Raw genomic sequence first — 57,138 nt, 5'->3', positions numbered from 1 at the left:
CGAGATGATCCTGCTCGTCTCCGAAGTGAACGACTATAAGGCGAACCCGGACAAACGGGCGCGCGGCACGGTCATCGAAGCCGAGCTGGACAAAGGCAAAGGACCGATCGCCCGCATCCTCGTGCAGAACGGTACGCTTAAAGTCGGCGACGCGTTCGTAGCGGGCGACTGCTTCGGCCGGATCCGCGCCATGACGAACGACCGCGGACGCCGTGTCAAGGAAGTCGGACCGTCCACGCCGGTCGAGATCACGGGCCTGACGGAAGTGCCGCAAGCCGGCGATCCGTTCATGGTGTTCGAAGACGAGCGCAAAGCGCGCGAGATCGCCGACAAGCGCTCCATCAAGACGCGTCAGGACACGATGAAGTCGAACCAGAAGGTGACGCTCGACGATCTGTTCAACAAGATCAAAGAGGGCGAGATCAAGGATCTCAACGTCATTCTCAAGGCCGACGTGCAAGGTTCGCTCGAAGCGCTCAAAGGCTCCTTGGAGAAGATCGACATCGAAGGCGTTCGCGTTAAGACGATTCACAGCGGCGTAGGCGCGATCACCGAGTCGGACATCTCGCTCGCCCTCGCTTCGGCGGCGATCGTCATCGGCTTCAACGTTCGTCCGGAACCGCGCGCAGCGGCGACGGCCGAGCAAGAGAAGGTCGACGTTCGCCTGCATCGCATCATCTACAAGGTCATCGAAGAGATCGAGCAAGCGATGAAGGGCATGCTGGATCCGGTCTTCAAAGAGAAGATCATCGGTCACGCGGAAGTGCGCGAGACGTTCAAGGTCAGCAAGGTCGGCACGATCGCGGGTTGCATGATCACGGACGGCAAGGTCGCGCGCAATGCCGAAGTGCGTCTCGTACGCGGCGGCGTCGTCGTCTTCGAAGGCAAGATCGATTCGCTCAAACGTTTTAAGGATGACGCGAAGGAAGTTTCGGAAGGCTACGAATGCGGCATCACGCTGGAGAAGTTCAACGATCTTCAGCAAGGCGACGTGCTCGAAGCGTTCATCATGGAGTCGGTGGAACGCTAATCCTTGCGTGACGTGTCAGCATAAACGAGGTGAACGGCAATGGCTAAATTCCGCGTCGGCCGGGTCGGCGAACAGATCAAGAAGGAGATCAGCTCTCTCATTCAGACGGAGTTGAAGGATCCCCGCATCGGATTCATCACGGTCACGGGCGTAGACGTGACGAACGATCTGTCGCTGGCTCGGGTATATCTGAGCATCCTCGGCAGCGAAGAACAGAAGGAAGCCACCTTGCACGCGCTCGGGAGAGCGAAGGGCTTCCTCCGCTCGGAGCTGGGCCGCCGGATGCGTCTGCGGCATACGCCGGAGATCGAATTCCGCTTTGACAGCTCGATTGAGTACGGCAGCCATATCGAAGCGCTGCTGCAAGAGATTAACCGGGGAGCTCCCAACGCATGAGCGCCTCGAACGGGAACGTCCCCGTAACGACGGCAGCGGGCGGCGGCGACGCCGCCCTCTCCTCGTGGGAGGAGCAGTTGGACAAAGCGGTCGCGTTCATTCGCGAACGCGACGATTTTCTGGTCGTCTCGCACGTCCAGCCGGACGGCGACGCGATCAGCTCGACCGTCGCGATCGGCTGGCTGCTCGAGAAGCTAGGCAAGACCTATGCTTTATACAATGATGGGCCGGCGCCTTCCCGCCTGCGATACCTGTGGGGGAGCGATCGCCTCCTCACGCTCGCGGCGGGCAAGCCCGACCGTACTTATCGATCGATCATCGCCGTAGACTGCGCGGACTTCGCCCGCGTCGGCGCCGCCAAGGAGCTGTTCGCGCCGGAAGCGGAGCTGCTCAACATCGACCATCATCCGACGAACGACGCCTTCGGCGCCGCGAATCTTCTCCGGTTCGACGCCGCCGCAACGGCCGAGATTCTATTCGAATTGCTCGAAGCGGCCCGGGTGCCGCTGGACGTCGACGTCGCGACCGCCATCTACACCGGCATGCTCACGGATACCGGCGGCTTCCGTTATGCGAATACGAGCCCCAAGGTGCTTGCCATCGCCTCCAAGCTCGTCGAGCTGGGCGTGGACGGCCCCGGACTCGCGGAGCAGCTGCTGGAGCGCATGACGATGGAGCAAATGTCGATGATCCAGCGGGCGCTCGCCCGGCTGACGTTCAGCGAAGACCAGCGGGTCGGCTGGCTCTGGGTCACGCCGGAGGACATGAGCGAGACCGGCGCCAAGAGCGAGGATCTTGAAGGACTCGTCAATTATCCGCGCAACATCGAGGGCGTAGAGGTAGGCATCCTGTTCAAGCAGCACGGCGACGATGCGGTCAAAGTCAGCATGCGCTCCGCCGGCCGCGTGAACGTGGCCGCCGTGGCGCAGCAATTCCAGGGCGGCGGGCACGTCCGGGCGGCGGGCTGCCGCGTAGCGGCGCCGCTCCCGGATGCGATCGCCCAAGTGGTCGAAGCGATCAGGAAGGCGTTGGATGCCGAATGAACAAGACGTTAACGGGCCCGACGCCCGAAGGCGTGCTGGCGGTCTGGAAGCCTGCGGGCTGGACCTCTCACGACGTCGTCGCCAAGGCGAGGCGCATCATCGGCGTGAAGCGGATCGGTCATACCGGAACGCTGGATCCGGCCGTCACCGGCGTTCTGCCGATCTGCGTCGGCCGGGCTACGCGGATGGTCGAGTACCTCCAAGAAATGCCCAAGACGTATGAAGCGACGCTCCGGTTCGGCATCGCCACCGATACGGAGGATCTGACCGGCCGGACGATCGAGGAGCGGGATGCCAGCCATCTCGACGAGTCGGCCATCCGGGCGGCGGTGCTTTCCTTCGTCGGCGATATCGAGCAGGTGCCGCCGATGGTGTCCTCCGTCAAGGTGGACGGCAAGCGATTGTACGAGCTCGCGCGCGAAGGCGTGACGATCGAGCGGAAGGCCCGGCCGGTGACGATACACGACATCCGGATCGCGCATATCGACGTCCAGAGCCCGCAGCCCGAAGTCCGCTTCGCCGTGCGCTGCTCCAAAGGCACCTACATCCGCACGCTCTGCGTCGATATCGGGCGCAAGCTGGGCGTGCCGGCGGCAATGGCGGAGCTTCGGCGAATCGAGAGTGCGGGTCTTGGACCCGACGACAGCTTGACTTTGGAGGCGCTGGCGGAGCTTGCGCAGCAGGGCGCGCTGGCGGACAAGTTCTTGCCGGCGGATACGCTGCTCGGCTTCATGCCGCGCACGGTCGGATCCGGCGACGCGCCGCTTCACGCCCTGCAAGGCAAGCCTATCCGATTCGCCGATCTGCAGCCGCGCCCGGATCGCGTCGGGCTGTGGCGGCTTTATCGGGAGGACGGCGCTTTCCTCGGGCTGTTCGACGCTGAATTGGAACGGGGCGTCCTACGCGCCGTCAAAGTATTCCATCCGGAAAACGGTCACGAGCAGGAAGACCGGTAGTCCGAAGAGTGCAGGGGGATACAGCAGGTGGAACGTTACGAATTATCGCATGCAATCGTATCGGGGCAGTCGGCGCTTGCGCCAGGCGCGATCAAGCCCGAAGGGCTGTCGCTCGCGATCGGCTTTTTTGACGGCGTACATCTCGGCCATGCCGAAGTTGTCAAGCGCGCCGTCTCGCTCGCGAAGCGCCAGGGATTGAAGCCGGCCGTGCTGACGTTCGACCCGCATCCGCGGACGATTCTCGGCCACGACGGCTATCATACCGTCCTGACGCCGCTCGACGACAAGCTCTCGCTGCTGGCGGAGCTCGGCATGGAGGTCGCCTACGTCGTCTCGTTCGATATGGGCTTCGCCGAAGTATCCGCGGAGCGGTTCGTGACCGAACTGCTCTTGCCGCTCGGCGTCAAGACGGCGGTCGTCGGCTTCGACTTCAAGTTCGGCCACCGCGGCCGCGGCAATGCCGAGCTGCTGCGGACGGCCGGCGGCGGGACGATCGACGTGCAAGTCGTCGAACCGGTATTCCAAGGCGGCGCCAAGGTGAGCAGCACGCGCATCCGCGAGATGCTCTCCGCCGGCCGCTGCGACGAAGCGGAGAAGCTGCTCGGCCGTCCTTACGCCATCACGGGCGTCGTCGTCCATGGCGACGCGCGCGGACGGCTGCTCGGATTCCCGACCGCCAACATGAAGCCGGATGTCCCTTACGTGCTGCCGCTGCACGGCGTCTATGCCGTGACGATCGACGGCGTCGACGGGGCTGCGGACACCCGTAAGGGCGTCATCAACGTCGGTCTTCGTCCGACCTTCGACGCGCCCGGCGGCGTACCGAAGCTGGAGACGCATCTGTTCGACTTCGACGGCGACCTGTACGGGCAGAATCTTACGGTCCGGTTCCGCAGCTTCCTGCGCCCGGAGACGAAGTTCGCTTCGTTCGACGAGCTGAAGGCGCAGATCGGCCGCGACGCCGAATCGGCGCGGGCGGCGCTCGCATCGGCGTCGCTCTAGAAGAACCGCGGGGATTGTGTACGCTAGCCTATCTATGCTATACTAGAACACGTTGCGAAGACGGCACGCGCCGATTCGCGGCGACATGAACCTTGGCTTGGCTCCGCGCACTCACCGGCGCCGGCTCGGCCAACGGCGATTCGTCAGATCACGATCATTGGAGGTGAATAGGATGGCATTGACACAAGAACGCAAACAAGAGTTGATCGAGCTGCACAAGACCCACGCAGCGGACACCGGATCCCCGGAAGTCCAAATCGCTATCCTCACGGAGAACATCAACAACTTGACGCAGCACTTCCGGGAGCACAAGAAAGACCACCACTCCCGCCGCGGTCTGCTCAAGATGGTCGGCCAACGCCGCAAGATGTTGGCGTACCTGAAGAATAAAGACGTAAAACGGTACAGCGCCTTGATCGAGAAGCTCGGCCTTCGCCGTTAATTCCGCACCACCGGAAAGCAACCTGGCCTTGCCGCACGGGAATGATCCCGACGGCACCGGGTTGCTTTTTTCCGTACTATCGCGAGACCCTGAATTTACCAATCGCCGCCGGATCGCTGCCTAAGCAAGCCGCAGGCAGGAAATAATGGGAATAGCGTCGAAAGTACATAAGTCCGAATAGAGGAGGGATTTCCAATGGAACATCGCGTTGAAATGCAATTGGGCGGCCGGCCGTTCGCGCTCGAGACCGGCAAGCTGGCGAAGCAAGCCAGCGGAGCCGTCGTCGTCCGCTACGGCGACACCGTCGTGCTGTCCACGGTTACCGCATCGCCGGGACCGAAAGATCTCGATTTTTTCCCGTTGACGGTCAACTATGAAGAGAAGCTGTATGCCGTCGGCAAGATCCCGGGCGGATTCATCAAGCGGGAAGGACGTCCGAGCGAGAAGGCCATCCTTGCCAGCCGTTTGACGGACCGCCCGATTCGCCCGCTGTTCCCGGAAGGGTTCCGCAACGACGTGCAGATCGTCAACCTGGTCATGAGCGTGGATCAAGACTGCTCTCCCGAGATCGCGGCCATGATCGGCACGTCGGCGGCGCTGTCCATCTCGAACGTACCGTTCAATGGACCGATCGGCGGCGTCATCGTAGGCCGAATCGACGGTCAATTCATCGTCAATCCGACGGTCGAGCAAGAAGAGAAGAGCGACATGTACGTCGTCGTCGCCGGTACGCGCGACGCGATCATGATGGTCGAGGCCGAAGCGGACGAAGTGCCGGAAGCCGACGTGCTGGAAGCGATCATGTTCGGTCATGACGAGATCAAGAAGATCGTCGACACGATTGACAAGCTCGTCGCGTCCGCCGGGCAGCCGAAGATGGAAGTGAAGCTGCACGCCGTTGACGAAGCCGTCGAGAGCGACGTCGTCGCCTTCGCGCAAGCGCGGCTGGTCGAAGCCGTCCGTATCGAAGAGAAGCATGCGCGCCAAGACGCGATCGACGCGATCAACGCGGAGACGGTCGAGCACTTCGCCTCCGCGTACGCGGACGCCCCGGAGAAGCTGGGCGACGTCAAGGAAGTGCTGTACGACATCGTGAAGAACGAAGTGCGCCGCTTGATCACGCACGACAAGATCCGTCCCGACGGACGGAAGCCCGAAGAGATCCGTCCGATCTCCGGCGACGTCTCGCTGCTGCCGCGCACGCACGGCTCCGGCCTCTTTACCCGCGGCCAGACCCAGGCGCTGAGCATCTGTACGCTCGGACCGCTGGGCGACGTTCAGATCCTCGACGGCATCGGCTTGGAGGAATCGAAGCGGTTCATGCACCACTACAACTTCCCGCCGTTCTCCGTCGGCGAAGCGCGTCCGCTTCGCGCGCCGGGACGCCGCGAGATCGGACACGGCGCGCTCGGCGAACGCGCGCTGCTGAAGGTCATTCCGCCCGAATCCGAGTTCCCGTACACGATTCGCCTCGTCTCCGAAGTGCTCGAGTCGAACGGTTCGACGTCCCAGGCGAGCATCTGCGCCAGCACGCTGGCCATGATGGACGCAGGGGTGCCGATCAAGGCGCCGGTCGCGGGCGTTGCGATGGGGCTCATCAAGGACGGCGATCAATTCACGATCCTGACCGACATCCAAGGCATGGAAGACCATCTCGGCGATATGGACTTCAAGGTGGCGGGAACCGCCAAAGGCGTCACGGCGATCCAGATGGACATCAAGATCGACGGCATCGACCGTTCGATTCTGACGCAGTCGCTCGACCAAGCCCGCGAAGGCCGCATGTTCATCCTCGGCAAGATGCTCGAAGTGATGGCCGAGCCGCGCAAGGAACTGAGCAAGTACGCGCCGAAAATCATCACGATGCACATCAACCCGGACAAGATCCGCGACGTCATCGGTTCCGGCGGCAAGATCATCAACAAGATCATCGAGGATACCGGCGTCAAGATCGACATCGAGCAGGACGGCACGGTCTATATCGCTTCCGCCGACGCGGTTGCGAACGAGAAAGCCCGCTCGATCATCGAAGGCATCGTACGCGAAGTCGTCGTAGGCGAGATCTACCTGGGCACCGTCAAGCGGATCGAGAAATTCGGCGCGTTCGTCGAGATTCTGCCGGGCAAGGACGGCTTGGTGCACATCTCCCAGCTCTCGAACGAGCGGGTCGCCAAAGTCGAGGACGTCGTCAAGATCGGCGATCAAATGCAAGTCAAGGTCACCGAGATCGACGCGATGGGCCGCGTCAACCTGTCCCGCAAGGTGCTGCTGAATCCGGAGCAGGTATCCACACAGTAAGCCGCTACACCCTTCATATCTTGATTTCTCAAAAGAGACCGATTTCGTCAGTCTCTTTTTTGTTTTGCCAAGCGAAACTTATACATTCTGATCCGTCGAAAACGCCATCCGCAACGACTTCTCCGAGAATGCCGGGGACTTGTACATAATCGGAGCGGTTTTGGCATAGGATGGAGGCGAGGCATCGATCGGACAAGGGAAGGCGAGGCTCGCTTGCGCGTTCCTGCCGGACCGCGGGCAAGATCGGAAATGAAGGGGTGGATCGGAGCGATGAACAAGGCGTCTCCCGCTCGGCTCGGGATTATGTTGGCCTTGCTCGCGGCCGTGCTGGCGGCAGGGCGATACGGTCCGCTGCACGACTATGTGCAAGCGGTCAAGAACGAAGGCTCGGCGGCCATTGCATTCGGGGAGACCGGCACGGCGGAGGCAACCGATCCGCTGCTCGCCTGGATCGCGGGCGCCGCCGACAAGCGGCGGATCGCCCCTGCGGATGCGGTCGTCGATCGCGTATGGAAAGCGATTCCGGGCTATAACGGCCGAGAAGCGGACATTCAGGCGACTTATGCGCGGGCGAAGGCGATGGGAATTCGCGTTGGCGGCGCCGAGGACGGCATCCCTTGGGTATACCGCGAATTGCCCCCCGAGGTCGGCCTCTCGGATCTGCCGCCTTCGCCCGTCTATCGCGGCAATCCGAACAAGCCGATGGTCGGGCTGATGATCAACGTGGCATGGGGAGACGAGTATCTCCGGGCGATGCTGGATACGCTCGACGAGGAGCGGACGAAGGCGACCTTTTTCCTCGACGGCAGTTGGCTGTCGAAGAACGCGGAGACGGCCAAGGAGATTCTCCGGCGCGGCCATGAGGTGTCCAATCATGCTTACACGCACAAAAATATGAGCACGCTGAGCGACGCGCGGCAACGGGAAGAGATCGTGCGCACGGAGACGCTGCTGAAGGACAAGCTGGGCGTCAGCAACAAGCTGTTCGCGCCGCCTTCCGGCGACTTCGACACGAGGACGGTCCGCATCGCCGCCGGTCTCGGACTGACGACGGTGCTGTGGACGCTGGACACGATCGATTGGAAGCTCCCGCCCGCGGACGGCGTCGTCGCCAAGGTGGCCGCGAACGCGAAGTCGGGCACCTTGATCCTGATGCATCCGACGCCGACCTCCAAAGCGGCGCTCAAAGGCATGATCCGGGCGATCCGGGCGAAGGGGCTGACGCCGGGCACGGTATCCGACACGCTCTCTCCGCGGCGGTTGGATGCCGCGCCGGCTCAGCCGGCCAAGCGAGGCTGAGCTTGGCGAGACTTGTCGTTCGGTTGAGTCGGGTGTCGATTTTTGGTATAGTGATATCATTCATCGCTAGGGGGAAATCGGTTGAATAAGTATACGCTGAAGAACGGATTGCGCGTGATGATCGAATCGATTCCGACATGCCGTTCGGTCTCGTTCGGCATCTGGGTAAAGACCGGTTCCCGCTACGAGTCGCCGGAAGACAACGGGATCTCTCACTTTATCGAGCATATGCTGTTCAAAGGAACGAAGCGCCACTCCGCGAAGGAGATCGCCGACCGCTTCGACGGCATCGGCGGGAACGTCAACGCGTTCACCTCCAAGGAATATACGTGCTATTACGCCAAGGTGCTGGATCAGCATCTGCCGATCGCGGTCGATATCCTCTCGGATATGTTCTTCGAATCGCAGTTGGCGGACGAAGAGCTGGCCAAGGAGAAGAACGTCATCCTTGAGGAAATCTCGATGTACGAGGATACGCCGGACGATACGGTGCACGATCTGGCCTCGAAGGCGGCTTACGGCGATCATCCGCTCGCCTATTCCATTCTCGGAACGGCGGAACGTCTCAACGCGATGGGGCCTCAGGACCTGCGCCGCTACATGTCCCGGCAGTACACGGTCGGCAACGTCGTCGTGAGCTTGGCGGGCAACGTGGGCGAAGAAGCGCTTGAACTGCTGGAGCGCCACTTCGGACGCTTCGACGTTCGCGCCGAAGCGTCGACGCTGGCGCGCCCGGTCTTCCGCTCGGACGCGCTCTTTCATCAGAAGAAGACCGAGCAGAACCATCTCTGCCTGACGTTCCCGGGCTGCTCGATCGGGGACCCGAAGATGTACGCGATGACGCTGCTGAACAACGCGATCGGAGGCGGCATGAGCTCCCGGCTGTTCCAGGAGATCCGCGAGAAGCGGGGACTCGCCTATTCCGTCTATTCGTACCACACGTCCTACGCAGACAGCGGCCTGTTCACGGTTTACGCCGGAACGGCGCCCAAGCAGACGCAGGACGTATACGACTTGACGATGGAGCTGCTCGGCGAGATCTCGGCCAAGGGATTGAGCGAAGCCGAGGTCAACCGCGGCAAGGAACAGCTGAAGGGGAACCTGATCCTCAGCCTCGAGAGCACGAGCAGCCGGATGAACCGGCTGGGCAAGAACGAGCTCATGCTCGGACGCCATCTCACGCTCGATCAGATGATCGAACGCATCGATGCGGTGACGATGGACGACGTGAACGAGATGATGGGACGCATCATGGGAGAAGCAAGCGCCGTCGCGTTGGTCGGCGGCAACGAGAAAGTGTTGTCCGGACTAGGGAGGGAATTCGTTGTATCCAGTTCAATTGAAGCGGCTGCCGGGGAATGAAGACGTAGCCCTTCCGAAGCAAATGTCCGAATGGGCGGCGGGGTTCGACCTGCATGCCGCCGTTTCGGAACCCGTGACGCTGGCGCCCGGCGCGCGGGCCTTGATCCCGACGGGATTCGCGATGGCGATGCCGCGGGAGCTCGAAGCGCAAGTTCGGCCGCGGAGCGGCCTGGCCTTCAAGCACGGCGTCACGTGCCTCAACACGCCGGGCACGATCGATGCGGATTACCGCGGCGAGGTGAAGGTGCTGCTCATCAATCTGGGGCAGGAGCCGTTCACGATCGAGCGCGGCGAGCGCATCGCGCAGATGGTCTTCCAGCGGGTCCCGCAGATCGCGCTCGAAGAGACGGACGAATTGCCGGACACGGTTCGCGGAGCGGGCGGGTTCGGACATACGGGCAAGTGAAGATACGCCTCTTGCGGCCTCGTGCCGGGGAGGCGTTTTTTTGATGAATGATGACCGTTAGGATTCAAACGAAGAGGAGAGAACCGCGGCCGGAGGAAGAAGCATTTGCGCAACGCCTCGCCTTCGTTTTCTAGGGTCATACAAGCGCTATATATAATAGAAGATTCGCGTCGGCCGACAACTTGCCGGGCGCCCCGCACCCGCCGATAGGCGATTGCATACGATAGGATATGCAAGGAGTAAGCTTTGCGGATCTTGTCGTGAGCGTCATCGTCCGACCGACCTTCGGAGGCGCGGTTCGGCGGTCATGCCCGCATACAAGTCGAAAGGAGGGAAGGCGTTTATGCTCACGGGTGTGCAGATCGTGCTTGCGGGCGGCGACGCGCGGCAGTTGGAGATCATCCGTCGGTTGACCGAGCTCGACGCGGCCGTTACGCTGATGGGGTTCGACCGGCTCGATACGCCGTATTCTGGCGTGGTGAAGGGCGAATGGACTCCCGAAGCGCTAAGTTCCGCGCACGCGCTTCTGTTGCCGGCGGTCGGGACGGAGGATGACGGGACGATCGCGGCGATCTTTACCGATCAAGAGTTGAAGTTCACCGAGGCTCATGCGGCCGCAATGCCCAAGACCTGCAAGATCTACACGGGGATGGCCAAACCTTACTTGCGGCGGCTGTGCGAAAAGTATCACCTCGGTTTGGTCGAACTGTTCGAGCGGGACGACGTGGCGATCTACAATTCGATCCCGACGGCCGAAGGCGCGCTTATGATGGCGATCCAGAACACGGACATTACCATTCACGGTTCGGTCTGCATGGTGCTCGGCTTGGGCCGTACCGGGCTGACGATGGCGAGGACCCTCCAAGGTCTAGGCGCCAAAGTGCTCGCCGGCGTCCGCCGGGAAGAGTCGTTCGCACGGTCTTACGAAATGGGTTTCGAGCCGTTTTATATAGCGGATATAGCGCGTCAGGCCGGGAATATCGACTTGATTTTTAATACAATTCCGAATATGATAGTCACAGCACAAGTGATCGCCCAACTCCCGCTGCGCGCGGTAATTATCGACCTGGCCTCGAAGCCGGGCGGCACGGACTTCCGCTTCGCCGAGAAGCGCGGCATCAAGGCGCTGCTCGCGCCCGGATTGCCCGGAATCGTCGCCCCCAAGACGGCAGGTCGAATCATCGCGAATAGTCTATCCCAGATGATTCTGGAAGACCACAAACGGGGGAATACGCCATGAATTGGCAGGGAATCACGGTCGGCTACGCGCTATCCGGCTCGCATTGTACGCTGCCGGAAGTCATGCCGCAGATCAAGCGCTTCGTCGAAGCCGGCGCGAATGTCGTCCCGGTCGCCAGTCAGTCGATCATGACGACGGATACCCGTTTCGGGGCGTCCGCGCACTGGCAATCCCAGTTGCGGGAGCTGACGGGCAACGAGATCATCAGCACGATCGTCGATGCGGAGCCGCTGGGCCCGTCGAAGAAGTTCGACGTGATGATCATCGCGCCCTGCACGGGCAACACGACCAGCAAGCTGGCGAACGCGATGACCGACGGACCGGTGCTGATGGCCGCCAAGGCGCAGATGCGCAACGGGCGTCCGCTCGTTCTCGCGATCTCGACGAACGACGGTCTCGGCCTGAACGCGGCCAACATCGCCAAGCTGCTCGTCGCGAAGAACATCTACTTCGTGCCGTTCGGCCAGGACAATCCGCAGGGCAAGCCGAATTCGCTGGTCGCGCGCATGGATTTGGCCCTGGAAGCTTGCGAGGCTGCGCTGCAGGGCGCTCAACTGCAACCGATGCTCATTGAGCGTTTCCAATACGCTTGAGATATTTTTGCCGCTATGAGGGGAGAAACCAACATGTCGACTCAACCGTTGTTTAACGTCGCCGTTGTGGGAGCAACAGGCGCCGTTGGGGAACAGATTCTAAAACAACTCGCAGAACGAAACTTCCCGATCGCGAAGTTGAAGCTTCTGTCCTCGGCGCGTTCCGCAGGGACGAAGATTGCGTTCAGAGGCGAGTCCTATACCGTAGAAGAAGCGAAGCCGGAGAGCTTCGAAGGCGTCCAGATCGCGCTGTTCAGCGCCGGCGGCGACGTCAGCAAAGCCTTGATCCCGCATGCGGTACGGCACGGCGCCGTCTGCATCGACAATACGAACGCCTACCGGATGGACCCGGAGACCCCGCTCGTCGTCCCGGAAGTGAACATCGACATGGTGAGCGAGCACAAGGGCATCATCGCGAACCCGAACTGCTCGACCATCCAGATGGTCGCGGCGCTGAAGCCGCTGTACGACCGCTACGGCATCTCCCGCATCATCGTCTCGACCTACCAGGCCGTATCCGGCGCGGGGGCGCGCGCGATCGACGAGATGCTGCGCCAATCCGGCGAAGTGCTCGCGGGCAACGATCCGAAGCCGGACATTCTGCCGGTCGGCTCGCTGCCGGTGAAGCACCAGATCGCGTTCAACGCGATCCCGCAGATCGACAAGTTCCAGGACAACGGCTTCACGCTCGAAGAGATGAAGATGATCCGCGAGACGAAGAAAATCATGAACGACGAGTCGCTCGAAGTGACGGCGACTTGCGTGCGGATTCCCGTCGTATACGGCCATTCGGAGTCGGTATACGTCGAATTGAAGCAGGACTTCGACGTCGCGGAGATCAAGTCGCTGCTGAGCGATTCGCCGGGCCTCGTCCTGGTGGACGATCCGGAGAACCAGCGCTATCCGCTGGCGACCGAAGCGGCCGGCAAGAACGAAGTGTTCGTCGGACGCGTGAGACGGGACCTCTCGAACCCGCGCGCTTTGAACCTGTGGATCGTATCGGATAACCTGCTGAAGGGCGCCGCCTGGAATGCCGTTCAGATCGCTGAGCACATTGCCCAGCGCCAACCCTAACATCCAACGTTATTCGCACCTGCGGACGCACTCCTTTCGTTCCTAACGGACAACAGTGCCAATCACTAGCGACGGGGGAAGGAACAAGCGATGATCACGGTGCAAAAATTCGGAGGGACGTCGTTGTCGGACGCGAGCGGTCGGCACCACGTCCTCCGTCATATTCGGCGGGAGCGCGATGCCGGCCGGTAGCTTGTCGTCGTCGTCTCCGCCATGGGCAGACGCGGCGAAGCGTACGCGACCGATACGCTGCTCGAATGGATCGTAGGCAACGGCAACGCGCTGCCGCCCAGAGAGAAGGATCTGCTGCTCAGCTGCGGGGAGTTAATCTCCGCGGCCACTTTGTGCAGTTTGTTGAATGAATCCGGCATGCCGAGCGTCGCTTTGACCGGCGGGCAAGCCGGGATCCTGACGGACGGCAAGTACGGCGCAGCCCGGATCGTCCGCGTCGACCCCGAGCGCGTCTCCGGCCATCTGCAGGAAGGCCGCATCGTCGTGGTCGCGGGCTTTCAAGGCATCACGGAGACGGGGGAGATCACGACGCTCGGCCGAGGCGGCAGCGACACCTCCGCCACGGCGCTGGGCGCCGCGCTGAACGCCTCCGTGGTGGATATTTATACCGACGTGGACGGCATCCTCACCGCCGACCCCCGGCTGGTCCGCGAAGCGCGCCAGCTCGCGGTCGTGAGCTACGAGGAGATCTGCAATATGGCGCACAACGGCGCCAAGGTTATCCATCCCCGTGCGGTCGAAGTCGCGATGAAGGCCGGCGTCCCAGTACGGGTGCGCTCGACGTTCTCCGACGGCGAAGGCACCCTCGTGACGCATGCCAACATCGCGCGCGGAGAGATCGGCTGGACCGACCGGACCGTGACCGGCCTGGCGCACGTCCGCGGCGTGACGCAGATCTCGGTCCAGACGCAGGACGGCCCGTCCGATCTGCAGCTTCGCGTCTTCCGGGCGATGGCGTCGAACGGGATCAGCGTCGACTTCATCAACGTGATGCCCGCCGGCGTACTGTACACGGTGACGGACGCCGACGCGCCGCTCGCGATTCATTTGCTCCGCGAGATGGGCTTCGCCCCGCGCGTGAACGGCGGCTGCGCGAAGGTATCGGTCATCGGCGGCGGCATGAACGGCGAACCCGGCGTCATGGCCCGCATCGTCGAGGCGCTCACGGGCTGCAACATCCCGATTCTGCAATCCGCGGATTCGAACACCACCATCTGGGTGCTGGTCTCCGAGCAAGATATGGCGCCGGCTTTGACGGCGCTGCACGCGGCCTTCGGGCTGCATCTCATCCCCTGACCGGCACGGACCGGCAGGGCACCCCGCAGAGCGAATCGCGTTCGACTTGCCATTCGCATTCGCATATTAGAGGAGGAAGGACTATGAGCTTCGGACGGTTGATTACGGCCATGGTAACCCCGTTCAACGAGGAACTGCAGATTGACTGGGACGTGACGGGACGACTCATCGACAGATTGATTGAGGAGCAGAAATCGGACAGCTTGGTGATCTGCGGTACGACGGGCGAATCGCCGACGCTGTCCGAATCGGAGAAGGAAGCGCTCTTCCGCTTCGCCGTCGAACGGGCCTCCGGACGGTGCAAGATCATCGCGGGCACGGGCAGCAACGACACGAACCATTCGATTCACTTGACCGCGATCGCGGAGCGGGCCGGCGTCGATGCCGTGCTGCTCGTCGCGCCGTACTACAACAAGCCGAACCAAGAGGGTCTGTACCGCCACTTCAAAGCGATCGCCGAATCGACGTCGCTGCCGGTCATGCTGTACAACGTCCCGGGTCGGACAGGCGTTAGCCTGTCGGTAGAGACGACCTTGCGCCTGGCGCAGCTGCCGAACGTCTTCGCGACGAAGGAATGCGCCTCCGTGGAGCAGATGACCGAGCTCGTCGGCAGCGCGCCGGAAGGCTTCCTGGTCTACAGCGGCGAGGACGGCGTGACGCTGCCCGCCTTGGCGGTCGGCGGTTACGGCATCGTCAGCGTGGCGAGCCACGTCGTCGGCGCGGAGATGAAGGCGATGATCGAAGCGTATCTGGACGGCCGGGTGGCCGAAGCCGCCCGCTTGAACGCCAAGCTGTATCCCGTGTTCAAAGGGCTGTTCCATTGTCCGCATCCGGTGCCGAATCCGGTCGCCGTGAAGGTCGCGCTCGCCCATCGGGATTTCCCCGTCGGCGGCGTGCGGCTGCCTTTGGTCGAAGCGACCGAGGCGGAATCCGCTTTCGTCCGGCAACTGCTCGGCTGATCCTTTTTTGGCGAACCGGGCGCCTCAAGCGCCTTCCAACCGATGCCCGCGGGCATCGGTTTTGTCGTTTCTGGAGAGAATATACGTAACAGAATGTCGCAATCCGACCGACTTGTATGGATGGATTGGCATCATGTATAATGAGGAAGAGTGATTGGGTGCGGCCAAAATTTGCAACTTGACAATTCCATATGGTAAGGGATCGTCGAACCATTGTAGGAGGTACTAGACTTGTCTAAGAAGAACAACCAAGACAAATTACTCATTTATGCGCTGGGTGGCGTCGGAGAGATCGGCAAAAATATGTACGTCATCCAATACGGGAACGACATCGTCGTCGTGGACGCCGGTCTGAAGTTCCCGGAAGAAGAAATGCTCGGCATCGACGTGGTCATCCCGGACGTCACGTATTTGACGGAGAATCGTGAAAAAGTCCGCGGCATTCTCGTGACGCACGGTCACGAAGACCACATCGGCGGCTTGCCGTACGTGCTGAAGCAGCTGAACGTCCCGATCTACGGAACGAAGCTGACGCTCGGCCTGATCGAGAACAAGCTCAAGGAAGCGGGATTGCTCGGCGATACGAAACGTATTCTGATCAACGCGGATTCGGAAGTTCAGATGGGCGCGATCAAAGCAAGCTTCTTCCGCACGAACCACAGCATTCCCGATTCGGTCGGGGTTTGCCTGGAGACGCCGGAAGGCGTAGTCGTCCATACGGGCGACTTCAAGTTCGATCATACCCCTGTGAACGACCAATACGCGGACCTGCAGCGGATGGCCGAGATCGGCAGCCGCGGCGTGCTGGCTCTGCTGTCGGATAGCACGAATGCGGAACGCCCGGGCTTCACGCCGTCGGAGAGCAATATCGGCCGCGAGTTCGAGGAGATCTTCCGCCGCGCGAAGCAGCGCGTCGTCGTGGCGACGTTCGCTTCGAACGTGCACCGGATTCAACAGGTGATCAACGCGGCCGTCGAGACGCGCCGCAAGATGACGGTCATCGGCCGGAGCATGGTGAACATCGTCACCATCGCGTCCGAGCTCGGTTACTTGAACATTCCGGAAGGCATGCTCATCGAACCGGAGGAAGTGAACAAGCTGCCGGCGGATCGCGTCGTCATCCTGTCCACGGGCAGCCAAGGCGAGCCGATGTCGGCGTTGACCCGCATGGCGCGTTCTACGCACCGCAAAGTCGATATCCTGCCGGGCGATACGGTCGTCATCTCCGCGACGCCGATTCCGGGCAACGAGAAGTATGTCGGCCGTACGGTTGACGAATTGATGCGCCTCGGCGCGCACGTCATCTACGGTCCGGGCTCCGTCTCCGGCGTTCACGTCTCCGGCCACGGCAGCCAGGAAGAGCTGAAGCTCATGCTGAACCTGATCCGCCCGCAGTACTTCATCCCGATTCACGGCGAATATCGGATGCTGCGTCACCACGCGCTGCTCGCCGAGTCGGTCGGGATCGACAAGGAGAACATTTTCCTCTGCGACATTGGCGATGTCGTGGAATTCCAGAACGGCACGGCGCGCAAGTCCGGCAAGATTCCGTCCGGCAACGTGCTGATCGACGGACTGGGGGTCGGCGACGTCGGCAACATCGTGCTTCGCGACCGCAAGCTCCTATCCCAAGACGGCATCCTGGTCGTCGTCGTCACGCTGTCGAAGCAGGACGGGACGATTCTGTCCGGACCGGACATCATCTCCCGCGGCTTCGTCTACGTTCGCGAATCGGAGGGGCTGCTCGAAGAAGCGAACCGGATCGTAACCGGCACGCTGCAGAAGCTCATGAACGAGAACGTGAACGAGTGGGCTTCGCTGAAGACGAACGTGAAGGACGCGCTCGGCCGTTTCCTGTACGAACAAACGAGAAGAAGACCGATGATCCTGCCGATCATCATGGAAGTATAACGGCACTGCCGGCAATATCCCACACCACACACTCAATCGAAGACCGCCCGCCTCGCCCCCAGCGAGGTCAGGGCGGTCTTCGGCATGCAGGCGAAAGGCAGGACGAAGGTTGGCGACCTGTGGCCGAACCGCATATTTGCCGGGAGGGGGCCCATACTATGTCAAGCGATCGACGATCGAAGCGGAGGAGGAACCCCCATGAACGACAAGGACTATCCCGCCACGGCGGAGCAGCCGGCCCCGTCCGAGGAGGCGCGCAAGCAGTCTCCAGCCGAGAATCTGGTACAGCTCGGGCAGATCACCATTCCCCCGGCCGAATCGAATATTTTCTGCATGACCATCATCGGCCAAGTCGAAGGCCACATTATGCTGCCCCCTCAGAACAAGACCACGAAGTACGAGCACGTTATTCCGCAGCTCGTCGCAGCGGAGCAGAATCCGAAGATCGAAGGTCTCCTCATCGTCTTGAACACGGTCGGAGGCGATGTCGAGGCGGGTCTCGCGATCGCGGAGATGATCTCCTCGCTGTCCAAGCCGAAGGTGACGGTCGTGCTCGGCGGCGGCCATTCGATCGGCGTGCCGATCGCCGTATCGGCCGACTATACGTTTATCGCGGAGACCGCGACGATGACGATCCACCCGATCCGGATGAACGGGCTCGTGATCGGCGTGCCGCAGACGTTCGAATATTTGGAGAAAATGCAGGAACGCGTCGTCCGCTTCGTCACCCGGCACTCGAAGGTCCAGGATCAGACGTTCAAAGATCTCATGTTCAAGACCGGCGAGCTGACGCGGGATATCGGCACGACCGTCATCGGTCAGGACGCCGTGCGCTATGGGTTGATCGACGCGATCGGCGGCATCGGCGAAGCGCTGCGCGAGTTGAATCGCCGCATCTCGGAGCGCAAGGTTGCGAACGCCGGGGAAGGAGCGGCGGTACAATGACCCTCTATACGACGATGCCATTGGAGATTGTGATGGAAGGCTGGAGCGAGGATCCGCCGCCGATGCTGGAGCTGACCTTCGGCGAGACGCGTCTCTTGCTGGCGCCGGTCGCGCCGGGGGTGGGACGCATCGTCCGGCTCGTCGCCGCGCCGCTGGATCACTATCTGCGCCCGGAATACGCGCCAGGGCAATTGATCTGCTTCGGCGACGGCGGCAGCGTTCGACAGATGTCGTTCGATACGCAGCCGGGGATCGGCATCTCGGACTGGTAATGCCTACGCGGCGCTCATGTAAACCCGGGACAACTATGGTATAATGTTGATCCGGGAGGTGGCAAAATTGGCCAAACGCAAGCGCCGCAAGGCCTCGCTTGGAGCAAGCCTCAAATACGAAATCTACGGCATCCTGCTTATCACCCTCTCCGTCATCGCGATGTATGGAGAAGCTGCGGGCGGCCGTTCGCTCTCTAAACTGTTCGGATATACGCTCGGCAAGTTTTATTTCCTGCTGCCGATCGCCGGCATCTGGCTCGGCCTTCACGTCATGATCCGGCGCGCTTGGCCGCGCGGGTGGACGAGCCGCCGGAGCGGCTTCGTGCTGATCTGCTGCGGGATGACCTTGCTCAGCGCGATGACCTTCATCGACGCGAGACTCGACCCGGTGGGGGCGCTCGGCCCTTCGGAGATTTTCCGCCAGACGACCCACCAGTTGTACGAGCAGCTATGGCAGGGACCGATCGAGCCGGACGTCCGCGTCTGGGAGAAGGATATCGGAGGCGGGCTGCTGGGCGCGCTGCAGTATTCGGTCTTCTTCTGGCTGTTCGGCTACTACGGCGCGAAGTTCGTGCTGCTGATCGAATTCGTCATCGCCCTGATGCTCGTCACGAACCGCTCTTACGTGGATATGCTGCGCAGCGTGCGGACGTTCGTCCGACGCGTCGCGCCGCTCATCTTCAACCGCCTCTCGAACGGCCGCAAGCTCGTTGCCGCGAAGGCGGTACCCGTGCGCGGAGCGAAGAAGGCCGTGCCCGTCGCGGCGATGGCGGCGATCCCGGACGACGACCCGCAGGACGAACGTCCCGCGCAGGCCGAGTCGCGGCGCAAGCCGTACTTCTTCCAACTGTTCCACGGCAAGCCGGAAGGGCAGCAGCCGTACCCCGAGCAGGAGGAAGAGGACGAGCCGATACTCTATTCGTCCGGCGGTCCGGCCGTCCATATCGGAACCCGGAACGGGAAGCCGGCCTCGCGGACGGAGAAGGCCGCCGCCGCGTCGATCGCCAAAGCGGCCGAGGAGGAGCCGGCGCTCGTCGGGTTTACGCCTCCCGAGCCGGAGGACGATGGCCCGCGCTTCCACGACTTCGAGGCGTCCGTGTCCTCGTTCGCCGCGGAGACGCCGTGGGAGCCGGACGACGCATCCGACGCGGAAGCGAAAGATCGCATGCATCCTACGCTCGCATCCTTCGCCATGCCGGACGACGATCAGCTCGTTCAGCAGAAGCTGTTCGCCGAGGAAGGCGAAGCTGACGGGTCCGAGGCCGCCGCGCCCGAGGCATCGGCTGCAGGATCGGGAGCGGCGCCATCCGCGCCGCACGTCGTACATAAGCCGCGGCGCGTCTACAAGATGCCGTCGCTCAATCTGCTCGGCAAGCCGCAGGGCGCGGGCAAAGGCGGTTCCGGCGCGGACGGACGCGAGGTCGCCCGCAAGCTGGAGGCGACCCTCGAGAGCTTCGGCGTCCGGGCGAAGGTGCTGGACGTCGCGCGGGGACCGGCGGTTACGCGTTACGAGCTGCAGCCGGACGTCGGCGTGAAGGTGAGCCGCATCGTCAGCCTGACCGACGACATCGCGCTTGCGCTGGCGGCGAAGGACATTCGGATGGAGGCCCCGATCCCGGGCAAGTCCGCGATCGGCATCGAAGTGCCGAACGCGGAGGTCAGCGTCGTCACGCTGCGCGAGGTGCTGGAGACGACGACGTTCCAGGAGGCGCCGAGCAAGCTGACGATCGCGTTCGGGCGGGATATTTCCGGCCAGCCGATCGTCGGCAACCTGGCGCGGATGCCGCATATGCTCGTCGCAGGCGCGACGGGGTCGGGCAAGTCGGTCTGCATCAACGGCATCATCACGAGCCTGCTCTACAAGGCGAAGCCGGATGAAGTCAAGTTCCTCATGATCGACCCGAAGATGGTCGAGCTGAACGTGTACAACGGCATTCCGCATCTGCTGGCGCCGGTCGTCACCGATCCGCGGCGCGCCTCGCTCGCGCTGAAGAAGATCGTCGTGGAGATGGAGAAGCGCTATGAGAAATTCTCCAAGTCCGGCACGCGCAACATCGAAGGCTACAATACGCTCATGCTGAGCGGGGACAACCCGGACGGCGTGCTGCCCTACATCGTGGTCATCGTCGACGAGCTCGCCGACCTCATGATGGTCGCGGCCGGCGACGTCGAGGATGCGATCTGCCGCCTCGCCCAGATGGCGCGGGCGGCGGGCATCCACTTGATCATCGCGACGCAGCGTCCGTCCGTCGACGTCATCACCGGCGTCATCAAGGCGAACATTCCGAGCCGAATCGCCTTCGGCGTGTCGTCGCAGGTCGACTCCCGCACCATTCTCGACATGGTCGGCGCGGAGAAGCTGCTAGGCCGCGGGGATATGCTGTTCCTCCCGATGGGCGCTTCCAAGCCGATCCGCGTGCAGGGCGCGTTCCTGTCGGACAATGAGGTCGAAGCCGTCGTCGCCTATGCCAGCGGGCAAGGCGACGCCGAGTACAATGAGGATCTCGTGCCCGAAGTGGAGGAGTCCGACGGAGAAGGCGCAGAGGAACTGCTCGACGAGTTGTTCGATCAAGCCGTCGGCATCGTGCTCGAGGCCAAGCAGGCGTCCGTGTCGCTCCTGCAGCGGCGGATGCGCATCGGCTATACGCGCGCGGCCCGGCTGATCGATTCGATGGAAGCCCGGAGCATCGTCGGACCGTACGAAGGCAGCAAGCCGCGCGAGGTGCTGGTCACGCTGGAGCAATACCAACAGCGCTCCTCCTGATCGACGCCGAGGGGGAGCAGATGAACCGAAGCGCTTGAACCGAACCGCTTGAACCGCCGTTACCGGCGGTTTTTTCTTTGTCATCCAGCAGGGATGCGCTTTGCGCTCAGCCGTTACTGCATCGCCTCCGATCCTCGCGCGACGCCCTCTTTCCAATGAAGTCGAAGCCGTTACGGCTTGTTTGTCCGCCTGAATCGATAGCCGCGACCGGAGGCGGCTCGGCCCGCCGCATGCGACGTTCGAGCCTCCTTTCCGGGGCGCGCCGTCTTTCCTCTTCTCATAATGAATAGCAGAGCTGGGCCTTTCTCATACTAATCATCGAGCAAAGACCACCTGCAACGCAAAATTACGGGAAAGGCGTGAGACGTTCATGAGCTATCGTTTGGTCATCCTTACGGTCTGTCTCGTGTTCGGCCTGTTCGGGCTGTATACGTTGGAGAAATCGAAAGACAGTCAGGAGACGTTCAGCTCCGCTACGATTAAAACCGGCGCGTCCGGCAAAGACGTATACGAGCTTCAAGGACGGTTGAAGGCGCTGGGCTACTACGGCGACAAGGTGGACGGACATTTCGGAGCGACGACGCTGAATTCGGTCAAGTGGTTCCAATGGAAGTTCGGCATGAAGGCGGACGGCGTCGTGGGCGCCAAGACGAAGCTGAAGCTGTGGCAGGCGACCAAGGACTGGAAGCCGACCGCGGCCGATCTCGGCAAGGAAGAGAGCGCCGCCGCGCCCAAAGAGACGGCGGTCTCGAACGGCAACAATCTGCCGGCCTCGAACAACATGGGCATCTCGGAGAAGGACCTGAAGCTGATGGCGAACGCGGTCTACGGCGAATCGCGCGGCGAGCCGTACGAAGGGCAAGTCGCGGTGGCGGCGGTCATCCTGAACCGCGTGAAGTCGTCCGAGTTCCCGAATACCGTATCGGGCGTCATCTTCCAGCCGGGCGCGTTCACGGCCGTCGCGGACGGTCAGATCTACCTGACGCCGAACGAGAAGGCGGCCAAGGCGGTCAAGGACGCGATCAGCGGATGGGATCCTTCGGACGGGTGCTTGTACTATTTCAACCCGGAGACGGCGACGTCCAAATGGATCTGGTCGCGCCCCCAATACAAGACGATCGGCAAGCATATCTTCTGCCGGTAAGCCGACGATCGGCAGGCCTATCTACTGCCGGCAGGCCGATCGGACGCGCAGGGCCCAAATCGGCTTTTCCAAGATTTGCTTCGGATCGGGCCATCGGTTAGAATGGGGCTGAATCCAGTATGTGACGGAAGGGGATTGACGCCTTGCAACCCGAAGTATTTCAGCGCGGCGCGATCGGCCGATTGCGCATTCACGTATTGCCGACCCAACGCTTCAAGACTTTTTCGCTGTCGCTGTTTGCCGGAGTCCCCTTGGACGAATCGCGGGTAACGCAGGTTGCGCTTACCCCTTTTGTGCTGCGGAGAGGCACCCAGCGTTATCCGGAGACGATCGCGTTCCGCGAGCGCCTCGACGATCTCTACGGCGCCGGCTTCGGCTTCGATCTGTACAAAAGGGGCGACTATCAGGTCGTTCAATTCCGCTTGGACATCATCAACGACCGCTTCGTCTCCAGCGATCAGTCGCTGCTGAAGGAAGCGATCGGTTACCTGGGCGAAGCGCTCAGCGCGCCGGCGCTGGAGGACGGACACTTCCGCTCCAAGTACGTCGAAGCGGAGAAGACGACGATCGCCAAACGCATCGAATCGATCATCAACGATAAGATCCGCTACGCCGCCGAACGCTGCGTGGCGGAGATGTGCAAAGACGAACCCTACCGGCTGCTCGCGCTCGGGCGCAAGGAGGAACTCCCCGGCTTAAGCGCGCAGGCGCTGTACGACGGCTACCGCGAATGGCTCGACCGGGCGTCGCTCGATCTGTACGTGTCGGGCGATACCTCGCTCGAGGAGGTGCGGCAGTGGGCGGCCGAAGCGTTCAAGCTGTCGGACGGCTCGCCGCAAGGCTACGCGCGGGCGGAGCTGCGGCAGGCGCGCCGGGAGCCGCAGACGATCGTGGAGCGGCTGGACGTCGGTCAAGGCAAGCTGAATCTGGGACTGCGCACGAGCCAGACTTACGGAGACGACGATTATCCTTCGCTGCTCGTCTACAACGGCGTGCTCGGCGCGTTCCCGCACTCGAAGCTGTTCATCAACGTCCGCGAGAAGGCGAGCCTCGCGTATTACGCTTCTTCCCGGCTCGACGGGCACAAAGGGCTGCTGACGATCCAATCCGGCATCGAGATCGAGAACTACGAGAAGGCGCTGACGATCATTCGCGAGCAGCTCGAAGCCGTCCGCCAAGGCCGGTTCGACGCGGAGGAGCTCGGACGGACGAAGGCGATGCTCTCCAACCAGCTTCGCGAGATTCAGGATTCGGCGTTCGAGCGGATCGGGTTCGACTACAACACCGTGCTCTCGGGCAAGGAACGCACGGGCGAAGACATGATCGCGGCCGTGGAAGCGGTGACGCCGGATCAAGTCGTCGAGGCTGCGCAGGGCGTCGGCTTGGACACGATCTACTTCCTGCGCGACCAGAAGGAGGGGGACTGAGATGTCTACGCGCGATTACCCGCAGCTGCAAGAGACGCTGATCTACGAGAAGCTGGACAACGGACTGGAGGTATTCGTCCTTCCGAAGCCGGGCTTCACGAAGACGTACGCGACATTCGCGACCCGCTACGGGTCGATCGACAACCGGTTCAAGCCCGCCGGGCAGCCGGAGCACCGGGTGCCGGACGGCATCGCCCACTTCCTGGAGCACAAGATGTTCGAAGAGCCCGAAGGCGACATCTTCGCCAAGTTCTCCACGCAGGGCGCTTCGGCGAACGCGTTCACGAGCTTCGACCGCACCGTGTACCTCTTCTCAGCGACGAAGGACGTGGAAGCCAACGTGGAGACGCTTCTGGATTTCGTGCAGCACCCGTACTTCACGGAGGAGAACGTCGAGAAGGAAAAGGGCATCATCGTCCAGGAGATCAACATGTACCGCGACAACCCGGACTGGCGCGTCTACTTCGGCCTGATCGAGGCCCTGTACCGGAATCATCCGGTTCATATCGATATCGCGGGAACCGCCGAGTCGGTCCGCTCCATCACGAAGGATCAGCTGTACGACTGCTACAACACCTTCTACCATCCGTCGAACATGACGTTCTTCATCGTCGGCGGGATCGACGGCGAAGCGACGCTCGCCCAGATCAAGGCGAATCAGGCGAAGAAGTCGTTCCCGCCGGGCGGCGACATCGAGCGGCTGTTCGACGAGGAGCCCGCCAGCGTCCGCCAAGCCCGCAAGGAGACGAAGCTGCCGGTCTCGCTGCCGAAGTGCCTGTTCGGCTACAAGGAAGCGCCGCTCTCGTCGAGCGGAGAAGAAGCCGTTCGGCGGGAGCTGGCCACGAAGGTGATGCTGGACGCCCTGCTGGGCGCCAGCTCGCCGCTGTACGAGGCGCTCTACGACGACAACCTGATCTCGGACGGCTTCGGTCACGAGTACAACACCGGTCCGGGCTACGCCTTCTCCGTCATCGGCGGGGACACGCGCGATCCCGACGCCCTGATCGAACGCGTGACGTCGGCTTTGAAGTCCGCCGCCGAGCAAGGCATTCCGGCCGCGACGTTCGAGCGGACCCGCCGCAAGAAGATCGGCGCGTATCTGCGCATGCTGAACAGCCCCGAGGCGATCGCGGGCGAGTTCACCCGCTACCGCAACAAGGGCGGCGACTTGTTCGAGCTCGTCTCGATATATGAGCGTCTCACGCTGGAGGAGATCAACGCGCGGCTGCGCGAGCATGCCGATCCCGCGCGTCTCGCCGTGTCGATCGTACGGGGAGATGCGACTTGACCGAAGCGGCCATGCGGCAAGTTCGGGCGAACGCGTCCGCCGCGCTGGTCATCGGGGCTTCCCGGGGCATCGGCGCGGCGGTCGCGCGGCGGCTCGCCGGTGACGGCGCCAGCGTCGCCGTGCATTACCATCGTTCGCGGGCCGAAGCGGAAGCCGTGGCGGCCGAATGCCTCGCTTTGGGAGCGCCGGCAGCCTTTGCTATGCAGGCGGACGTCCGCTCCGGGGCGTCGATCGCCGCGATGAAGGCCCGGCTGGACGAGAGGGGCTTCGCGCCGGATGTTCTCGTGCACAGCGCGGGCACCGCCCACTACGGGTTGCTGGAGGATCTCGACGAAGCGGTATGGGACGATCTGCATCAAGTGCATCTGAAGGCGGCCTATTGGCTCGCGCGGCACTTCGGGCCCGCGATGTCCTGGGGACGCCGGGGACGGATCGTTCACGTCTCGAGCGTCTGGGGCGTGGTCGGCTCCGCCGGCGAGGTGGCCTATTCGGCGGCCAAGGGCGGGCTGAACAGCTTCACGAAGGCGTTGGCGCGCGAGCTGGCAGGGGCGGGCGTGACGGTCAACGCGGTCGCGCCCGGCGCCGTCGAGACCGACATGATGCGTGAGCTGACGGACGAGGAGCGGGAAGAGCTCCGCGCGGACATTCCGCTGGGCCGCTTCGCGCAGCCGGAGGAAGTGGCCGATCTCGTGCGGTTTCTCGTCTCCGAGCAGGCCGGGTACGTAACCGGACAAGTGATCGGGTTGACCGGAGGCTGGCGAATATAACCAGCGGTTGCGGGCATAAGTCGGGCGCGCCTTGGACATCTTATCGATTGTAATCATCCCAACCACCCAAGGAGGCTGCGCCATGTCGACGGTGCTTAGCAATTTTGAGTCGTGGAAGAAATTTTTAGGCGACCGCGTAGATGCGGCCAAGAACATGGGCATCGACGAGGAAGCGATCTCCAAGCTCGCGTACGAGATCGGCGAATTCCTGGACAACAAGGTCGACCCGAAGAACGAAGAGCAGCGCGTGCTGAAGGAACTCTGGGACGTCGGCGACGAATCGGAGCGCAAGACGATGGCCCGACTGATGGTCAAGCTCGCCCAGCATAGCTGAGCGATCCGCGCGCGCGGATCGTTCCGAAACGAGAAGCGGCTCCGCCTGATCCCAGGCGGAGTCGTTTGCGCACTTAGAGCCGATTATTTATAGGTCTAAAGTAGGAATCTTGTGTTGGCTTTTGCAGGAGAATGGCGGCCGTTGTAGAATGGAGAAGTGAAGGAAATCCGTAATGAGGTGTCTGCATGGATACGAAGCAATGGTACATGGAATATAAGATACATAAGAACCGTCCGGGCTTGCTCGGGGACATCGCTTCTCTCCTCGGGATGCTGGAAGTCAACATCCTGACGATCAACGGGGTCGAAGATCGGACCCGCGGGATGCTCTTGCAAACCGACGACGATGAGAAAATCGAACTTTTGGGTAAAATGCTTACGAAAGTAGAAAATATCTCGATCATCACGCTGCGGCCGCCCCGGCTGACCGATATTCTCGCCGTGCGGCACGGGCGCTATATCGAACGCGATTCGGACGATCGGAAGACCTTCCGCTTCACCCGCGACGAATTGGGACTTTTGGTGGATTTTCTAGGCGAACTGTTTAAAAGGGACGGGAACCAGACGATCGGTCTGCGCGGCATGCCCCGCGTCGGCAAGACGGAGTCGATCATCGCCGGCAGCGTATGCGCGAACAAGCGCTGGGCCTTCGTCTCCTCGACGCTGCTCCGCCAGACGGTGCGCAGCCAGCTGTCCGAGGAAGAGATGAACCCGCACAACGTGTTCATCATCGACGGGATCGTCAGCACGATCCGCTCCAACGAGAAGCATTACAATCTGCTCCAGGATATCATGACGATGCCGTCGACCAAGGTCGTGGAGCATCCGGATATTTTCGTGCGGGAATCCGACTTCGACTACGACGTGTTCGATTGCATCATCGAGCTGCGCAATACGCCGGACGAAGAGATTACGTACGAGAACTTCACGACGGCGGGCTTGGACGAAGGATTCTAACGCCTATAGGGCCGCGAGGCTCCTTTAAGAACATCGATACAGGAGGTGAAGCTAGTGTCGGATTTGGGATTGCTGCTTCGCAAAGCGAGGGAGCAACGGGGGTACACTCTCGACGATATTCAGGAACTGACCAAAATCCGCAAACGATATCTGGAAGCGATCGAATCGGGGGACTACAAGGTGCTGCCCGGGTCTTTCTACGTCCGCGCCTTCGTGAAGACTTACGCGGAGACGGTGGGCTTGGACGCCGAGGAAGTGCTTCGCCTTTATCATAAAGAACTGCCCGTGCCGCCTACCGCGGAGACGGTGCCGTCGGAGCCGATGCTGCAGTCGAAGAGCCGAAGCGTGCAGCACAACGACCGTTGGGGCAAAGTAGCCGTCACGCTGCTTATGTGGCTGTTCCCGATCCTCATCATCGTGGTCGTCTACGTGTATCTGTTGAACAACAAGGACCACACGCCGCCGAAGACGTCGGACCAGGATACGCAGATCACGCAGGGGACGTCGTCGCCTTCCGCGGGAGCGAGCCCGACGCCGACGCCTACGGCGACCCCGACGCCGACGCCGCCCCCGGCGGCGACGACGGTCACCTTCAAGGAGAAGAAGGGGAGCCGGTATTATTATGAAGTCGCGCCGGCCGGACCGCATACGCTCACGATCACGTTCCCAGGCGGCAAGAGCTGGGTAGGCGTCAACGAGAACAGCGCATCCGGCAAGTCGTTGTACAACAAGACGCCGAGCGCGGACGAGACGCTGACCTTCGAGATGAAAGGCCCGATCTACGTAAACGTCGGCAACGCGAAGGGCGCGCAGATCGCCATCGACGGCGTCGCCGTGGACGACGGGGACACCGCAGGCTCGAAGAAATTCATCTTCACGCCGCTGGAAGGCGCGGCGACGCCGACGCCTACGCCGTAAATCCGCATAAAGAGACCTCCTCCTGGGGAAAAATGAGGAAGCGTACACCAATTTCAGAGGTGGAGGTCATCGATTATGGGCGTAAGCTGGGTCATCGTCGGGATCGGCATTATCGTCAGCCTGATCGGCTGGTACTTGACGCCGGGCAACTGGGCATACGGGATTCTGGGCTTCGGGCTCGCTTGGATCGTGCTCGGGATTCTCGATATGCTCCGCGCTCCGACGCGCGCGCGTTAAATGCAAGGCAGACAGGCCCTCGACGAGGGCCTTTTGCATGTCGGAATTCGATTGGCTAACCCTTTCCAAGATCCGCACGAGTCAAAAGGCCGGAGGAGAAAGAGACGGGCTGCGCCCGGCGCGGGTTTTGTGCGGGGCGGACGCGTGGTATAATGTAGAAAATGCAAGGATAAAGGAAGGGAAGACGCGAAGATGGCATCGGAATACTCGTTCGATATCGTATCCAAGGTAGATATGCAGGAAGTGAACAACGCCGTGACCCAGGCGCTGAAGGAGATCGAGACGCGCTTCGACTTCAAGGGAAGCAAGAGCAGCATCAAGCTGGAAGGCGAGGCGCTGACGATCGCGTCCGACGACGATTACCGACTGAAGAGCGTCATCGATATTCTCCAGACGAAGCTGATCAAGCGGGGCGTCCCGATCCGCAATCTGGACTACGGCAAGATCGAGCCGGCTTCGGGAAGCACGGTGCGCCAGATCGTCAAGATGAAGCAAGGAATCGACCAGGACAACGCCAAGAAGATCAACATCCTCATCCGCGACTCCAAGCTCAAGGTGAAGAGCCAGATCCAAGGCGACCAGCTGCGCGTGACCGGCAAGAGCAAGGACGACCTTCAAGCCGCGATGAACCTGCTTCGGGGCGCGGACTTGCCGCTGGAATTGCAGTTCACCAACTACCGCTAGGACGGCGGCTTTAAGGCCGGCCGGACGGGCTTCCGGGAGGCTGAATCTCAGCTCCGGAAAGCGTTTGCGGTATTTTGACACGTATTGGGGCTTCGTTTATACTGGTTGGGACAAGAAGGAAGAACATTTGGGGGAAGTCATCGATGAGCGAGAAAGTCAGCGTCGTGACGCTTGGATGCGAGAAGAACCTGGTCGACTCCGAGATCATGTCGGGCCTGGTTCATCAACGCGGCTACACGCTAGTGGACAAACCGGAAGACGCCACGGTCGTCATCGTCAACACTTGCGGCTTCATCGATGCGGCCAAGGAAGAGTCGGTGAATACGATTCTCGGCCTCGCGGAGCTTAAGGAGACGGCCCGGTTGAAGGCGCTGATCGTGTCGGGCTGCCTAACCCAAAGATACAAGCAAGAGCTCATGGACGAGATGCCGGAGATCGACGGGATCGTCGGCACCGGCGATTTCCATCGTATCAATGACATCATCGACGAGGCGCTGGGCGGCCGCAAGCCGATCTACGTCGGCAATCCCGTGTTCTCCTATGAGGAGAATCTCCCGCGCAAGCTGTCGACGCCCCGCCATACGGCCTACGTCAAGATCGCCGAAGGCTGCGACAACGCCTGTACGTTCTGCAGCATCCCGATCATGCGCGGCAAGTTCCGGAGCCGTTCGATCGCATCGATCGTGGCCGAAGCCGAGCAGCTCGCCGCGCAAGGCGTGAAGGAGATCAGCCTCATCGCGCAGGATTCCACGAATTACGGGACGGACCTCTATGACGGCTTCAAGCTGCCGGAGCTGCTGAACCGCGTGAGCGAAGTGCCCGGCATCGCGTGGGTGCGGCTGCACTACGCCTACCCCGGCTTTTTCACCGACGAGCTGATCGAGACGATCGCCGCCAATCCGAAGATCTGCAACTACATCGATATGCCGCTCCAGCATAGCGAAGACGCCATTCTCAAGCGGATGCGCCGTCCGGGCCGCCAGCGGGACGTGCGGGAGCTGATCGGACGCATTCGCGCCCGCATCCCCGATGTCGCGCTGCGCACTTCGATGATCGTAGGCTTCCCCGGCGAGACGGAGGAAGACTTTGCGCGGCTGTGCGGCTTCGTCCGCGAGATGAGATTCGACCGCCTCGGCGTATTCGCCTATTCCCAGGAGGAAGAGACGCCGGCGAACCGCTTGCCGAACCAACTTCCCGACGAGGTCAAGCAGCATCGCGCCTCCGCGTTGATGGAGATTCAGCGCGAAGTCGCGAAGGACAACGCGTCCAAGTACGTCGGCCGTACGATCGACGTCCTGGTGGAGAGCTACGACGGCCGCAGCGACGTTTACGTCGGCCGCAGCCAGTTCGACGCGCCCGAGATCGACGGCGAAGTTTTCGTCTCCGGCATCCGCGCCGACATCGGCTCGATCCACAAGGTACGCATCACGCACGCATACGAGTATGACCTTTCCGGGGAGGGAATCGCGTGAATCTGGCCAATCGGATAACGCTGGTGCGTATTTTCCTCGTACCGATTATGACTTTTTTTCTGTTGATCAAGCTGAACGTCAGTCCGCTTACGATCGGCAGCTACTCCATCTCTTACAATCAAGTGTTCGCGCTGCTGCTGTTCATCATCGCGGCGAGCACCGACGGTCTGGACGGCTACATCGCCCGCAAGCATAAGATCGTCACCAATCTCGGCAAGCTGCTCGATCCGCTCGCGGATAAGCTTCTCATGGCCGCCGTGCTGATCTCGCTCGTCGAGATGGGCAAGCTGGACGCCTGGGTCGCCATCGTCATCATCAGCCGCGAATGGGCCGTCACGGGGCTGAGGCAGGTCGCGCTGCTCGAAGGCGTCGTGCTTGCCGCAAGCAAGTGGGGCAAATGGAAGACGGCGGTTCAGATCGCGATGATCATCGTGCTGCTGCTGAACAACTTCCCCTTCACGTACGTGCACTTCCCGCTGGATATTATCGCGGTATGGGCCGCCGCGATCATCACGGTCTACTCCGGCGTCGATTACTTCATTAAGAACAAAAATCTCATTCCGCTGTCGGACCCGCCCGCGGGCTCCGTCGCCAAGGAGGTGCGCCGCAACGTATGAGAGCGGAGATCGTTGCCGTAGGCACGGAACTCCTGCTCGGTCAGATCGTGAACACCAACGCCCAGTATCTGTCGCGCGGTTTGGCAGAGCTGGGCATTGACGTTTATTATCAGACCGTGGTCGGAGACAATGAAGAACGGCTCAAGCAAGCGATTGCGATCGCGCGCGGCCGGGCGGACCTGATCGTGTTCACCGGCGGCCTCGGGCCAACGATGGACGATCTGACGCGCGACGCCCTGGCGGCCTACCTGGGCCGGGGGATCGAGATGCACGAACCGACGCTCGCGAAGATCGAAGACATGTTCAGCGGGCGCAGCGCCGAGCTGATCGAGATCAACCGTCGGCAGGCGATGCTCGTCGCGGGCGCGACGCCGCTCCGCAACGACACGGGGCTCGCCGTCGGCAACGCGCTGACAGCGGACGGTACGCACTATCTGCTGCTGCCCGGCCCGCCGCGCGAGATGAAGCCGATGTTCGACAACGACGGCTCCGCTTGGCTTCGCGAGAAGCTGGGCCTGGCGGACGCGCTTCATTCGGTCGTGCTTAAGTTCGCGGGGATCGGGGAGTCCGCGCTCGAGGAGCTCTACATCGATCTGATCCGCGCGCAGACGGATCCGACGCTGGCGACTTACGCCAAGGAAGGCGAAGTCGCCCTTCGCGTCTCGACCAAGGCCGCCGACGCCGAAGCGGCGGCGCGGCGGATGGGGCCAGCGCTGCAGGAGATCCGCAGTCGCGGAGAGCGGTATCTGTACGCCGAGCAGGACGTCGGGCTCGAGACGGAGGTCGTGCGGCTGCTCACGGAGCAGCGGCGGACGGTTGCGCTCGCGGAGAGCTGTACGGGCGGCATGGTCGCCGCCATGCTGACGACGGTACCGGGCAGCGCGGATGCGTTCCTGGGCGGCGTGGTGAGCTACAGCAACGGCGTGAAGCGCCAGCTGCTGGGCGTCCCCGAGGCGCTGCTCGAAGGGGAAGGCGCGCCCGGCGCGGTGAGCGAGGAGACGGCGCGCGCCATGGCCGAGGGCGCGCTGAAGGCGGCCGGGTCGGACCTCGCGGTCTCGATTACCGGCGTAGCCGGGCCGGCCGCCTCCGAAGGCAAGCCGGTCGGGCTTGTCTATCTCGGGATCGCGCAGCGGGGCCAACCGGCGCGCGCGGAGAAGCTGCAGCTGTCGGGCGACCGCGAAGGTATCCGCATCCGGGCGAGCAAGCGCGCGCTCTATCTGCTCTGGCTGACGCTGACGGGCAGAGGCTGATATACAGCCCTTGCAAGGGAGAACAGGCTCGGCGGCGGGAGTTGCGATTCGACACGATTCGCTAATAATGCTTGTCAAACCGTTCTTGCTATGATAAGTTTATTTAGAAAGTTGCGGAAGAACCGTAGCGAAGATTACTTTGCTGCGGTTCTTTTTTGATAATCATTCGAACAAATGTTCGCAAAAAGCTTGGCAAACGCAACAGAAAAAGGTATGATATAACTATTAAAAGATAAGGATGTGGGTGTGTTGTCCGATCGTCGCGCCGCATTAGAGATGGCCTTGCGCCAGATTGAGAAACAATTCGGCAAGGGTTCCGTCATGAAGTTGGGAGAGCAAGCTCAGCTGCAGGTAGAGACTTATTCAAGCGGTGCCCTTGCTTTGGATATCGCCCTCGGGATCGGCGGATTCCCGCGGGGCCGCATCATCGAAGTCTACGGACCGGAATCGTCCGGTAAGACGACCGTCGCCTTGCACGCCATCGCCGAAGTGCAGCGCGCTGGCGGACAGGCCGCCTTCATCGATGCAGAGCATGCGCTGGATCCGATCTACGCGCGCAACCTCGGCGTCAACATCGACGAACTGCTGCTGAGCCAGCCGGATACCGGCGAGCAGGCGCTGGAGATCGCCGAAGCGCTCGTACGCAGCGGCGCCGTCGACATCATCGTCGTCGACTCCGTCGCCGCGCTCGTGCCGAAGGCCGAGATCGAAGGCGACATGGGCGACTCGTTCGTCGGCTTGCAGGCGCGCTTGATGTCGCAGGCCATGCGCAAGCTGTCCGGCGCCATCAGCAAGTCGAAGTCGATCGCCGTCTTCATCAACCAGCTGCGCGAGAAGGTCGGCGTCATGTTCGGCAACCCGGAGACGACGCCGGGCGGACGCGCGCTGAAGTTCTACGCTAGCGTACGTCTGGACGTTCGCCGCATCGAGTCGATCAAGCAAGGCAACGACATCGTCGGCAACCGCACGCGCATTAAGGTCGTAAAGAACAAGGTGGCGCCTCCGTTCAAGCAAGCCGAAGTCGACATCATGTACGGCGAAGGCATCTCGAAGGAAGGCAGCATCGTCGACATCGGCACGGAGCTCGATATTGTGCAGAAGAGCGGCGCATGGTTCTCTTACAACGGCGAGCGCTTGGGTCAAGGCCGCGAGAACGCGAAGCAGTTCCTGAAGGATCATGCGGAGCTGTCGGGCCAGATCGAGCAGCAGATCCGCGATGCGACGCTGTCCGCTACCGCAGTAGCGGCTCGCACCAGCGCCGCCCAGGAGGAAGACGACGAAGAAGACGCCGAGTTCGGCGAGCTCGAGTAAGACATCAGGAATGGGCGTCTGCATCCGTGCGGATGCCCTTTTTCCAACGATTCCTCTCGTTCTCTTTGAACGTCCGTCGCATCGTTGCCGATACCAACGGGTTCGCCTTCTTCGGAGGACGCGAATCCGTTTTTTGCATGTTTGAAGAATGAGCATCAGGGTGTAAGAGCGCAGGGGAGGAGGAAGGAACGGATGAGCAAGGAGGAGAGGGCAGATCGCGAGTCCTCGGAGGCGAGCGAGGCGATCGATATCTCGGACGAACGGGATTGGCGGGTGGTCGGCAAGGCGAAGCCGCCATCCGATTCGGGTCGTCGGTCCTCGGGCAACCGGGACGCAGGAGCGCGCGGCGGATCCGCGGCCCGGAACCGGCAAGCCCGCAGCCAACCGCACGCACAGGAGACGACGCATAGGGCAGACGCGGATCGAGGGATCCCGGATCATCGGCACGCTCCGAATACAGGCGCGGTTATCGTCGCGATGCAGGCCGACCCCAAGAAGCCTTCGATGTACGTGCTGGCGGTGCTGCCGGAGGGGTCGTCCGAGCAGGAGACGCTGAAGGTGCACGAGGATACGCTGGTCGGCTGGCGGCTGCTCAAGGGACGACGGCTGACGGCCGAGGAATGGGCGGAGCTGCGCAAGGAAGAGCAGAAGGAAGAAGCCTATCGCGCGGCGCTCGGCATGCTCGACTTCAAGGCGCGGACCAAGAGCGAGCTGCAAAAAGGTTTAAAGCGAAAAGGGTTCTCCGCGGAGGCGATCGCCGGCAGTCTGGAGCGGCTGTCCAAGCACGGGCTGCTGGACGATGCCGCCTACGCGAAGCGATTCGCGGAATCGCGCGTCTCCAGTCAGAAGAAAGGCCGGCGGCTGATTCGTCAAGAGCTGCTGCAGCGCGGCGTCGGCAAGCAGGACGTAGAAGAGGCGCTCGAAGACCTGGATGCCGACGCCGAGCGGAGCTCCGCGCTGACGCTGGCGCGCAAGCGCTGGCCCGGCATAAAGGGGAAGACGCTCCGGGAGCGGCAGATGAAGCTGCTGGGGGTGCTGCTGCGACGCGGTTTCCCGAACGGCGTCGCGTACGAAGCGGTTCGCGAAGCGGCGGCGGAGTTGCCCCCGGAGGAGGAAGCGGATTGGGAAGAGTCGTCATATGGCGAGATGGACCATGAGGATATGGACATTTAAGCGAGCGGGCAAGGGTGAATCGGGACGGCGGACGGCGGATATCCGCCGTCTTTTTGTTCGTCATACAGAATTGATAAGTTGACCGCCTTATCCATTTCTGTATGGCCTCCGATAAAAACATGCCGCCATCTGGAGCCGTTTTTACTTGGAAAGCGGGGCGTGACGCAGCAGGTTTGGCGTTCGGCTGCAACTTGACAATCCATTTTCACAAAAGATACAATGAAATTGTAATCCATCATCTCATTCCGAACCTTTTTCCTTCCAAAAAACGATTCGGAAAGTGATTTTTCGACTTTTTTTCAAGCGAATTGAAACGGTTCTGAAACCGGCACACAATTGAATAGGTGTCCCAAGAATTTGCCTTGGTGATGCAACGAGGAGGTGAAGACCATGCAAGCCTGGATCTGGGTCTTGATCGTAATCGTTGTTGGCGTGCTTTTCTTTGGGATCGGTTATTTCGTACGCAAGTCCATTGCGGAGGCGAAGATCTCCAGCGCCGAGGAAGCAGCCCGTCAGATCGTCGAGAGTGCCAAGAAAGATGCGGAAGCCATCCGCAAGGAAACGGTACTGGAAGCCAAAGACGAGGTGCACAAGCTCCGGAACGAAGCGGAACGCGACATTCGCGAACGCCGCAACGAGATTCAGCGTCAGGAACGCCGGCTTGTCCAGAAGGAAGAATCGCTGGACCGCAAGCTGGAGTCCCTCGAACGCAAAGAGGAGCAAGTGGCCAACAAAGAGAAACGGATCGAAGAGACCCAAGAACAGATCGAAACGCTTCATAAGCAGCAAATTACCGAGTTGGAGCGCATCTCGAACTTGTCGATGGAGGATGCGAAGCAGCTGATCCTGTCGACCGTCGAGCAAGAAGTGCGCGTCGAGACCGCCCAACTGATCAAAGAAATCGAGCAGCAAGCCAAGGAAGAAGCGGACAAGCGCGCCCGCGACATCATCTCGCTCGCCATCCAGCGGTGCGCCGCGGACCACGTGGCCGAGACGACGGTATCCGTCGTTACGCTGCCGAACGAAGAGATGAAGGGCCGGATCATCGGCCGGGAAGGCCGCAACATCCGCGCGTTGGAGACGTTGACGGGGATCGACCTCATCATCGACGATACGCCGGAAGCGGTTATCCTGTCGGGCTTTGACCCGATCCGCCGCGAGATCGCGCGGACTTCCCTCGAGAAGCTGGTGGCGGATGGACGTATCCACCCCGCCCGCATCGAAGAGATGGTCGAGAAGTCTCGCAAGGAAGTGGACGAGAGAATTCGGGAGTACGGGGAGCAAGCGACGTTCGAAGTTGGCGTCCACGGTCTCCACCCGGACCTCATCAAGATCCTCGGCCGTCTGAAGTTCCGGACGAGCTACGGACAGAACGTGCTGAAGCATTCGATGGAGGTCGCGTATCTGACCGGCTTGATGGCTGCGGAGCTCGGAGAAGACGTATCGCTCGCCAAACGCGCCGGCTTGCTGCATGACATCGGCAAGGCGCTCGATCACGAAGTGGAAGGTTCGCATGTCGAGATTGGCGTAGAGTTGGCGAAGAAATACAAAGAGCACCCGGTCGTCATCAACAGCATCGCATCTCACCACGGCGACGTGGAGGCGACTTCGGTCATCGCGATGCTCGTCGGCGCGGCAGACGCGCTGAGCGCGGCTCGCCCTGGCGCCCGTCGGGAGACGCTGGAGACGTACATCCGCCGGCTCGAGAAGCTGGAGGACATCTCCGAATCGTTCGACGGCGTCGAGAAGTCTTACGCCATCCAAGCCGGACGCGAAGTTCGCGTCATGGTGCAGCCGGAGAAGATCGACGACGCCGAAGCGTTCCGATTGGCCCGCGACATCACGAAGAAGATCGAGAGCGAACTCGATTATCCGGGCCACATCAAGGTCACGGTTATCCGCGAGACCCGCGCGGTCGAGTACGCGAAATAATTTCCGGGAAGGCTGAGAAGTGGCTGCGCGATCGCAGCCACTTTTCCCGTTCTTGCCCGCGCTAGGCCATGCCGTTCGCTGCGCCCGCAGCAGGCATGCGATCGAAAGGAGACGTTATGAAAGTCGTATTCATTGGAGATATCGTCGGCAACGTCGGCCGGGAGACGGTCAAACGGCTGTTGCCTTGGCTGAAGGACCGTTATCAGCCCCATATCGTGATCGCGAACGGCGAGAACGCCGCTGGGGGGCGCGGCATTAACGCCGCGATCACCCGCGAGCTGTTCGAGGCGGGCGTGCACGGCATCACGATGGGCAACCATACGTGGGACAATCGGGAGATCTTCGAGTTCATCGACGACGAGCCGCGCATGATCCGGCCGGCCAACCTGCCGCCCGGTACGCCGGGACGGGGATACACGGTCGTGAAGGCGGGCAACAAGGAGCTCGCTATCGTGAATCTGATCGGACGTACGTTCTTGCCGCCTTCCGACTGCCCCTTCCGCAAGGCGGACGAGATTTTAAGCGAGCTTCGCAAGCAGCACAAATGCATCCTCGTCGACTTCCATGCCGAAGCGACCAGCGAGAAGATCGCGATGGGATGGTATCTGGACGGCCGCGCTTCGCTCGTGCTCGGTACGCACACCCACGTGCAGACGAACGACGACCGCATTCTGCCGGAAGGGACCGCTTACGTCACCGATGCCGGCATGACGGGGCCGCGCGACGGCGTGCTCGGGATGGAGCGGGAGAACGTCATTCGCAAGTTCATCACCGGCATGCCGACCCGGTTCCAAGTCGCGGAGACGAAGTGGCACTTGAACGGCGTTTTCGTGGACATCGACGAAGCGACCGGCCGCGCGAACCGCGTCCAAACGATCCGCGTGGACGAGGACAGCTGGATCCCGGCATAAAGATATCGAATAAAGTGCAAGCGGCGAGCGCCCGAGAAGGGAAGCTCGCCGCTTTTTCATGCACGGCGTATACGGCCGGATCGCCGCGCCCTCGGTTCAATGTCTTCCTATCCCATCCCCACCAGCCGGGGATGGCTTGCTCCACTCAAGAAAACGTCGGGCGGCAATAGGAGCAAATGATTCTTCCGGAGGAGTTTACGTCCGCCTTTCGAGCCCCTTTGCCACCTATCCCAAATCGGCAAAAGCAAAGGGGGGAGAACCGCGGCCGGAGGAAGAAGCATTTGCGTATTGCCGCGCTCTCGTTTTCTATGTTTCCTATCCATCCCCACCCGTCGGGGATGGTTTGTCAAATGTGGGGAAACGTCGCGTGGCAAAAGGAGCGAATGATTCTTCCGGAGGAGTTTACGTCCGCCTTTCGAGCCCTTTTGCCACCTATCTCCATGTCATCGAAGCAAAGGGGGGAGAACAGCGGCCGGAGGAAGAAGCATTTGCGCACCGCCGCGCCCTCGTTTTCTTTGCTCTTCCTAGCGATCCCACCCGTCGGGGATGGCTCGCTTCACTCAGGAAAACGTCGCGCGGCAAAAAGGAGCAAATGATTCTTCCGGAGGAGTTTACGTCCGCCTTTCGAGCCCCTTTGCCACCTATCTCCATGTAATCGAAGCAAAGGGGGGAGAACCGCGGCCGGAGGAAGAAGCATTTGCGCATCGCCGCGCCTTCGTTTTCCTTTGCTCTTCCTATCCATCCCACCAGCCGGGGATGGCTTGCTCCACTCAAGAAAACGTCGCGCGGCAAAAAGGAGCAAATGATTCTTCCGGAGGAGTTTACGTCCGCCTTACGAGCCCCTTTGCCACCTATCCCAAATCGGCAAAAGCAAAGGGGGGAGAACCGCGGCCGGAGGAAGAAGCATTTGCGTATGGCCGAGCCCTCGTTTTATCCTGCATCCGAATAGCCATCTCCCGACACCATTTTTCAGAATTTTTCGTCCTTTCCCCGCCCTCTCCGCCTGAAGTTGCAGGAATTATTAAGGATTCTACCGAATAAGTATCCGTTAGTGGGCCCATCCTTTTACCCCTGAGGAGGAACTGGTCATGGAAGTATTAAAGGTTTCGGCAAAATCGAACCCAAACTCCGTCGCAGGCGCTTTAGCTGGGGTGCTACGGGAGCGCGGAGGCGCTGAATTGCAAGCCATCGGCGCTGGCGCGCTGAATCAGGCGATCAAGGCGGTCGCGATCGCTCGCGGCTTCGTCGCGCCGAGCGGCGTGGACTTGATCTGCATTCCGGCGTTTACGGATATCGTGATCGATGGGGAGGACCGCACGGCGATTAAGCTGATCGTCGAGCCGCGATAACGAGGAGAAGCACGATGCACGAATCGTCGACCTGTTGAGAGGGATGCACGCGGTTGCGGCGCTTGGATGCCGCCGGAGCGTCATCGCGGATACAGGTTTTTTTGTTGCGTATAAGAGAGAGGGAGGCAACCTGATGAGACAAGTAGCCGATTTGCATTGCGACGTGCTGAGCAAAATGCTGCGTGACGATAAGGTCACGCTGGGACCGCCGAACGACGGCAAGCTGGATGTCACGCTCGGGAGGCTCCGCCAAGGCGGGATCGGTCTTCAAGTGTTCGCGATGTGGGTGCCGGACGAGCTGGCCAAGACGCCGGAGACGCTGCTGCGGGCGGCGGAACTGTTCTGGTCCAAAGTGCTGACCTGCGAAGGCATGCGGCTCGTCCGCAAGCCGGCCGACGTCGAATCGGTGCTGAGCGGGACCGATCCGGGCTTAACGGGAGCCCTTCTGTCGCTGGAAGGCGTGAACGCCCTGCAGGGACAATGGTGGGCGCTCCGGCTGCTGCACCGCTTGGGCTTGCGGCTCTTGGGGCCGACCTGGAACCATGCCAACTGGGCCTGCGACGGCGTAGGCGAACCGCGCGGCGGCGGATTGACGAAGGCCGGCCGGCAGCTGGTGGCCGAATGCGAGAAGCTGGGCATTCTGATCGACGTCTCGCATTTGTCCGATCGCGGCTTCTGGGATTTGGCGGATGCGGCGTCGCGTCCTTTTTTTGCTTCGCACTCGAACAGCAGGCGGCTGTGCGACAATCCCCGCAATCTGACGGACGACCAGATTCGCGCGCTGATCGCGGTGGACGGCCTCGTCGGCCTTACGTTCGTGCCCTACTTCGTGACGGTGCCTGGGCCTGCGACCATCGACGACGTGCTTCGCCAGGTGGAGCATGTCTGCGGGCTGGGCGGCGAGCGCCATATTGCGTTCGGCTCGGATTTCGACGGGATCGAAGTGCACGTCCAGGGGCTGTCCCATCCGGGCGAATATCCGGCGCTCGCGGAGGCGCTGATCCGCCGATACCCCGAAGCATGGGTCAAGGGATGGCTGAGCGGAAACGTTCGTCGGTTTTTGACGACGAATCTGCGAGAATGATCGAATAACGTATCATTTATATCGGAAACGTATGTGTTTCATCAAAAAGAGTTATACATTCATTTGGGCGGAAAGGCTTGCAATTTAACCCTGCGAATCATAAAATTTATGTGGTCAAACAAGTTCGTGAATTTTCTTTCATTATCATCTGCATGCATAAGCAGGACACGCAGCGCGCTTCATCATAAAGGTCGAACCAGAGATTAGAGGAGATGTTATTGTGATCAGTCAACTGTCATGGAAAATTGGCGGCCAACAAGGGGAAGGCGTGGAAAGTACGGACCGGATTTTCTCCACGGCTTTGAACCGGCTGGGTTATTACCTGTACGGGTACCGGCACTTTTCCTCCCGGATCAAGGGCGGACACACGAACAACAAGATCCGCATCAGTACCAAGCCGATCCGCGCGATCTCGGACGATCTGGACATTCTGGTGGCGTTCGACCAGGAGAGCGTCGATCTGAACGCGAAGGAGCTGCGCGCAGGCGGCGTCATCGTCGCGGACGCCAAGTTCAATCCGACGGTGCCGGAGGGCGTGAGCGCGCAGCTGTTCGCGGTCCCGATCACGGCGATCGCCGAAGAGCTCGGCACCTCGCTCATGAAGAACATGGTCGCGTCGGGGGCTTCCTGGGCGCTGCTCGGGCTGCCGATGGAAGTGTTCAACCAGGCGGTCCAAGAGGAGTTCGGACGTAAAGGCGCGGCCGTCGTCGAGAAGAATATCGAGGCCGTAAAGCGCGGCGGCGACTTCGTGCTGGCGCAAGCCGGCGGTCCGCTGGAAGCGTTCAAGCTGGAGGAAGCCGACGGCAAGCAGAAGCTGTTCATGATCGGCAATGAAGCCATGGGCCTCGGATCGATCGCGGCCGGCTGCCGCCTGATGTCCGCCTATCCGATCACCCCGGCGTCGGAGGTCATGGAGTACTTAATCAAGAAGCTGCCGAAGTTCGGCGGTACGGTCATTCAGACGGAGGACGAGATCGCGGCGGTGACGATGGCGATCGGCGCCAACTACGGCGGCGTGCGGACGATGACCGCGTCCGCGGGTCCCGGCCTCTCGCTCATGATGGAAGCGATCGGCTTGTCCGGCATGACCGAGACGCCGCTCGTCATCATCGACACCCAGCGGGGCGGTCCTTCGACGGGGCTGCCGACGAAGCAGGAGCAATCCGACATCAACGCGCTCATCTACGGCACCCACGGAGAGATCCCGAAGGTCGTCATCGCGCCTAGCACGATCGAGGAATGCTTCTACGATATGATCGAGGCGTTCAACATCGCGGAGACCTACCAAGTGCCGGTCATCGTCGCGACCGATCTGCAGCTGTCGCTCGGCAAGCAGTCTTGCGAGCAGCTCGACTACGACCGTATCGCGATCGAACGAGGCAAGCTCGTCACCGAAGAGCTGGAGCCGCGCGAAGACAACAAGCTGTTCCCGCGTTACGCGTTCACCGAAGACGGCATCTCGCCTCGCGTGCTCCCGGGCGCGAAGCACGGCATCCACCATGTGACCGGCGTCGAGCACGACCAAGAAGGCCGGCCGTCCGAGAGCGCGGTCAACCGCCGGAAGATGATGGACAAACGTCTCGGCAAGCTCAGCCAACTTCGGATTACGGACGCCGTCAAGGCGGACGGACCGTCCGAGCCTGCCGACCTGCTCGTCGTCTCGATGGGCTCGACGGGCGGCACGATCAACGAAGCCCAGGCGCGCCTGGCGCAGGAGGGCATCGCGACGAAGCACATTACCGTCCGTCAGATGCATCCGTTCCCGAACGACCTGATCGAGCCTTATCTGCAGCGCGCGAAGCAGGTCGTCGTCCTGGAGAACAACGCGACCGGCCAGCTCGCCAACCTGATCAAACAGAACGTAGGCTACCACGACAAGATCGTGAACCTGCTCAAATACGACGGCACGCCGTTCCTGCCTTCCGAAATCTACAACGCCTGCAAGGAGCTGAACTAAGATGGCTACATTCAAGGAGTTCCGCAACAACGTCAAGCCGAACTGGTGCCCTGGCTGCGGCGACTTCTCCGTGCAGGCCGCCATTCAGCGGGCCGCGGCGAATATCGGGCTCGAGCCCGAGCAGTTGGCCGTCATCTCCGGGATCGGCTGTTCGGGCCGGATCTCCGGCTACATTAACGCATACGGCTTGCACGGCATCCACGGCCGCGCGCTGCCGATCGCCCAAGGCGTCAAGCTCGCGAACCGCGAGCTGACGGTCATCGCTTCCGGCGGCGACGGAGACGGCTTCGCGATCGGGATGGGCCATACCGTGCACGCCATCCGCCGCAACCTCGACATCACCTACATCGTCATGGACAACCAGATCTACGGTTTGACGAAGGGACAAACCTCCCCGCGCAGCGCCGAGGGCTTCAAGACGAAGTCGACGCCGGAAGGCTCGATCGAGTCCACGTTGTCTCCGCTCGAGATCGCGCTGTCGGCGGGTGCGACGTTCGTCGCGCAGTCGTTCTCCAGCGATCTGAAGCAGTTGACTACCTTGATCGAAGCGGGCCTCAGCCACAAGGGCTTCTCGCTGATCAACGTCTTCAGCCCGTGCGTCACCTTCAACAAGGTGAACACATACGACTGGTTCAAGGAGAACATCGTGAATCTGGAACAGTTCCCGGATTATGACCCGTCGAACCGGATCGCCGCCATGACGAAGATCATGGAGACGAACGGCATGCTGACCGGCTTGATCTATCAAGACAAGACGCGCCCGTCGTACGAGGACCTCGCGGTCGGCTTCAAGCCGGAAGCGCTGGCCAAGCAGGATCTGACGCTGTCGCGCGACGACTTCGACAAGCTGGTGAAGGAATTCAAATAAGCTTCGAATCTCGCGAAAGGGCTGCCCTCCGGCAGCTCTTTTCCTTTGTCGTTCAGCGTCCGACCGGCGAGCGAGGGGTACTCGGACGCTTCGCGTTGCAGGAAGATTTCGACAAAATGGTGGCAGCGTTCAAATATCGGTCCGATTCGCGGAAATCGCGGGGTTCCCCGTTCGCGCCGCGCTTCGCCGATGCGCTATAATAACGAAAAAGCAGTCTGAAAGGTGGAGTCTCCATGAGCGAAGCAAAAAAAGTACCCGTCGGCGTCTCGGCGCGCCATATCCATCTCACGGAAGCGCATGTCGCCGCGTTATTCGGCGAAGGGGCCGCGCTGACCGAGATGAAGCCGTTGTCGCAGCCCGGGCAGTTCGCCGCGAACGAGACGGTGGCCGTATACGGTCCGAAGGGCGCGTTCGCCAAGGTGCGCATTCTCGGACCGACGCGTCCGGCTACGCAGCTGGAAGTCTCGCGCACCGACGCGTTCGCGTTGGGGCTGAACCCGCCGGTACGCGAGTCGGGCAAGATCAAAGGCACGCCCGGCATTCGCATCGTCGGGCCGGCCGGCGAAGTGACCGTCGAGCAAGGCGTCATCGTCGCCGCGAGACATCTCCACATGCACACCTCCGACGCCGAGCGCTTCGGCGTCGCGGACAAGCAGCTGCTGCGCGTGCGGGTCGGCGGCGAACGCGGACTCGTCTTCGGCAACGTCGTCGCGCGGGTGTCGGACCAATTTGCGCTGGACATGCATATCGACACGGACGAGGGCAACGCGGCCGGCGTCGCGACCGGCGAATACGGCGAGATCGTAGACTGACGCCGCCCTTCCGCGACATGACACTTTCCGGCCGCTCATGCTATAATACGGTGGATTAAACAATGCGCGGAATAGCGTTGGGACGGCTTGCCGCAGACCGCGCGAGGAGGGTACGCGTTGGCTCACGAGAACAAGGATTATAGCAAATACTTCGATTTCTCCGGCGCCAAGCTGATCTCCGAGGACGAGCGCGGCCGAACGATCCGTCTGGACGGCCGCCGCATTCACATCGTCTCCGAACCGGACTACCGGCAGGAGAAGCAGCGCGGCAAGGAAGACATCAAGGTCCATTACGAACAAGCCGTTCCGGAATCGCTGCGCCGTCTGGGACAGGGCCGCAAGTATATGATCTATACCTACGGCTGCCAGATGAACGAACACGACACGGAAGTGATGCGCGGACTGTTCGAGGAGATGGGATATACTGCTGCGGACGACCGCAGCGAAGCCGACGTCATCCTGCTGAATACGTGCGCCGTCCGCGAGAACGCGGAAGACAAAGTATACGGCGAGCTCGGCCACTTGAAGAGGCTGAAGCTGCAGCGTCCGGAGCTGATCCTCGGCGTCTGCGGATGCATGTCGCAGGAAGCGGCCGTCGTGAACCGGATCATGCACAAGCATCCGTACGTCGACATGGTGTTCGGCACGCACAATATTCACCGTCTCCCTCATCTACTGGAGGAAGCCCATTACGGCAAAGAGATGGTTATCGAGGTGTGGTCCAAGGAAGGCGACATCATCGAGAATCTCCCGAAAAAGCGGGAAGGCCTGCGGGCATGGGTGAACATCATGTACGGCTGCGACAAGTTCTGCACGTACTGCATCGTACCCTACACCCGCGGCAAGGAACGGAGCCGGCTGCCTGAAGACGTCATCGCCGAAGTGCGGGATCTCGCCCGACAGGGCTTCAAGGAGATCACCCTGCTCGGGCAGAACGTCAATGCCTACGGCAAGGACTTCACCGACCGGGAATACCGCTTCGCGCACTTGATGGACGATATCCGCAAGATCGATATCCCGCGCGTGCGGTTCACCACTTCGCATCCGCGGGACTTCGACGACCATCTGATCGAAGTGCTCGCGAAGGGCGGCAACCTCGTGGAGCATATTCACCTGCCCTTCCAATCGGGCAGCAACGAGGTGCTGAAGCGAATGGGCCGCAAGTACACGCGAGAGCACTTCCTGGAGCTTGTTGACCGCATTCGCCAGGCAATGCCGGACGCCGTGCTGACGTCGGACATCATCGTCGGATTTCCCGGGGAGACCGAGGCGCAGTTCGAGGAGACGCTCTCGCTCGTGCGCGAGGCGCGCATCTCCATGTCCTATACGTTCATCTACTCGCCACGGGAAGGCACGCCGGCCGCGGATATGGCCGACAGCGTGCCGCACGAGGAGAAGCGGAAGCGTCTGCTGCGCTTGAACGAACTGAACGCCGAGATGAGCCTGGAGAGCAACTTGGAGCTCCGGGATCGCGTGGTCCAGGTGCTCGTCGAAGGGGAGAGCAAGAACAACGCGAACGTCCTGTCCGGCCGCACGCGTTCGAACAAGCTCATTCATTTCGAAGGTCCGAAGGAATGGATCGGGCAATTCGCTTACGTGCGCGTGACGCAGCCGCAGACTTGGTTCATCCGCGCGGAGGCGGTCGGCATAGCCGAACCCGCGCCGGAAGCTTATACATTCGGAGCTTAACGTTAGTCAAGCAGAGGAACGCGGCAGGCGCCCCATCGGCGACCCCGCCGCGAACAGATCAGGAGGAATTCCACACATGTCGCAACACGCGCATAACCATGACCATGATCACCACCATTGCGGAGATCCGGATCTGGGTCAGCCCGAAGGCTATATCATCCCGGAATACGACAACCGCGAACTGATCGTCCGGGAAGACATCCTGGCCCGTGCCAGAGAATTGGCTCAGCTCATTACGACCGCCGAAGAGGTATCGATGTACCAGAGCGCCGAGCGTCTCATTCAAGGACACGACAAGGTGCAAGGCTTGATCGCGCAGATCAAGAAAAAGCAAAAAGAGCTCGTCGCCTTCCAGACGACGTTCAAGAATGCGCAGATGGTCGAGAAGATCGAGCAAGAGATCTCCGTGCTGCAGGACGAACTCGACGGCATGCCGGTCGTACAGCAATTCCAGCAGAGCCAGACGGACGTGAACTACCTGCTGCAATCCATCGTCAGCATTATCCGCGACACGGTCGCGGAAAAGTTGGACGTCGAAGCGGCCAAACCGGCGGAAGCGCCCGAAGAATGCGATTGACAGATAAAGCGGCATAACCAAGACGGGCGGCGCCTATACAGCGCGGCCCGTTGCGCTTCCGTCAGGTTCGCGGGGACGATCCGCCCGTGACGAGCAGCGTTCGCGTACGCTGGTCGTACCGGAGGCCGTAAGAAACGCCGGGGAGCAGGCGCAGCGCCTTGCTCGTACCCGGCGCCATGCGGAGCTCGCGCTCGAACAGGTTGCTCGGCGTGTGGACGGCCAGCTTCTTGGATGCGTCTTGGTGCTTCACGAGCATGCTGAAGCCCCGGGTATCGGGAATGCCGAGAAGCGATTGCAGCTGGTAGCCGATCGAGAGCGCCTGAGCCCCGAGCTTCGGCCCTTGCCGGAGCGTCGCGGAGCCGGCGCTGACGGGAGCGGCTACGATTCGGACGATATCGGTGGCCGTGTCGTGCATGAGCTTATATCGCTTGTTGTCGGTGAGTTTCAATTGCTTGGCGAGGTCGGCGTTGACCTCGAACATCCCGATGAAGCATTCGCCCGCCGCGCGGTGCTGAACGGTCGCATTCTGCTTCAGCTTGCCGTGCTGGAGAACGATCTTTTTCCCGGCGCTTAGCGAGGTGAGCTGATTGCCTTCGCCCTGCAGGTAGCCGTTCGTTAGATAGACGGTCTGTTCCTTCACGGGCGAGAGACTCAAATCCATGACGCTGCTTGACATGTTGCCGGTTCACGCTCCCTTGATTCGTTCCGCGTGGATTAACCAAATCCCTACCTGTTAGGGTATGCTGGCACCCGTCGCGCCGCTTGTACCTTCGTCCCTGGGCGTTCACCCCGCCGACGGCGGCGCGCGGGCATCCCGACTATCAAATGGAGAGGAGGCGGCGCCATGGCCGACTTCATGCAGATCAAGGGGTTGACGGGCGAGCTGAAGGTGTCCCACAAGAAAGGTCCCTTCGGATTAACGCTCTCCACCCGCGAGCTCGTCGTGCAGAAGCCGCATATGAATTATTACATCCTGTTCGAAAATATGATCAGCGTCGTTCCTTGCGAGAGCGTGAAGAGCGGCAGACCGGCCGCCGGCGGAAGCAGAGGCGGCGAATGGTCGTTCGGCTCGATCGCCACGGGCAGCTCCTACTATGCGATATACGCCAAGGAAGTCGTCGTGCATCATCGCGGCGGCGTCCATCGGACGGGTCCGATGGAGTTCCGCATCCCGATTCACCGCAAGCTGATCGAGGAACTGGCGCGCTACGGCGGGATGACCGCTTTCTAAGGGAAAGACCGGAGCGGGAGCGCAGCAAAAAGAGATGACCCTGGGGTCATCTCTTTTGTTCAGTGTATCTTGTATCCCCGAGGCTATCGCCGGATTCTGCGGAAGCCGGGCACGACCGGGCGAAGCGCGCCGATCGCGAGCGTCGCGACGATGCCCTTCAGGATGTCCCCCGGCAGGAACGGGTAGCAAGCGCCGATCATGGCGGCGTGGACGGACAGCTCGGCCTTGTATGCATACCACGGTACGCCGCCTATGTACGCCAATACGATGCCGAAGACGAAGATGCCGGCGAACAGCAGCGCATACTGGACCGGGCCGAAGCGTTTGCCGTCCCGGAACAGCCGATCGCTCACCCAGCCGATGAGGAGCGCTTCGAAAGGGAACATCCAGATGAAGCCGCCCGTGAATCCGAACACCGTGGCGAGCCCGCCGTGCCCGCTCAGAAGCGGCAGGCCCGCGGTCGTGAGCAGAACGACGATGGCGATGCTCCAGAAGCCGTATCGTGCGCCGAGCAGTCCGCCGGCGAGCATGACGGCCAGCGCCTGGAGCGTAATCGGGACGCTGGTGAAGCCGAGCGGCAGCTGGATGGCGCTGAAGGCGACGAATAGCGCCGCGAAGAGCGCGGTATACACGGTGGAGCGAATCCAACCCGAGGAAGCGCGCGAGGGAGCCAGCGGGCCGATCGTCGTACGTCCGTCCGGCGCCGCCGAGGCGGCGGGGGTTAGAGGCGTCGTTCCGTTTGAAGAATGCGATGCTGCGCTTGAATTCGAAGACGATGGCGAAGTCATTGTCAAAACTCCTTTCAAATGTTAACCTTGTATTGTGGTGTTGGTTAACAATTCGGATTTTACCATGGGATGAACCGATTGGGAAGAGGGAAAATGGATGCGAATGTCGGAGAACCGAGAATCGCTGCGCTTTACGAATCTATCCGTATACGCGCAGGCGCCCGAAAATCAAGCCGTCCCGCGGCTGGCGGAGGTCACGATCGCGCTCGCGCCCGGCGAGTGGCTGAATGTCGTCGGCACGAACGGCAGCGGGAAGTCTACGCTGGCGCAATTGTTGGCCGGACTCGTCCAGGAGGGCGCGGCCGGCGGATACGAACGCGGCTTCGCCGGGGATCGTCCGGCGCCGTACGTCATGCAGCAGCCGGATGCCCAGCTGTTCGGCGGCACCCCGCGCGAGGAACTCGTCTTCGCCCTCGAGTGGCGGGCGATGCCGTCCGCGCGGATTATGCCGGCGGCGGAGGAGATGCTGCGCGCGGTCGGGCTGTTCGCCGTCGCGGACGAGCCGTGGGAACGGCTGTCCGGCGGACAGCGGCAGCTGGCGGCGGTCGCCGCCGCCACGGCGGGCGAGGCGCCGCTGCTGGTGCTGGACGAAGCGACCTCGATGCTGGATGAAGCGGCGAGAGGACGGGTGCGCGAAGCGGCGGAGCGCCTGCATGCGGCGGGAACGGCGATCGTCTGGGTCACGCAGCGGCTGGACGAGCTGGCGCCGCAAGCGCGCGTCATCGCGATGCAGGAAGGGCGGATCGCGTTCGACGGCACCGGCAGGCAGTTCCTGTACGGGACGGACGAAGCGCGGCCGAGCCGGGCGGATTCGGCGTGCGAGCGCGTCGGGCTGCGGCTGCCGTATCTGGCGGCGCTAGCGTTCGAGCTGCATCGGCTAGGCCGGATTCAGAGTCCGCTGCCGATGACGCCGGACGAATGGCAGCGCATCGAATGGTTAGGCCAGGACATGAAAGCATCGGAGAGGCGGTCATACAGTCGTGGATAAAGTCATCATCGGCTCGTCGTCCGTCGGTCCCGGCGCGGAACTGCATCTGCAACGGTTCGCGAACCGGCTGCGGCAGGAAGAGGAGGCCGTCGCGCGGCCAGAGGCTTCGATGACGCTCCGCGCCGGCACCATCACGGTCCTGCTCGGTCCGAACGGCGCCGGCAAGACCCGACTGCTGGAGACCGTCGCCGGCCTGCGCGATCCGCAGGGCGCAGCCATCGCCTATGGCGAACAGCCGCTGTGGCAGTCACGCGGGGGCAGGCGTCCGCGCTTGCGGACGGAAGCGCTGCGCTGTTACAGCTATGCGTGCCAGTCGCCGGAGGAGCAGCTCTTCGCGCGGACGGTGGAGGGAGAGCTGCGCTACGTATTGGCGCCGTTCGGCGCTACGGAGCAAGAAGTCGAGGCTCGGATGGAAGCTGCGGTCCGCGCGGTGGGATGGGACCGGTCCTGGCTGGGCCGGGATCCCTATCTGCTCAGCGGCGGCGAGCGGCGCCGGGCGGCGCTGGCTTGCGCGTTCGCGGCACCTGCCCCATGGCTGCTGCTGGATGAGCCTACGGCCGGGCTCGATGCGCATGCGCATGCGTTGCTGGCCGCGCAGCTCTCGGCGGAGAAGGCGCAGGGCAGAGGCGTGCTGCTCGTCTCGCACGACAGCGATTGGGCGCTGCCGTTAGCCGATATGGTGCTGCTTATGGATGCTGCCGGCGGCATTCGGATGTGCACGACGGAACAGTTGCTCGCACGCCCCTCTTGGTGGCTCGAAGCGGGCATGGATATTCCGTTGTGGTTCCACGCCGCGCATGCCGGATGGAGACTCGGGCTGTCGGCCGGGCAGGCGCTCGATCCGCGGCTGCTGGCTGCGCGACTCGGCAGCGGCCGGGAAGCGGGGGCTTCGTCCCGAGATCGCGATCCTTTCAGCGCAGTCGAAGCGGAGATCCCCCATCTTAACGTGTTCGCGAACACGGAATCGAGCGACGGCGGGACGTCCGTATCGGACATGCCCGCCGCGCCTCCGATTCAAAGCTCGGCGAGGCACCCGCTGATGCGGTTTGACCCGCGGTCCGTGTGGTTAAGCTATATTCTCTTGTCGGGGGTACTGTTCGCGATTCAATCCTGGGCCGGGTTGGCTTGGGGGGCGTTGGTCACGATTGCCGCAGTGTGGTTGGGACGTATACCGCTCCGGCGCTGGCGCGGGACGTTGATCGGATTCGCCTCGTTCACGGCATCGGCTGCCGTGCTGGCAGGATTGACGGGGAGCGGGGGCGACGGCTGGTGGCATATGGACGCCTTCCTTGCGACCTTGCGCGCGTTCGCCCGTACTTGGCTGGTGCTGCTGCTCGGTCTGGGTTTGCCGCTCGCGATCCCGCCGCTTCGCCTCCGGCGATCGCTGGAGCAGCTCTTGGCCTTCCGCGGCCGTATGGGACGCCGCAGTCAGCAGGCGGTGCTCACCGTCACGCTGATGCTCCGGTTCATCCCGCAGCTGCTGGGAGAATGGGAGCGGTTCGCGCGAATCGCGATCGCCCGCGGCAAGGAGAACGCCAAGACGCCTGCCGCGATGGCCAGGCGTCTGAAAAATACGGCGATTCCGTTCCTGCTCGCCCTGTTCCGAATGGGCGACCAAGTCTCGCTGGCGCTAGAGAGCCGCGGCGTCGGCCAAGAGCCGCATCCGACGTCGGCGGAGCGGCTCCGCTGGGGCGGAGGAGACGTTCTCCTGTTCCTGATCGTATGCGGCATATGCGGCGGGCTCGTGCTCGGCGGACGGCTGGGGTGGTTCTAGACGCGGTAGTACCGCGCCCGAATTCCCGTGATCGCCGCGCCGATGAGGCCGATGGCGGCGCCGAAGGCGAACCCGGCCCGAAGTCCGCCGCTGCCGTTCAGCCATCCGGCTAGGTAAGGGCCCGCGAACATGCCGATCGAATACATGGATTGATAGAATCCCATGGCCGTCGCCCGTTCCCGGGGCGGGATGTCGCGGATGGCCAGCCCGAGCAGGAGCGGAAAGTAGAGCGCCTGCCCGATCCCGTTGAACATCTGGGTCAGGAGCAATCCCGGGAGCGAACCGCTGTACGAGATGGCCGCCGTGCAAACGGCCGCCAGGAGGAAGCCGGCGATGATGACCGGCCGAATGCCGAACCGCGGCGCGATGTAGCGCCCAGTCCAGAGAGAGACCAGCGCGTGCGGCACCATGAAGGCGATGACCAGCCAGGTCAGCTGCGCTTCGCTGGCGCCCAGCTTCACCGCTTGCAGCGGCGTGAAGCCGAACATCGTGATGAAGAGGATACAGTGCGCGAGGATCGACAGCAGCGAGACTTCGATTAATAGCGGGGATTCACGGAGCAGCTGAATCCAGCTGCGCGGGGGGACATCGTCCCCCTTTTTGGCATGCGCCGGGATCGCGGTCTTCGGCTCGTGTACGAACAAGGTCATCAACGCGCCGACCGCCGCAACCCCGATGCCCGTCGCGAACGCGGCGTTCCACCCGCCCTGCGATGCCAGATAGCCGCTCGCCGTCATGCCGGTCAACTGCCCGGTCACCGTGAGGAAGCTCAAGCTCCCCATCGCCTTGGTCGACTGATCCGGCGCGAAATACGACGCATAAAGCACCGAGAACGCAACCCAAGTGGAAGCGCAGATCCCCGCGACGAGACGCCCCGCCAGCGGACCGGCCCAGCCTCCCGCCGTCAGGAACAAGACGCAGCTCCCGAGACCGGCCAGCATGCCGATGAACAGGAAAGGCTTGCGCCGCTGCAAGCGATCCGAATACAACCCTAACGGGAACCGGATCAGCATCTGCGTCAGGCCGTAGCTCCCGACGATGAACCCGATCATGCCCATCGGCAAACCCCGGTCCTCCAGGAAAGGAGTCAAGATGGGGACATAGATATACATGGTCACCCAGTAGAGCAGCGTCGCCGCCGCGAAGATCAGATGATGACGCCGTGACAGGCCGACGGACGGTATGGGCAATGGCGCGGAAAGACTGCCGTCGGAGCGCGCTTCTATCTTGACTTGGCTGTGCAAGGTCGTCTTCGTGTTCATGTTCCTTGATCCTCCGGTCGCCCGTGATTCGTTGTGCCACTCTACTTTAACGGATAGTCGGCCATACGTGAAGTCCTGAAATGCGCATCATTCGTTCGGATGAAGGAACGCATTTCGGTCTTGGCGTCGGCGAGAAGGGATGGTAAAGTGTGGAAGTAGGCGAATGGAGCGGGAGGAGGCTATACTTTGCTAGACAAACGTGTCAGCTCGAAAAGCATCATCTTGATTCTTTATGCCATTGTCGTCTTCCTTGCGGGCGTCGCCTTCGTGCCCTGTTACGAAGTGTGGGGGCCGGAGCGGGAGATCAACAATTACCGCTATGTCTTCTTGTTCCAATTGAATAGAGGAAGCTATACGATCAACGGTTTCCATGTAACTTACCAGATCGACTTTGCTAGAGTGCTCTTCACGATCGGGATCGTCACCCTACTGGTGGCCGTCTTGTGGCTGATCCTGGAGACCTGGCACAAGGAAGATCGCGCGAGGCTTGCGGACGCAAGCGCGCAGCTGGGCGAAGAAAAGCGCCTGAACGACGATCGGACGGAGGGATAATTTGAAGCGGATATACGGTCTGCTTGCGCTCGGTACAGTTTTCGGCGCGCTGATGGCGGGCTGTAACGGACCCGTGTCCAGCGCGACTTCCTACCTAGAAGTTACGAACAAAGAGATCGATTCGAACAAGCCCAGAATTGCGGGACGGAGGCACGGTACTGGCGCGAATTCAGGGAACCTAGTCGGAGATGATTTCGGAGAGGAGGCCGCCGCATGACGATCGAGATTCGACAACTTCAGACGGAAGGGCAGTCGGAGGCGTGGAGAGCGGCTTTCCTCCGCCACGCTATGTATCGACCGGACGATTACTATTCGCGATGCCTGGCAGAGAATCGAAGCGGGAGCCGGGTAACGCTATTTGCCCTAGAGGAAGAGGAGATCGCGGGATGCGCGCATCTGCTGTCCCATTCGGAATATGGTTATTTCAAGGAGCAAGGCATTCCCGAGATCAATGATTTGAACGTGTTCCCGGCGTACCGAAGACGGGGGATCGCGAATCGGCTGATGGAGGCGTTTGAACGGCATGTATCCCAGACGAACGACAAGATCGGAATCGGCGTCGGCTTATATCGGGATTACGGCAGCGCGCAGCGGATTTATTGCAGAAGAGGGTATCTGCCGGACGGATACGGCGTCGCCTATCAGCAACAACCGGTTGTGCCGGGTACGATGGTACGGCTGGACGACGATCTGAATCTCTATCTGGTGAAGGCGCTGAGGCACGATGATCGACGTTAGAGGAGAGGGGATGCCGCAGCATGCCGATGTCTGAATATTACCGATCGTTGCGCCGGAAGATCGGAACGCAATTGATCTTCAATCCCGGCGTGGCTGCGATCGTCCGTGATGCGCGAGGGGACATCCTGTTCCAGCGCCCTTCGGCGGATAGCGACGTCTGGAGTCTGCCCGCCGGGTCCATCGAACCCGGAGAGACGCCGGCCGAAGCGGTCGTGCGGGAAGTGTGGGAAGAGACCGGGTTGCGGGTGACCCCCGAGCGGTTGTCGGGCGTGTTCGGCGGGAAGGACTTCCGATATACGTATCCCGACGGCAATCAGGTCGAGTATGTCATCCTGATGTTTGAATGCGCCGCAGTCGGCGGTCATCTCGAAGCGATCGACGGCGAATCCGCCGAGCTCCGGTATTTCCCGTCTTCGGCGCCGCCGCCGCTTGCGCTCCCGTATCCGAGGGACATTTTTCTCCAGACGGAATCGGAGCGCGCCAGATTTCAACTCCCCGAAGCGTTTGAGGATGGTTCATGATCTATTCTCTGTACCATTACTACGATGCGAACAGAGGTCCATTTCGGAACCTGTCCGGATTAACGGCCGATGAAGCGGCGCTTCTGTCGAGGCAGCTCGTGCAAGAAGGCCGGACCTTCGCCAGCCGACGATCCGAAGACTACATGTCGATCCGAAGAGGACTGGAGGCCCAAGCGAGAGCGCAGTTCATCGCCAAAGGAGGCCAGCCTCGCACCGCATACCCGCATTACATGACACTGGGCGTTTGCGATTGGCTGAAGACGTGGTACGAGAATCCTTGCGTTTTGCGCTTAGACTGGGACGACATTCGCGAGGATGCGATTAGCTTCACCTACGGGGACTTGTTTCCTACGATGCGGGTTCAAGATCGAAAGCCCTATCGCGGACAAGTTTATACGAAGAAGGAGATCGTCGCGGTCATCGAAGCTTATGGGTTCCCCCAAGCGTGGAATGCGAACGGGGAGGGAGGGCCTGAGCGATATATCGAAGCCCAAATCTGGGACGAAGAGGAGATTCGAAGATTTTACGCCTAATATCGCCATTTGGCTCGGAGAGGAGCAAGCCGGATGTCCTTCAGTCTCTCAGCGGCAGTGGTCCAGATCGTCGTACTTGTAATTATCGTTGCGTTGATCGGCGTCGTTTATCGGTCCGCTAAGCGCGCCAAAAAAAGATAAAGATGCAAAGGGGTGTTCCGGTGCGGGCATATCCTTGGACAAACCTGCTGGCTTCCCTTGTCATAGGGGCTTCCCTCGTCCTATCCAGTTGGATGATTCAACAGGGGGTGAAGGCGAAGCCGTCGGCTCCCGTCGGGCATGAAGCCGTTTCCGCCGCCAACGGAAGCGAGCGTAATCAGAACGATAAATTTCTCCTGTCGGTGAGCGAAGCGGCCATTTATTTGAATATGACGGAAGACCAGATTAAGACCATTATCGCGACGGAAGCCTCCCAATTGTCTCATGCGGGTTCTTATCAAGGCGTCATGTTCCCGTATATCCAAGTGAATAACGAGGTTCTGATCAGCAAAAACGATCTGGTCAGGTGGCTGGCCGACGCTTCCGCCTCCAGGAGGAGTTACGGTATTCATGGCTAAAACGCGCGGCGCGGGATGACCCTTGCGAATATAGATTTGAATCTAGGAAGGGAATGCTCGTTGCCGCGAGGCGGACGATCGAATGGATGTCTATGTACTCGGACATGCGGTGTTCGTGGGTGAGCTGGGTATCCGACCGAGGGGTGTGGAAAAGTAGATGCTGATCTTGTTGACGATCTTCGTGTTCTTCCTGTTGATCGGTTCGGGAAGCACCTATACGCTGCTGAAGAAAAAATTGGAGAACGATCAAAAGATCGCGGCCCAATTGGATCAAATTTTGCACGAATTAAGGAAACGATAACAGCGAGAACTTACAGGAGGTGCGCTTGCTTTGGATGCAACGCTGCGTGAATTTATTACGATATCCAAGCATCGGATGATCCATCATTACCTGCCCAAGCTGACGACAAGCCTGCAATCGCTGGACGAACGGACGCTGCGTCTAAAGGAGTCTGCAGACTTGAACAGCATCTTGGGGATCGCCAAGCACATGCTGGAGCACATTCGCAGGAACACGCAAAGATATCGCGACCCGAACGTTCAGTTCGAGCAAGGGATCGAGAATACGTTTCCGGAGGGGGAGTGCAATAAAGAAACTTTGTTGAAGGAAGTGGAAGAGACGTTCCAAGCGTTTGATGAAGCGCTCTGCGTATGCCAAACGGTCGAGATGTACGATCTTTATCACTTGGTCGAGCATACCGGGTATCATCTCGGACAAATCATTGATCGCGCGCAGCGATTGACGGGCGCCCGTTACCGCTTTATGCAGAGCGGCATCAGCGAAACGGCTTTGAAGGCTTGGATCGTAGGGGATTAAGGCAGCGCGAAGGCAACAGGGGAGGAACCGGCAAGATGAAGAGAAGCAAGGAAAACGCAGAGCATTACCGATGGGGGGACGAATGCGACGGCTGGCGTCTCCTCCATCAACCGGGTCTTAGCATCATCCACGAGCGGATGCCGCCCGGCACCGAGGAAGTCAGACACTATCATCAACAGGCCGCTCAATTTTTCTTTGTGTTGTCCGGACAGGCGTCCATCGAGCTGAACGGCGAACGGCACGAGCTGCACGCGCATGAAGGCCTTGAAGTCCCGCCACGAACGCCGCATCAAGTGTTCAACCGCACGCATGCGGCGATCGAGTTCTTGGTCATCTCCCAACCGACGACCGCGGGAGACCGGGTGGTACTTACGGATTAACCTAACTTTTGCGTGCATAAAAGGCCCTCCAATCGCATTATTGCCATTGGAAGGCCCTTAAAGCGCGCATTTAGTCCTTATCTTCAATGACAGCAATTCCATCTATTTCAAGAAGGCAAGATGGACGCGCAAATTCCGAAACAAATAGAACGGTGACCAAAGGCGGATTATCTAATAAACCAGCCACCTCTTGGAATGCTTTGTAACCAATTCGCGGGTCGCTTCCACTAACTAAATAGATATTGAGTTTAACCAGATTGGCGAAACTTGCATTTTCAGAAGCTAAAATAGTTGCGATATTATGAAGCGCCTGCTTTGTCTGCAATTCCAAATCACCAACTCCAACCAGATCACCTGCTGAATTAATAGCATTTTGTCCGCCTATGTAAATTGTTTTTGCCTTGCCACTTACGGTAATCGCTTGACTAAATGCTTTTGATAAGAATAAACCCTCCGGGTTTTTATGCTCCATTTTGAAATTAGACATTGGTTTTCCTCCTTAAAATTCGTGTTCTATAATTTTTATTATAAGCATCTTCACTGACAGCTACTGTCAGTGGAGTTAGGGGAAGAGGAGCCTGCCCCCATGAACGTAGTCATTGCGATCTTATTGCTGATCATCGTCGTTCTGCTGATCGATATCAATAGCAAGCTGCCGAGAAGAGATCGCGTGCGGGAAGCCGTGCGAAACGCGATGAAGCGGGACCGGATGCGCAAGAGAGGGGAGTGAGCATTTGCGAAAAGCGATGTATGCAGGGTTAATTCTTGCCTTTTGGATGCTGATTGGGTGCGCCTCATCATCTCCGCCGGAGAAGCGTCTGATCGGGAATTGGCAGGGCGTCCAAGCTTCCTCGGCCATCGGAACGACGAACCCCATCCGCGCGTATAACTACTGGGAAGTGAGAGGAGACAACCGGATCGTCTTCAAGATGAACACGCA

General features: G+C 61.1%; 59 protein-coding genes and 1 pseudogene (2 of these 60 running past the window's edge). 55 read left to right on the top strand and 5 right to left on the bottom strand.

What is annotated here, in order from left to right; translation table 11 throughout:
• The 33 genes and pseudogenes from infB to H7C19_RS19325 form a co-directional block, all read left to right on the top strand.
• Window positions 1-1,030 carry part of the coding region annotated (gene infB, locus H7C19_RS19485; RefSeq protein ID WP_185670713.1) for a translation initiation factor IF-2 on the top strand (this coding region is incomplete at its 5' end). Its footprint begins 965 nt before the window's first position, so 1,030 of the 1,995 annotated nt are shown.
• Window positions 1,031-1,069: 39 nt separating this feature from the next.
• Window positions 1,070-1,426 (top strand): 30S ribosome-binding factor RbfA, encoded by a 357-nt coding sequence (gene rbfA / locus H7C19_RS19480; RefSeq protein ID WP_185670712.1) that lies wholly within the window; start codon window positions 1,070-1,072, stop codon window positions 1,424-1,426.
• Entirely contained in the window at window positions 1,423-2,469 is a 1,047-nt protein-coding gene (locus H7C19_RS19475) for a DHH family phosphoesterase (protein ID WP_185670711.1), read from the top strand. The genes rbfA and H7C19_RS19475 overlap by 4 nt, the downstream gene beginning before the upstream one ends.
• Window positions 2,466-3,425 carry a tRNA pseudouridine(55) synthase TruB gene (gene truB / locus H7C19_RS19470; protein ID WP_185670710.1) on the top strand — a complete coding sequence of 320 codons (960 nt, stop codon included), beginning with the start codon at window positions 2,466-2,468 and terminating at the stop codon, window positions 3,423-3,425. The genes H7C19_RS19475 and truB overlap by 4 nt, the downstream gene beginning before the upstream one ends.
• A gap of 27 nt (window positions 3,426-3,452) precedes the next feature.
• Window positions 3,453-4,427 carry a bifunctional riboflavin kinase/FAD synthetase gene (locus tag H7C19_RS19465; protein ID WP_185670709.1) on the top strand — a complete coding sequence of 325 codons (975 nt, stop codon included), beginning with the start codon at window positions 3,453-3,455 and terminating at the stop codon, window positions 4,425-4,427.
• 172 nt (window positions 4,428-4,599) lie between these two features.
• Window positions 4,600-4,869 carry a 30S ribosomal protein S15 gene (gene rpsO, locus H7C19_RS19460; RefSeq protein WP_185670708.1) on the top strand — a complete coding sequence of 90 codons (270 nt, stop codon included), beginning with the start codon at window positions 4,600-4,602 and terminating at the stop codon, window positions 4,867-4,869.
• 195 nt (window positions 4,870-5,064) lie between these two features.
• Entirely contained in the window at window positions 5,065-7,167 is a 2,103-nt protein-coding gene (gene pnp / locus H7C19_RS19455; RefSeq protein ID WP_185670707.1) for a polyribonucleotide nucleotidyltransferase, read from the top strand.
• A 249-nt stretch (window positions 7,168-7,416) separates the two neighbouring features.
• Window positions 7,417-8,466 (top strand): polysaccharide deacetylase family protein, encoded by a 1,050-nt coding sequence (locus H7C19_RS19450; RefSeq protein WP_246469605.1) that lies wholly within the window; start codon window positions 7,417-7,419, stop codon window positions 8,464-8,466.
• Between the two features lie 81 nt (window positions 8,467-8,547).
• Window positions 8,548-9,828 (top strand): M16 family metallopeptidase, encoded by a 1,281-nt coding sequence (locus H7C19_RS19445; protein WP_185670705.1) that lies wholly within the window; start codon window positions 8,548-8,550, stop codon window positions 9,826-9,828.
• A complete protein-coding gene (dut, locus tag H7C19_RS19440) occupies window positions 9,791-10,234 on the top strand; it encodes a dUTP diphosphatase (RefSeq protein ID WP_185670704.1) in 444 nt (147 codons plus the stop codon). Before H7C19_RS19445 ends, dut begins: the two co-directional genes overlap by 38 nt.
• Window positions 10,235-10,577: 343 nt before the next feature.
• Entirely contained in the window at window positions 10,578-11,474 is an 897-nt protein-coding gene (dpsA, locus tag H7C19_RS19435) for a dipicolinate synthase subunit DpsA (protein WP_185670703.1), read from the top strand.
• Window positions 11,471-12,067: a dipicolinate synthase subunit B gene (locus H7C19_RS19430; protein WP_185670702.1), complete on the top strand. Its 597-nt coding sequence runs from the start codon at window positions 11,471-11,473 to the stop codon at window positions 12,065-12,067. The genes dpsA and H7C19_RS19430 overlap by 4 nt, the downstream gene beginning before the upstream one ends.
• A 33-nt stretch (window positions 12,068-12,100) precedes the next feature.
• Window positions 12,101-13,141 (top strand): aspartate-semialdehyde dehydrogenase, encoded by a 1,041-nt coding sequence (locus tag H7C19_RS19425; protein WP_185670701.1) that lies wholly within the window; start codon window positions 12,101-12,103, stop codon window positions 13,139-13,141.
• Between the two features lie 90 nt (window positions 13,142-13,231).
• A pseudogene (gene dapG / locus H7C19_RS19420) lies at window positions 13,232-14,449 on the top strand (aspartate kinase).
• Between the two features lie 83 nt (window positions 14,450-14,532).
• Window positions 14,533-15,408: a 4-hydroxy-tetrahydrodipicolinate synthase gene (dapA, locus tag H7C19_RS19415; RefSeq protein WP_185670700.1), complete on the top strand. Its 876-nt coding sequence runs from the start codon at window positions 14,533-14,535 to the stop codon at window positions 15,406-15,408.
• 231 nt (window positions 15,409-15,639) lie between these two features.
• On the top strand, window positions 15,640-17,319 hold the full coding sequence (locus H7C19_RS19410) for a ribonuclease J (protein ID WP_185670699.1): 1,680 nt from the start codon (window positions 15,640-15,642) through the stop codon (window positions 17,317-17,319).
• A gap of 198 nt (window positions 17,320-17,517) precedes the next feature.
• Entirely contained in the window at window positions 17,518-18,264 is a 747-nt protein-coding gene (locus H7C19_RS19405; RefSeq protein WP_185670698.1) for a ClpP family protease, read from the top strand.
• Window positions 18,261-18,536 (top strand): YlzJ-like family protein, encoded by a 276-nt coding sequence (locus H7C19_RS19400; protein WP_185670697.1) that lies wholly within the window; start codon window positions 18,261-18,263, stop codon window positions 18,534-18,536. The genes H7C19_RS19405 and H7C19_RS19400 overlap by 4 nt, the downstream gene beginning before the upstream one ends.
• Window positions 18,537-18,603: 67 nt before the next feature.
• Entirely contained in the window at window positions 18,604-21,300 is a 2,697-nt protein-coding gene (locus H7C19_RS19395; RefSeq protein ID WP_376775385.1) for an FtsK/SpoIIIE family DNA translocase, read from the top strand.
• A gap of 370 nt (window positions 21,301-21,670) precedes the next feature.
• The gene (sleB, locus tag H7C19_RS19390) at window positions 21,671-22,444 is read left to right on the top strand and encodes a spore cortex-lytic enzyme (RefSeq protein ID WP_185670695.1); all 774 of its coding nucleotides are present in this window, start codon (window positions 21,671-21,673) and stop codon (window positions 22,442-22,444) included.
• A 143-nt stretch (window positions 22,445-22,587) separates the two neighbouring features.
• Complete coding sequence (gene yfmF, locus H7C19_RS19385; RefSeq protein WP_185670694.1) at window positions 22,588-23,871, top strand: EF-P 5-aminopentanol modification-associated protein YfmF; 1,284 nt, start codon at window positions 22,588-22,590, stop codon at window positions 23,869-23,871.
• Window position 23,872: 1 nt separating this feature from the next.
• On the top strand, window positions 23,873-25,159 hold the full coding sequence (gene yfmH, locus H7C19_RS19380) for an EF-P 5-aminopentanol modification-associated protein YfmH (RefSeq protein ID WP_185670693.1): 1,287 nt from the start codon (window positions 23,873-23,875) through the stop codon (window positions 25,157-25,159).
• Between the two features lie 11 nt (window positions 25,160-25,170).
• A complete protein-coding gene (ymfI, locus tag H7C19_RS19375) occupies window positions 25,171-25,926 on the top strand; it encodes an elongation factor P 5-aminopentanone reductase (RefSeq protein WP_185670727.1) in 756 nt (251 codons plus the stop codon).
• 82 nt (window positions 25,927-26,008) lie between these two features.
• Window positions 26,009-26,260, top strand: coding sequence for a DUF3243 domain-containing protein (locus tag H7C19_RS19370; RefSeq protein ID WP_185670692.1), 252 nt, complete (start codon window positions 26,009-26,011; stop codon window positions 26,258-26,260).
• Window positions 26,261-26,445: 185 nt separating this feature from the next.
• Window positions 26,446-27,216: a DUF3388 domain-containing protein gene (locus H7C19_RS19365; protein ID WP_185670691.1), complete on the top strand. Its 771-nt coding sequence runs from the start codon at window positions 26,446-26,448 to the stop codon at window positions 27,214-27,216.
• A gap of 54 nt (window positions 27,217-27,270) precedes the next feature.
• A complete protein-coding gene (locus H7C19_RS19360) occupies window positions 27,271-28,134 on the top strand; it encodes a helix-turn-helix domain-containing protein (protein WP_185670690.1) in 864 nt (287 codons plus the stop codon).
• Between the two features lie 75 nt (window positions 28,135-28,209).
• Window positions 28,210-28,371 carry a hypothetical protein gene (locus H7C19_RS19355; protein WP_185670689.1) on the top strand — a complete coding sequence of 54 codons (162 nt, stop codon included), beginning with the start codon at window positions 28,210-28,212 and terminating at the stop codon, window positions 28,369-28,371.
• Window positions 28,372-28,563: 192 nt separating this feature from the next.
• Window positions 28,564-29,055: a YajQ family cyclic di-GMP-binding protein gene (locus tag H7C19_RS19350; protein WP_185670688.1), complete on the top strand. Its 492-nt coding sequence runs from the start codon at window positions 28,564-28,566 to the stop codon at window positions 29,053-29,055.
• A 143-nt stretch (window positions 29,056-29,198) separates the two neighbouring features.
• The gene (gene rimO / locus H7C19_RS19345; protein WP_185670687.1) at window positions 29,199-30,527 is read left to right on the top strand and encodes a 30S ribosomal protein S12 methylthiotransferase RimO; all 1,329 of its coding nucleotides are present in this window, start codon (window positions 29,199-29,201) and stop codon (window positions 30,525-30,527) included.
• The gene (pgsA, locus tag H7C19_RS19340; RefSeq protein ID WP_185670686.1) at window positions 30,524-31,144 is read left to right on the top strand and encodes a CDP-diacylglycerol--glycerol-3-phosphate 3-phosphatidyltransferase; all 621 of its coding nucleotides are present in this window, start codon (window positions 30,524-30,526) and stop codon (window positions 31,142-31,144) included. Before rimO ends, pgsA begins: the two co-directional genes overlap by 4 nt.
• Window positions 31,141-32,394 (top strand): competence/damage-inducible protein A, encoded by a 1,254-nt coding sequence (locus H7C19_RS19335; RefSeq protein ID WP_185670685.1) that lies wholly within the window; start codon window positions 31,141-31,143, stop codon window positions 32,392-32,394. Before pgsA ends, H7C19_RS19335 begins: the two co-directional genes overlap by 4 nt.
• 249 nt (window positions 32,395-32,643) lie before the next feature.
• Window positions 32,644-33,705 carry a recombinase RecA gene (recA, locus tag H7C19_RS19330; protein WP_185670684.1) on the top strand — a complete coding sequence of 354 codons (1,062 nt, stop codon included), beginning with the start codon at window positions 32,644-32,646 and terminating at the stop codon, window positions 33,703-33,705.
• Window positions 33,706-33,897: 192 nt separating this feature from the next.
• The gene (locus H7C19_RS19325; protein WP_185670683.1) at window positions 33,898-34,878 is read left to right on the top strand and encodes a regulatory protein RecX; all 981 of its coding nucleotides are present in this window, start codon (window positions 33,898-33,900) and stop codon (window positions 34,876-34,878) included.
• Here H7C19_RS19325 and H7C19_RS19320 read toward each other — a convergent pair.
• The gene (locus H7C19_RS19320) at window positions 34,875-35,114 is read right to left on the bottom strand and encodes a hypothetical protein (protein WP_221469339.1); all 240 of its coding nucleotides are present in this window, start codon (window positions 35,112-35,114) and stop codon (window positions 34,875-34,877) included. The genes H7C19_RS19325 and H7C19_RS19320 overlap by 4 nt on opposite strands.
• 154 nt (window positions 35,115-35,268) lie before the next feature.
• Between H7C19_RS19320 and rny the strand changes: the two genes are divergently transcribed.
• From rny to H7C19_RS19275, 9 genes are all read left to right on the top strand, one after another.
• Window positions 35,269-36,810 carry a ribonuclease Y gene (gene rny / locus H7C19_RS19315; RefSeq protein ID WP_185670681.1) on the top strand — a complete coding sequence of 514 codons (1,542 nt, stop codon included), beginning with the start codon at window positions 35,269-35,271 and terminating at the stop codon, window positions 36,808-36,810.
• A gap of 116 nt (window positions 36,811-36,926) precedes the next feature.
• Window positions 36,927-37,721 carry a TIGR00282 family metallophosphoesterase gene (locus H7C19_RS19310; protein WP_185670680.1) on the top strand — a complete coding sequence of 265 codons (795 nt, stop codon included), beginning with the start codon at window positions 36,927-36,929 and terminating at the stop codon, window positions 37,719-37,721.
• A gap of 1,088 nt (window positions 37,722-38,809) precedes the next feature.
• Window positions 38,810-39,070 carry a stage V sporulation protein S gene (locus H7C19_RS19305; protein ID WP_006211249.1) on the top strand — a complete coding sequence of 87 codons (261 nt, stop codon included), beginning with the start codon at window positions 38,810-38,812 and terminating at the stop codon, window positions 39,068-39,070.
• A gap of 133 nt (window positions 39,071-39,203) precedes the next feature.
• Window positions 39,204-40,154 carry a dipeptidase gene (locus H7C19_RS19300; RefSeq protein ID WP_185670679.1) on the top strand — a complete coding sequence of 317 codons (951 nt, stop codon included), beginning with the start codon at window positions 39,204-39,206 and terminating at the stop codon, window positions 40,152-40,154.
• 220 nt (window positions 40,155-40,374) lie between these two features.
• The gene (locus H7C19_RS19295) at window positions 40,375-42,111 is read left to right on the top strand and encodes a 2-oxoacid:acceptor oxidoreductase subunit alpha (protein ID WP_185670678.1); all 1,737 of its coding nucleotides are present in this window, start codon (window positions 40,375-40,377) and stop codon (window positions 42,109-42,111) included.
• 1 nt (window position 42,112) lies between these two features.
• Window positions 42,113-42,979, top strand: coding sequence for a 2-oxoacid:ferredoxin oxidoreductase subunit beta (locus H7C19_RS19290; protein ID WP_185670677.1), 867 nt, complete (start codon window positions 42,113-42,115; stop codon window positions 42,977-42,979).
• A gap of 233 nt (window positions 42,980-43,212) precedes the next feature.
• Entirely contained in the window at window positions 43,213-43,791 is a 579-nt protein-coding gene (pduL, locus tag H7C19_RS19285) for a phosphate propanoyltransferase (protein ID WP_185670676.1), read from the top strand.
• A gap of 117 nt (window positions 43,792-43,908) precedes the next feature.
• Window positions 43,909-45,480 (top strand): tRNA (N6-isopentenyl adenosine(37)-C2)-methylthiotransferase MiaB, encoded by a 1,572-nt coding sequence (miaB, locus tag H7C19_RS19280; protein WP_185670675.1) that lies wholly within the window; start codon window positions 43,909-43,911, stop codon window positions 45,478-45,480.
• Between the two features lie 76 nt (window positions 45,481-45,556).
• Entirely contained in the window at window positions 45,557-46,057 is a 501-nt protein-coding gene (locus H7C19_RS19275; protein ID WP_185670674.1) for a YlbF/YmcA family competence regulator, read from the top strand.
• Window positions 46,058-46,118: 61 nt separating this feature from the next.
• Here the strand turns inward: H7C19_RS19275 and H7C19_RS19270 are convergent, their stop codons facing one another.
• The gene (locus H7C19_RS19270) at window positions 46,119-46,733 is read right to left on the bottom strand and encodes a hypothetical protein (RefSeq protein WP_185670673.1); all 615 of its coding nucleotides are present in this window, start codon (window positions 46,731-46,733) and stop codon (window positions 46,119-46,121) included.
• Between the two features lie 168 nt (window positions 46,734-46,901).
• On the opposite strand from H7C19_RS19270, the gene H7C19_RS19265 reads away from it, so the two are divergent.
• Window positions 46,902-47,288 (top strand): hypothetical protein, encoded by a 387-nt coding sequence (locus H7C19_RS19265; protein ID WP_185670672.1) that lies wholly within the window; start codon window positions 46,902-46,904, stop codon window positions 47,286-47,288.
• An 83-nt stretch (window positions 47,289-47,371) separates the two neighbouring features.
• On the opposite strand, the gene H7C19_RS19260 is transcribed toward H7C19_RS19265, so the two are convergent.
• Window positions 47,372-48,076 carry a biotin transporter BioY gene (locus H7C19_RS19260; RefSeq protein ID WP_185670671.1) on the bottom strand — a complete coding sequence of 235 codons (705 nt, stop codon included), beginning with the start codon at window positions 48,074-48,076 and terminating at the stop codon, window positions 47,372-47,374.
• Between the two features lie 103 nt (window positions 48,077-48,179).
• On the opposite strand from H7C19_RS19260, the gene H7C19_RS19255 reads away from it, so the two are divergent.
• Entirely contained in the window at window positions 48,180-49,064 is an 885-nt protein-coding gene (locus tag H7C19_RS19255) for an energy-coupling factor ABC transporter ATP-binding protein (protein ID WP_221469338.1), read from the top strand.
• Window positions 49,057-50,838, top strand: a complete 1,782-nt coding sequence (locus H7C19_RS19250; RefSeq protein ID WP_185670669.1) for an ATP-binding cassette domain-containing protein — start codon at window positions 49,057-49,059, stop codon at window positions 50,836-50,838. The genes H7C19_RS19255 and H7C19_RS19250 overlap by 8 nt, the downstream gene beginning before the upstream one ends.
• Here H7C19_RS19250 and H7C19_RS19245 read toward each other — a convergent pair.
• The gene (locus H7C19_RS19245) at window positions 50,835-52,100 is read right to left on the bottom strand and encodes an MFS transporter (RefSeq protein ID WP_185670668.1); all 1,266 of its coding nucleotides are present in this window, start codon (window positions 52,098-52,100) and stop codon (window positions 50,835-50,837) included. The two genes, H7C19_RS19250 and H7C19_RS19245, sit on opposite strands and share 4 nt — an antisense overlap.
• 186 nt (window positions 52,101-52,286) lie before the next feature.
• Between H7C19_RS19245 and H7C19_RS19240 the strand changes: the two genes are divergently transcribed.
• The 8 genes from H7C19_RS19240 (at window position 52,287) to H7C19_RS19205 (ending at window position 56,198) form a co-directional block, all read left to right on the top strand.
• On the top strand, window positions 52,287-52,652 hold the full coding sequence (locus H7C19_RS19240) for a hypothetical protein (protein ID WP_185670667.1): 366 nt from the start codon (window positions 52,287-52,289) through the stop codon (window positions 52,650-52,652).
• A gap of 213 nt (window positions 52,653-52,865) precedes the next feature.
• Window positions 52,866-53,390 carry a GNAT family N-acetyltransferase gene (locus tag H7C19_RS19235; protein WP_185670666.1) on the top strand — a complete coding sequence of 175 codons (525 nt, stop codon included), beginning with the start codon at window positions 52,866-52,868 and terminating at the stop codon, window positions 53,388-53,390.
• 20 nt (window positions 53,391-53,410) lie between these two features.
• Entirely contained in the window at window positions 53,411-53,911 is a 501-nt protein-coding gene (locus tag H7C19_RS19230) for an NUDIX domain-containing protein (protein WP_185670665.1), read from the top strand.
• Window positions 53,908-54,444: a hypothetical protein gene (locus tag H7C19_RS19225; protein WP_185670664.1), complete on the top strand. Its 537-nt coding sequence runs from the start codon at window positions 53,908-53,910 to the stop codon at window positions 54,442-54,444. The genes H7C19_RS19230 and H7C19_RS19225 overlap by 4 nt, the downstream gene beginning before the upstream one ends.
• A 161-nt stretch (window positions 54,445-54,605) precedes the next feature.
• Window positions 54,606-55,001 carry a hypothetical protein gene (locus H7C19_RS19220; protein ID WP_185670663.1) on the top strand — a complete coding sequence of 132 codons (396 nt, stop codon included), beginning with the start codon at window positions 54,606-54,608 and terminating at the stop codon, window positions 54,999-55,001.
• Window positions 55,002-55,158: 157 nt separating this feature from the next.
• Window positions 55,159-55,302 (top strand): hypothetical protein, encoded by a 144-nt coding sequence (locus H7C19_RS19215; RefSeq protein WP_185670662.1) that lies wholly within the window; start codon window positions 55,159-55,161, stop codon window positions 55,300-55,302.
• Window positions 55,303-55,332: 30 nt separating this feature from the next.
• Window positions 55,333-55,818 carry a DinB family protein gene (locus tag H7C19_RS19210; RefSeq protein ID WP_246469604.1) on the top strand — a complete coding sequence of 162 codons (486 nt, stop codon included), beginning with the start codon at window positions 55,333-55,335 and terminating at the stop codon, window positions 55,816-55,818.
• A gap of 35 nt (window positions 55,819-55,853) precedes the next feature.
• Window positions 55,854-56,198: a cupin domain-containing protein gene (locus tag H7C19_RS19205; RefSeq protein ID WP_185670661.1), complete on the top strand. Its 345-nt coding sequence runs from the start codon at window positions 55,854-55,856 to the stop codon at window positions 56,196-56,198.
• Between the two features lie 70 nt (window positions 56,199-56,268).
• Here H7C19_RS19205 and H7C19_RS19200 read toward each other — a convergent pair whose 3' ends face one another.
• Complete coding sequence (locus H7C19_RS19200; RefSeq protein WP_185670660.1) at window positions 56,269-56,685, bottom strand: RidA family protein; 417 nt, start codon at window positions 56,683-56,685, stop codon at window positions 56,269-56,271.
• 99 nt (window positions 56,686-56,784) lie between these two features.
• Here H7C19_RS19200 and H7C19_RS19195 point away from each other — a divergent pair, with 99 nt between their 5' ends.
• Complete coding sequence (locus tag H7C19_RS19195; protein ID WP_185670659.1) at window positions 56,785-56,928, top strand: hypothetical protein; 144 nt, start codon at window positions 56,785-56,787, stop codon at window positions 56,926-56,928.
• Between the two features lie 46 nt (window positions 56,929-56,974).
• Window positions 56,975-57,138 carry the start of a hypothetical protein gene (locus H7C19_RS19190; protein ID WP_221469337.1) on the top strand. Its footprint extends 181 nt past the window's final position, so only the first 164 of its 345 coding nucleotides appear in the window; the start codon lies at window positions 56,975-56,977; the stop codon falls past the right edge of the window.

The sequence above is a fragment of the Cohnella nanjingensis genome (genome assembly GCF_014212125.1).
GTDB lineage: Bacteria > Bacillota > Bacilli > Paenibacillales > Paenibacillaceae > Cohnella > Cohnella nanjingensis.
This window is presented reverse-complemented; position numbering and strand designations above follow the sequence as displayed.

Excerpts from the sequence above, each read along its gene's own strand:
- rbfA (WP_185670712.1), top strand. The coding sequence starts at position 1,070 with ATGGCTAAATTCCGCGTCGGCCGGGTCGGCGAACAGATCAAGAAGGAG.
- H7C19_RS19475 (WP_185670711.1), top strand. The coding sequence starts at position 1,423 with ATGAGCGCCTCGAACGGGAACGTCCCCGTAACGACGGCAGCGGGCGGC.
- truB (WP_185670710.1), top strand. The coding sequence starts at position 2,466 with ATGAACAAGACGTTAACGGGCCCGACGCCCGAAGGCGTGCTGGCGGTC.
- rpsO (WP_185670708.1), top strand. The coding sequence starts at position 4,600 with ATGGCATTGACACAAGAACGCAAACAAGAGTTGATCGAGCTGCACAAG.
- pnp (WP_185670707.1), top strand. The coding sequence starts at position 5,065 with ATGGAACATCGCGTTGAAATGCAATTGGGCGGCCGGCCGTTCGCGCTC.
- H7C19_RS19450 (WP_246469605.1), top strand. The coding sequence starts at position 7,417 with ATGAAGGGGTGGATCGGAGCGATGAACAAGGCGTCTCCCGCTCGGCTC.
- dpsA (WP_185670703.1), top strand. The coding sequence starts at position 10,578 with ATGCTCACGGGTGTGCAGATCGTGCTTGCGGGCGGCGACGCGCGGCAG.
- H7C19_RS19430 (WP_185670702.1), top strand. The coding sequence starts at position 11,471 with ATGAATTGGCAGGGAATCACGGTCGGCTACGCGCTATCCGGCTCGCAT.
- H7C19_RS19425 (WP_185670701.1), top strand. The coding sequence starts at position 12,101 with ATGTCGACTCAACCGTTGTTTAACGTCGCCGTTGTGGGAGCAACAGGC.
- dapA (WP_185670700.1), top strand. The coding sequence starts at position 14,533 with ATGAGCTTCGGACGGTTGATTACGGCCATGGTAACCCCGTTCAACGAG.
- H7C19_RS19405 (WP_185670698.1), top strand. The coding sequence starts at position 17,518 with ATGAACGACAAGGACTATCCCGCCACGGCGGAGCAGCCGGCCCCGTCC.
- H7C19_RS19400 (WP_185670697.1), top strand. The coding sequence starts at position 18,261 with ATGACCCTCTATACGACGATGCCATTGGAGATTGTGATGGAAGGCTGG.
- sleB (WP_185670695.1), top strand. The coding sequence starts at position 21,671 with ATGAGCTATCGTTTGGTCATCCTTACGGTCTGTCTCGTGTTCGGCCTG.
- yfmH (WP_185670693.1), top strand. The coding sequence starts at position 23,873 with ATGTCTACGCGCGATTACCCGCAGCTGCAAGAGACGCTGATCTACGAG.
- ymfI (WP_185670727.1), top strand. The coding sequence starts at position 25,171 with ATGCGGCAAGTTCGGGCGAACGCGTCCGCCGCGCTGGTCATCGGGGCT.
- H7C19_RS19370 (WP_185670692.1), top strand. The coding sequence starts at position 26,009 with ATGTCGACGGTGCTTAGCAATTTTGAGTCGTGGAAGAAATTTTTAGGC.
- H7C19_RS19365 (WP_185670691.1), top strand. The coding sequence starts at position 26,446 with ATGGATACGAAGCAATGGTACATGGAATATAAGATACATAAGAACCGT.
- H7C19_RS19355 (WP_185670689.1), top strand. The coding sequence starts at position 28,210 with ATGGGCGTAAGCTGGGTCATCGTCGGGATCGGCATTATCGTCAGCCTG.
- H7C19_RS19350 (WP_185670688.1), top strand. The coding sequence starts at position 28,564 with ATGGCATCGGAATACTCGTTCGATATCGTATCCAAGGTAGATATGCAG.
- rimO (WP_185670687.1), top strand. The coding sequence starts at position 29,199 with ATGAGCGAGAAAGTCAGCGTCGTGACGCTTGGATGCGAGAAGAACCTG.
- H7C19_RS19335 (WP_185670685.1), top strand. The coding sequence starts at position 31,141 with ATGAGAGCGGAGATCGTTGCCGTAGGCACGGAACTCCTGCTCGGTCAG.
- H7C19_RS19325 (WP_185670683.1), top strand. The coding sequence starts at position 33,898 with ATGAGCAAGGAGGAGAGGGCAGATCGCGAGTCCTCGGAGGCGAGCGAG.
- H7C19_RS19320 (WP_221469339.1), bottom strand. The coding sequence starts at position 35,114 with ATGGATTACAATTTCATTGTATCTTTTGTGAAAATGGATTGTCAAGTT.
- rny (WP_185670681.1), top strand. The coding sequence starts at position 35,269 with ATGCAAGCCTGGATCTGGGTCTTGATCGTAATCGTTGTTGGCGTGCTT.
- H7C19_RS19310 (WP_185670680.1), top strand. The coding sequence starts at position 36,927 with ATGAAAGTCGTATTCATTGGAGATATCGTCGGCAACGTCGGCCGGGAG.
- H7C19_RS19305 (WP_006211249.1), top strand. The coding sequence starts at position 38,810 with ATGGAAGTATTAAAGGTTTCGGCAAAATCGAACCCAAACTCCGTCGCA.
- H7C19_RS19300 (WP_185670679.1), top strand. The coding sequence starts at position 39,204 with ATGAGACAAGTAGCCGATTTGCATTGCGACGTGCTGAGCAAAATGCTG.
- H7C19_RS19290 (WP_185670677.1), top strand. The coding sequence starts at position 42,113 with ATGGCTACATTCAAGGAGTTCCGCAACAACGTCAAGCCGAACTGGTGC.
- pduL (WP_185670676.1), top strand. The coding sequence starts at position 43,213 with ATGAGCGAAGCAAAAAAAGTACCCGTCGGCGTCTCGGCGCGCCATATC.
- H7C19_RS19275 (WP_185670674.1), top strand. The coding sequence starts at position 45,557 with ATGTCGCAACACGCGCATAACCATGACCATGATCACCACCATTGCGGA.
- H7C19_RS19270 (WP_185670673.1), bottom strand. The coding sequence starts at position 46,733 with ATGTCAAGCAGCGTCATGGATTTGAGTCTCTCGCCCGTGAAGGAACAG.
- H7C19_RS19265 (WP_185670672.1), top strand. The coding sequence starts at position 46,902 with ATGGCCGACTTCATGCAGATCAAGGGGTTGACGGGCGAGCTGAAGGTG.
- H7C19_RS19260 (WP_185670671.1), bottom strand. The coding sequence starts at position 48,076 with ATGACTTCGCCATCGTCTTCGAATTCAAGCGCAGCATCGCATTCTTCA.
- H7C19_RS19255 (WP_221469338.1), top strand. The coding sequence starts at position 48,180 with ATGTCGGAGAACCGAGAATCGCTGCGCTTTACGAATCTATCCGTATAC.
- H7C19_RS19245 (WP_185670668.1), bottom strand. The coding sequence starts at position 52,100 with ATGAACACGAAGACGACCTTGCACAGCCAAGTCAAGATAGAAGCGCGC.
- H7C19_RS19235 (WP_185670666.1), top strand. The coding sequence starts at position 52,866 with ATGACGATCGAGATTCGACAACTTCAGACGGAAGGGCAGTCGGAGGCG.
- H7C19_RS19230 (WP_185670665.1), top strand. The coding sequence starts at position 53,411 with ATGCCGATGTCTGAATATTACCGATCGTTGCGCCGGAAGATCGGAACG.
- H7C19_RS19225 (WP_185670664.1), top strand. The coding sequence starts at position 53,908 with ATGATCTATTCTCTGTACCATTACTACGATGCGAACAGAGGTCCATTT.
- H7C19_RS19215 (WP_185670662.1), top strand. The coding sequence starts at position 55,159 with ATGCTGATCTTGTTGACGATCTTCGTGTTCTTCCTGTTGATCGGTTCG.
- H7C19_RS19205 (WP_185670661.1), top strand. The coding sequence starts at position 55,854 with ATGAAGAGAAGCAAGGAAAACGCAGAGCATTACCGATGGGGGGACGAA.
- H7C19_RS19200 (WP_185670660.1), bottom strand. The coding sequence starts at position 56,685 with ATGTCTAATTTCAAAATGGAGCATAAAAACCCGGAGGGTTTATTCTTA.
- H7C19_RS19195 (WP_185670659.1), top strand. The coding sequence starts at position 56,785 with ATGAACGTAGTCATTGCGATCTTATTGCTGATCATCGTCGTTCTGCTG.